Source organism: Noviherbaspirillum sp. Root189 (assembly GCF_001428545.1).
Taxonomy (GTDB): Bacteria; Pseudomonadota; Gammaproteobacteria; order Burkholderiales; family Burkholderiaceae_D; genus Noviherbaspirillum.
Genome location: NZ_LMHZ01000028.1, coordinates 1 through 45,443, shown reverse-complemented (window position 1 = coordinate 45,443; position 45,443 = coordinate 1). Strand labels below are relative to the sequence as shown.

General features: G+C 55.9%; 36 protein-coding genes and 3 pseudogenes. 12 read left to right on the top strand and 27 right to left on the bottom strand.

Annotation, left to right across the window (positions count from 1 at the left end; all coding sequences use genetic code 11):
- Positions 1-490: 490 nt before the first annotated feature.
- The 11 genes and pseudogenes from ASE07_RS17320 to ASE07_RS17270 form a co-directional block, all read right to left on the bottom strand.
- A complete protein-coding gene (locus ASE07_RS17320; protein ID WP_057292094.1) occupies positions 491-1,609 on the bottom strand; it encodes a DNA polymerase Y family protein in 1,119 nt (372 codons plus the stop codon).
- 886 nt (positions 1,610-2,495) lie between these two features.
- Positions 2,496-2,690: a hypothetical protein gene (locus ASE07_RS17315; protein ID WP_057292088.1), complete on the bottom strand. Its 195-nt coding sequence runs from the start codon at positions 2,688-2,690 to the stop codon at positions 2,496-2,498.
- A 140-nt stretch (positions 2,691-2,830) separates the two neighbouring features.
- Positions 2,831-3,868 (bottom strand): ABC transporter substrate-binding protein, encoded by a 1,038-nt coding sequence (locus tag ASE07_RS17310; protein WP_057292093.1) that lies wholly within the window; start codon positions 3,866-3,868, stop codon positions 2,831-2,833.
- 466 nt (positions 3,869-4,334) lie between these two features.
- Positions 4,335-4,841, bottom strand: a complete 507-nt coding sequence (locus ASE07_RS17305) for a GNAT family N-acetyltransferase (RefSeq protein WP_057292087.1) — start codon at positions 4,839-4,841, stop codon at positions 4,335-4,337.
- Positions 4,842-5,516: 675 nt separating this feature from the next.
- The gene (locus ASE07_RS17300) at positions 5,517-6,506 is read right to left on the bottom strand and encodes an aliphatic sulfonate ABC transporter substrate-binding protein (RefSeq protein ID WP_057292086.1); all 990 of its coding nucleotides are present in this window, start codon (positions 6,504-6,506) and stop codon (positions 5,517-5,519) included.
- Positions 6,507-6,846: 340 nt separating this feature from the next.
- The gene (locus ASE07_RS17295) at positions 6,847-7,998 is read right to left on the bottom strand and encodes an acyl-CoA dehydrogenase family protein (RefSeq protein WP_057292085.1); all 1,152 of its coding nucleotides are present in this window, start codon (positions 7,996-7,998) and stop codon (positions 6,847-6,849) included.
- A gap of 70 nt (positions 7,999-8,068) precedes the next feature.
- Entirely contained in the window at positions 8,069-8,944 is an 876-nt protein-coding gene (locus ASE07_RS17290) for an ABC transporter permease (RefSeq protein WP_057292084.1), read from the bottom strand.
- On the bottom strand, positions 8,941-9,831 hold the full coding sequence (locus tag ASE07_RS17285) for an ABC transporter ATP-binding protein (RefSeq protein WP_082584223.1): 891 nt from the start codon (positions 9,829-9,831) through the stop codon (positions 8,941-8,943). Before ASE07_RS17285 ends, ASE07_RS17290 begins: the two co-directional genes overlap by 4 nt.
- A 27-nt stretch (positions 9,832-9,858) precedes the next feature.
- Positions 9,859-10,905, bottom strand: coding sequence for an ABC transporter substrate-binding protein (locus ASE07_RS17280; RefSeq protein ID WP_057292082.1), 1,047 nt, complete (start codon positions 10,903-10,905; stop codon positions 9,859-9,861).
- A gap of 163 nt (positions 10,906-11,068) precedes the next feature.
- A complete protein-coding gene (locus ASE07_RS17275) occupies positions 11,069-11,953 on the bottom strand; it encodes a TauD/TfdA dioxygenase family protein (RefSeq protein ID WP_057292081.1) in 885 nt (294 codons plus the stop codon).
- A 677-nt stretch (positions 11,954-12,630) separates the two neighbouring features.
- Positions 12,631-13,328, bottom strand: a pseudogene (locus tag ASE07_RS17270) (IS6 family transposase).
- Between the two features lie 41 nt (positions 13,329-13,369).
- On the opposite strand from ASE07_RS17270, the gene ASE07_RS17265 reads away from it, so the two are divergent.
- The gene (locus tag ASE07_RS17265) at positions 13,370-14,026 is read left to right on the top strand and encodes an IS6 family transposase (protein ID WP_082584227.1); all 657 of its coding nucleotides are present in this window, start codon (positions 13,370-13,372) and stop codon (positions 14,024-14,026) included.
- Between the two features lie 149 nt (positions 14,027-14,175).
- On the opposite strand, the gene ASE07_RS17260 is transcribed toward ASE07_RS17265, so the two are convergent.
- Together ASE07_RS17260 and ASE07_RS17255 are read right to left on the bottom strand one after the other, a co-directional pair.
- A complete protein-coding gene (locus ASE07_RS17260) occupies positions 14,176-14,466 on the bottom strand; it encodes a DUF4148 domain-containing protein (protein ID WP_057292079.1) in 291 nt (96 codons plus the stop codon).
- A 124-nt stretch (positions 14,467-14,590) separates the two neighbouring features.
- The gene (locus ASE07_RS17255; RefSeq protein WP_057292078.1) at positions 14,591-15,658 is read right to left on the bottom strand and encodes a class I SAM-dependent methyltransferase; all 1,068 of its coding nucleotides are present in this window, start codon (positions 15,656-15,658) and stop codon (positions 14,591-14,593) included.
- Between the two features lie 158 nt (positions 15,659-15,816).
- On the opposite strand from ASE07_RS17255, the gene ASE07_RS17250 reads away from it, so the two are divergent.
- From ASE07_RS17250 to ASE07_RS30725, 4 genes and pseudogenes are all read left to right on the top strand, one after another.
- Positions 15,817-16,854 (top strand): GlxA family transcriptional regulator, encoded by a 1,038-nt coding sequence (locus ASE07_RS17250; protein WP_057292077.1) that lies wholly within the window; start codon positions 15,817-15,819, stop codon positions 16,852-16,854.
- Positions 16,855-17,173: 319 nt separating this feature from the next.
- A pseudogene (locus ASE07_RS29820) lies at positions 17,174-17,456 on the top strand (IS3 family transposase); the annotation flags it as partial.
- A gap of 769 nt (positions 17,457-18,225) precedes the next feature.
- Entirely contained in the window at positions 18,226-18,762 is a 537-nt protein-coding gene (locus ASE07_RS17245; protein ID WP_057292076.1) for a PAS domain-containing protein, read from the top strand.
- Positions 18,708-19,048: pseudogene (locus ASE07_RS30725) on the top strand (DDE-type integrase/transposase/recombinase); the annotation flags it as partial. The gene ASE07_RS17245 and the pseudogene ASE07_RS30725, both read left to right, overlap by 55 nt.
- Before the next feature lie 25 nt (positions 19,049-19,073).
- Here ASE07_RS30725 and ASE07_RS17240 read toward each other — a convergent pair.
- The 11 genes from ASE07_RS17240 to ASE07_RS17190 form a co-directional block, all read right to left on the bottom strand.
- Positions 19,074-19,883, bottom strand: a complete 810-nt coding sequence (locus ASE07_RS17240) for an SDR family NAD(P)-dependent oxidoreductase (protein WP_057292075.1) — start codon at positions 19,881-19,883, stop codon at positions 19,074-19,076.
- Between the two features lie 148 nt (positions 19,884-20,031).
- Positions 20,032-21,240, bottom strand: coding sequence for a TetR/AcrR family transcriptional regulator (locus ASE07_RS17235; protein WP_057292074.1), 1,209 nt, complete (start codon positions 21,238-21,240; stop codon positions 20,032-20,034).
- 252 nt (positions 21,241-21,492) lie between these two features.
- Entirely contained in the window at positions 21,493-22,668 is a 1,176-nt protein-coding gene (locus ASE07_RS17230) for an acetyl-CoA C-acyltransferase (RefSeq protein WP_057292073.1), read from the bottom strand.
- Positions 22,669-22,686: 18 nt separating this feature from the next.
- Entirely contained in the window at positions 22,687-24,777 is a 2,091-nt protein-coding gene (locus ASE07_RS17225; RefSeq protein WP_057292072.1) for a 3-hydroxyacyl-CoA dehydrogenase NAD-binding domain-containing protein, read from the bottom strand.
- A 112-nt stretch (positions 24,778-24,889) separates the two neighbouring features.
- Positions 24,890-26,431, bottom strand: coding sequence for a class I adenylate-forming enzyme family protein (locus ASE07_RS17220; protein ID WP_057292071.1), 1,542 nt, complete (start codon positions 26,429-26,431; stop codon positions 24,890-24,892).
- A 112-nt stretch (positions 26,432-26,543) separates the two neighbouring features.
- Positions 26,544-27,608, bottom strand: a complete 1,065-nt coding sequence (locus tag ASE07_RS17215; protein WP_057292092.1) for an ABC transporter ATP-binding protein — start codon at positions 27,606-27,608, stop codon at positions 26,544-26,546.
- Positions 27,580-28,557: an ABC transporter ATP-binding protein gene (locus ASE07_RS17210; RefSeq protein WP_057292070.1), complete on the bottom strand. Its 978-nt coding sequence runs from the start codon at positions 28,555-28,557 to the stop codon at positions 27,580-27,582. Before ASE07_RS17210 ends, ASE07_RS17215 begins: the two co-directional genes overlap by 29 nt.
- A gap of 169 nt (positions 28,558-28,726) precedes the next feature.
- Positions 28,727-30,433, bottom strand: coding sequence for an ABC transporter substrate-binding protein (locus tag ASE07_RS17205; protein WP_057292069.1), 1,707 nt, complete (start codon positions 30,431-30,433; stop codon positions 28,727-28,729).
- Between the two features lie 55 nt (positions 30,434-30,488).
- Positions 30,489-31,394 carry an ABC transporter permease gene (locus ASE07_RS17200; RefSeq protein WP_057292068.1) on the bottom strand — a complete coding sequence of 302 codons (906 nt, stop codon included), beginning with the start codon at positions 31,392-31,394 and terminating at the stop codon, positions 30,489-30,491.
- A complete protein-coding gene (locus ASE07_RS17195; protein WP_057292067.1) occupies positions 31,394-32,350 on the bottom strand; it encodes an ABC transporter permease in 957 nt (318 codons plus the stop codon). The genes ASE07_RS17200 and ASE07_RS17195 overlap by 1 nt, the downstream gene beginning before the upstream one ends.
- 25 nt (positions 32,351-32,375) lie before the next feature.
- Positions 32,376-33,302, bottom strand: coding sequence for an SDR family oxidoreductase (locus ASE07_RS17190; protein WP_057292066.1), 927 nt, complete (start codon positions 33,300-33,302; stop codon positions 32,376-32,378).
- 801 nt (positions 33,303-34,103) lie between these two features.
- Here ASE07_RS17190 and ASE07_RS30720 point away from each other — a divergent pair.
- Positions 34,104-34,334, top strand: a complete 231-nt coding sequence (locus ASE07_RS30720) for a DUF4214 domain-containing protein (RefSeq protein ID WP_082584221.1) — start codon at positions 34,104-34,106, stop codon at positions 34,332-34,334.
- Positions 34,335-34,461: 127 nt separating this feature from the next.
- Here ASE07_RS30720 and ASE07_RS17185 read toward each other — a convergent pair whose 3' ends face one another.
- Entirely contained in the window at positions 34,462-34,719 is a 258-nt protein-coding gene (locus ASE07_RS17185) for a DUF6582 domain-containing protein (protein ID WP_057292065.1), read from the bottom strand.
- 536 nt (positions 34,720-35,255) lie between these two features.
- Between ASE07_RS17185 and ASE07_RS17180 the strand changes: the two genes are divergently transcribed.
- Positions 35,256-36,860, top strand: a complete 1,605-nt coding sequence (locus ASE07_RS17180; protein ID WP_057292064.1) for a serine hydrolase — start codon at positions 35,256-35,258, stop codon at positions 36,858-36,860.
- Between the two features lie 715 nt (positions 36,861-37,575).
- Here ASE07_RS17180 and ASE07_RS17175 read toward each other — a convergent pair.
- Both ASE07_RS17175 and ASE07_RS17170 read right to left on the bottom strand, forming a co-directional pair.
- A complete protein-coding gene (locus ASE07_RS17175) occupies positions 37,576-38,670 on the bottom strand; it encodes a glutathione S-transferase family protein (protein WP_200960962.1) in 1,095 nt (364 codons plus the stop codon).
- A 421-nt stretch (positions 38,671-39,091) separates the two neighbouring features.
- Complete coding sequence (locus ASE07_RS17170) at positions 39,092-39,967, bottom strand: LysR substrate-binding domain-containing protein (protein WP_057292063.1); 876 nt, start codon at positions 39,965-39,967, stop codon at positions 39,092-39,094.
- A 95-nt stretch (positions 39,968-40,062) separates the two neighbouring features.
- Here ASE07_RS17170 and ASE07_RS17165 point away from each other — a divergent pair, with 95 nt between their 5' ends.
- From ASE07_RS17165 to ASE07_RS17145, 5 genes are all read left to right on the top strand, one after another.
- A complete protein-coding gene (locus ASE07_RS17165; protein ID WP_057292090.1) occupies positions 40,063-40,941 on the top strand; it encodes an HpcH/HpaI aldolase/citrate lyase family protein in 879 nt (292 codons plus the stop codon).
- Between the two features lie 48 nt (positions 40,942-40,989).
- Positions 40,990-42,186, top strand: a complete 1,197-nt coding sequence (locus ASE07_RS17160) for a CaiB/BaiF CoA transferase family protein (RefSeq protein ID WP_057292062.1) — start codon at positions 40,990-40,992, stop codon at positions 42,184-42,186.
- Complete coding sequence (locus ASE07_RS17155) at positions 42,179-43,069, top strand: amidohydrolase family protein (protein ID WP_082584220.1); 891 nt, start codon at positions 42,179-42,181, stop codon at positions 43,067-43,069. Before ASE07_RS17160 ends, ASE07_RS17155 begins: the two co-directional genes overlap by 8 nt.
- Before the next feature lie 311 nt (positions 43,070-43,380).
- Entirely contained in the window at positions 43,381-44,343 is a 963-nt protein-coding gene (locus tag ASE07_RS17150) for a Bug family tripartite tricarboxylate transporter substrate binding protein (protein WP_057292061.1), read from the top strand.
- Between the two features lie 608 nt (positions 44,344-44,951).
- Entirely contained in the window at positions 44,952-45,359 is a 408-nt protein-coding gene (locus tag ASE07_RS17145) for a hypothetical protein (protein ID WP_057292060.1), read from the top strand.
- The last annotated feature ends 84 nt before the right edge of the window (positions 45,360-45,443 follow it).

Sequence of the window (45,443 nt, the reverse complement as noted above, 5' to 3'; positions counted from 1 at the left end):
GAAGGACATAATGTCCAATGCGACTCCCTACCAAGGGGGCTTAACTGAAGGGATTCAAACGGAGTCGCTCTGTTGAAGAACGAGACGAGGGAAGAGACCGACAACGAAATACAGCTTGATGGGACCCGAAGTCCAGTTGCCCACCATACAGGAAACGAGCAGGATGTCCACTCCTTTCGTTATTCGGGCAGCGTCGCAGGATCGCATGCAGTCGGCGCAGCCTGGTACTGGTACGGACAGCATGGCGCGGTTGAAGGATCGCATAAGGGGCAAACCTCCAATATGCGGCAAAGGCGATACCTCGCTTTGCCCTACAATCTACTCTAAACCTTTATGTAGTCGCACCGCCCGGAATGTGCGCGGAAGCGGCCATACGGTCGTGTACTTCTGATATCCGCTAATGGCCGTCAGCAGCCATAGGACGACATGTTACGAATGGCTCCTCTTCCGATGTAACCGGACACCATAAGCGGGCCGCGGTTGGTACCGCTTATGAGAAGTCAAATAAGTCGGCTTGCTGTGGCCGAGGTTCGCCCGCTTCATCTACTTTGGTCAGTGATGACATTTTCACGCCAAGTAACCGTATGCGCTTATCCAGCGTCACCCGCTTCAGACATTCACTTGCCGCCCGTCGAATAAGCACGGGATCGTTGGTCGCCTCGGGCAAGGTGATGTCGCGCGTCACGGTATGAAATCCCTGGAAGCGTAGCTTGATCCCGACCGTCTTCCCAACATAGTGTTTACGCACCAGGTCTTCGGACACCCGCACGCACAGATTGGTGAAGACTTCGCCAAGAGCCAGGCGATCAAGTCGTGGATGCAAATCTGTTTCAAACGTGCTCTCGCGACTCATCGACTTTGGCTCGGAATGCATCACCACTTCACTGTGATCGATACCATGGGCCGCCTCCAACAGCCATGCGCTGTATGAGCGCCCGAAGTGCTCCTGCAGAAGCCCGGCGTCCGCGGCGGCCAACTCTTCGACCGTCGTGATGCCTAAGACACGGAGTATCTCGGCTGCCTTCGGCCCGATACCGTTTATCTTGCTCGCTGCAAGCGGCCAAATCCGGGTCGGTACGTCATCGGCGGACAGAATCGTCAGTCCATTCGGCTTCTCGAGATCGGACCCTATCTTTGCGAGCAGACGGTTTGGCGCGACACAGATGGAGCAGGACAGTCCTGTGGCTTCGACCACGGCGTTCTTGACGCGTTGAGCGAGCTCGCGGGTCTCCCCTACCTCATGGCTCAAATCAATATATATCTCGTCAATGCCACGATTCTGGATATGCGGTGCAACCGTAGCCACAGCTGCTTTGAACAGCCTGGAATAGTGGCGATACAGATTGAAGTCGGCAGCAAGCAAAATGGCATCCGGCGCCAGTTTCGCGCACTTCATCATCGGCATCCCAGAAAAAACACCAAGCGCCCTGGCCTCGTATGTCGACGTGGTGACTACTCCTCGCCCGACATAGTCGCGGAGACGCGCATAGCGACGGCTGCCATCTGGCATTTGCTGCGGCTGGTGCTCGCTCCGTCCCCCCACTACAACCGGCTCACCTTTCAGATCTGGATACTTCAGCAACTCGACGGACGCAAAATATGAGTCCATATCCAGGTGGGCGATCCGCCGCACGGGCTGTGGACTGTTCTTGGGGTCGGCAGCTGCACTCTGTCTGCTATCCACGATGTTACTAGTGCTTCCCTTTCCGTATTCCATAGCGACTGCTGGACTTCGTGATCCTTTGACGGCAGCAAGGATAGCGCAGAACTGAGGGAATTCACCTTCGATGCACGGTCGGCTCCCTCAGGGAGGGTTCAACGCGGCGAGGTTGCACCGACCGACGCCTTTCTGGTCGGAGACCGACCTGCACAATTGGCACATAAAAGGAAAACCATTTCCTCTAATGCAATATTTGCAAGGCTACGGGTACATTCTGTGCACACGCTCTGTGCGGAGGGACATTTGTTCAAGAATTAGTTCCAAAAGTGTAACCAGATTAGTTCAGAGGACTGTTAAACGGACGGGAGGACGCCATCCGCCGCCGGGCGCCATTAAATGAGCAATGATAACTATTATTATCATTGCAGCGATTTAAAACCAGTCCGGTTTTCGTGCGTAACACTGCTGCGAACTGCCGCATGCCACTGGTATCGGGTTGATCTCACGTTTATTCGCACATTACGTATTCAAGACAGCGAAGATATGCGTTACACATCGTGGCGGGTTATGTTCAATGTCACGATACAAAGACTACGGTGCAAGTTGATAAAATGGTCGCGAACTTTCTTTATGTAAATTTAAGGCGGTGCCATTAAATTGCTTGCAGCCTTCTAAGACTCACCCGGCGGGCAGTTACACGAATCCAAGAAGGTTACTTCGACGCCAAGTTGGACATCCAACGCCTTCCCGGCGCATCTTTTTTCAACGAAACTTCGAGCAGCAGATTTTCAGGGCGAGATCAGATTTGCGTGACGCTGCGGCTTTTTGAAAGAAGTCAGAAGCTGATGGCCAGCGCTACAACCTCCTCGCCTGCGTCGCACAGGCGTTGGTACTCCTCACATTGCCATATGCGGTAATAATTCTGCTTCATAGGAATAAGCGTTTCAGGATGCGGCGCGGAGACCCAGATGTTGCCACCATTAGGATGCGAAATCCGGTCGTGGAACTGAGGAAGGAAGTCGAGTGTCATGTCTAAACCTTTGATACGGGGTTTCTATTGCATTCGCGTTCCAGTGAGATAGAATCAAATGCACGGTTAGATCTTATTACAGGTTCAGCAGCGGCTAACTAATCATGTTGCACGTTCATGTGATGTGCCCTTCGGTAAGATCAGCTTCCTGGATGCGCATAAGCCTCTTCAAAGAAGTAGTCCTTCCATGATACGGCCTTGTTCTTGAGAACACCCAGCTTATGCAATTCTTCGGCATACACGAAGGTGCGGTGCGGCGATACGGTGAAATGATTCTCCGGATCCTCAATGATCTTGCGGATCAGTTCCGGTGACAATTTGGATTTCTGCACGCGGATGAAGGTATCTGCGGCGGCAGCTTTATCGGCCTGGATTAGCTGCCCTGCTTCGACTAAGGCATTGTAAAAAGCTTTGTAAGTCTTAGGATTCTCGTCGTGGAATTTTTGCGTGCTGTAGAGAACATTGAAGGTTGCCGGTCCGCCGAGGATGTCATAGGAGCTGATGATCTTGTGCACGTTCTTGCCTGCAGCGAGCGCTAGATAGTAAAACGGCGCGCTGGAGAAATGCGTAGTAATTTCCGAGCCGCCTGCGATCAACGCCGCCGTGGCATCAGGGTGAGGCAAGCTGACAGAAATGCTGTCGAGCTTCTTGAAATCTTCCTTTCCAAACACACGGGCTGCTTCGATTTGCAGCGTACGGGACTGGAAGCCAACACCGGCGGCAGGCACGGCGATGCGGTCCCTGATGCTTAAATCCTTCAGCGTTTTTACGGCAGGATTGTTTGTCAGCAGATAGTTCGGCAGCGACCCGAGTGCAGCGACCGCTTTGACATTCTGCTTGCCGCGAGTCCGGTCCCACATGGTTAGCATTGGCGGCACGCCCGCCGACACGACATCAATCGATCCTGCGATGAGAGCCTCGTTCATTCCTGTGGCGCCGGACAGACTCGCCCAGTCAACATCAATATCAACGCCAGCTTGCTTGCCATGCTTTTCGATCAGTTGGCGATCGCGGACAACATCCAGAATCAGATACCCGATGCCGAACTGTTGCGCAATGCGGATTTTTCCTTCCGCATGCGCGGGCACAGTTAGCGATGCAAACGAACAGGCCAGAATCCCGCATGCGGCACGCAAGATTGACAGTCGGCAGCCTTGCACATACCGGTAATGCGACATAAATGCTTTCCGCACCAATACCGGTTTGGTCGAGAGGCGTAAGACCATCGAACGAGTGGATTGCGAGATGTGATGGAAGCGGGCAAGAAATAGAGACATAGTCGTTTCGAATTGTTAATAGAGGTGACCGGAATTCCGCCTGTACGGTAGTTCACCCGGACACACGCTTGTTGCAAATGACAGCTAACACGTCCGTTCAGGAAGGACTGATTCTATGCAGGTAACACGAAGGGTGAAACGAAATATTTCGCGTTTGAATATAGGGTGTGCGCATATGAACTAGCGATAAATTATCGTCGGGATAGTACGTAAAATCCTTCATATCCTTATTTATTAGATTCGTTCGCCGCGCAAACCTACGATGACATAACTTTTAGCTTTTGTAGAACTAAGCCGCGACTGGACTGACGCGAACGCGTAAAGCGTCATGCACTTGACAGCAGTACTAAGCTGCCTGGTCACGCTATCATGCTTCTCTTGCAGCGCCGTTGCATCCACAAGCGCTTGCCCTTGCCCGCAAATCGGCTCCGAGACGCTTTGCCATGGCAAGCGCGGCGCCGTAGGGGGCGCTGGTGGCAGTAACCAATGAATAGCCATGCGACTCATAAAAACGGCGCGCCGAGAGCGTGCTGGTGACTCGCAGCATGGAGACGCCAGACTTTCTCGCTTTTGATTCTAGTGTTCGAAGCAGAGCGCTGCCGATGCCGGTTTGTCTTCTTATAGGATCGACATGCAGCAATACGATGCGGCCTGGCCGAGCAAGCATGCCGACGCCTACGACTTCATCCTGAACGGTTGCTACGATAGGGTAATGCGCCGGCCAGATAAGCCAACTCTCCACCGTATCCGTTGTTTTGTTACGCAACCATCTTTCCAGCACTCCCGAATCATAGCGATGATCATCTACACAACATTGTGTGATGCTTCGGCGCAAAATGTCGCACACCGCACCGGCATCACCTTCGGTCGCCAATCTGATTCCTGTCATAGTTCACCTTTACGCGTGCTCAGAGCAATTCGGCTTTCGTTATGAAAGTTCGGAAGACGTACAATGAAGACTGATATCCGCTAACGGAGACTGTAGCGCCACTCACCACAAGCGAGAACGAATATTGCCGAGCTTGCATATCCTTATTCCACATAAATACTGGAAATGGTAAAAATACTTCCTTCTGCCAGGCGCGATGAAAAGCTTTTTATTTCCGGTTTACGTCTTCAGCTTCAGGCAGTTCTGCTAGCAAGGTCGAGATGGTTGATCGATGTTGCGCCGAGACGAAACCGGCTGACGTTGGCATTGAATAAAAGCTACTGTTCAAGAGAGGACGGTCTATTGTCGCTTGATGAAGCACACTGGCAATTTCAATATGCCGTGTTCGAATGATTTTTCGATTTGCAGGTCATATGCAAACCACTCCACGATGGCGCATGACGACAATATGTCATTCGTCGCCGTCGCGATCCAGCGGATAGAGCAGCGAAACGATCACTGCAACAAAAGCCAGCGCCGCAGTGACAAGGTCCATGATATCCACAATCATTACTCGGTTGGGGCTAACGCGTATCGCCGTATCAGAGCACCTGACAAAATGCTGCGTCGAGTGTTGGCCGCGTCTTTCCATCGTCTTTTTGTCAGATGCTCCAAGTAGCGCTACTTTGCGGCCGGTACGGTCGCGGCAGGGCTCCATACCTCAACGTTGGAAGCGTTGATCTTTTTAGGAAGCAAGCCTTCACTAAAGAAGGTATCTGCGATGGTCTGTTGTTCCTTCAACGAATCAATCAGTATCGGGCTGACCGCGTAGCTGCGCCGGCTGTTTGCCAACTCGACCGTCGCTGCATCAAGCCCCCACAGCGGAGCCAAGGCTGCCGCCGCTTCCTTTGGATACTGTTTCACCCATTGCCCGGTTTTACGCAATTCTTCATAGACTACATGAAGCACGTCTGGCCGGGCTTCGGCGAACTGCGTGGATGCCAAATAGTAACGCTGGTAATCAGCGACGTTGCGGCCGTCGGCCAGAATGCGCACCTGCGCTTGCCGTTGCACGCCGGCGAGAAACGGATCCCAGGTAACCCATGCATCAACGCTGCCCCGTTCAAATGCCGCGCGGCCGTCCGACGGTGTGAGATACGCCGGAGATATATCCTTGAATTTCAATCCGGCCTTTTCCAGCAGGCCGATCAAAAGATAATGGCTACCTGCGGCCTTGGTCACCGCAACCCTCTTTCCTTTGAGGTCGGCGATCGTCTTCAGTGGCGAATCGGCCCGTACAACAATAGCCTGAGCAGACGGTGATGGCGCTTCCTGTGCAACATACGTCAACTTCGCGCCGGCAGCCTGCGCAAACACCGGCACCGTATCGGCGACGTCGGCACTCAGGTCCACTCCGCCCACATTGAGCGCTTCCAGCAACGGCAAGCCACTTGGAAACTCATGCCAGCTCACCTTGACTCCCAGTAGTGCTAACTGTTGTTCGAGCGTGCCGCGCGACTTGACGATGGTCAGCAAAGTGGAAGATTTTTGATAACCGATGCGCACTGCATCGGGTGCCTTTTGCGCCCATGCTGGCAAGGTCGCTGCAAGTGGCAATGCGATGAATGAGGATAGCAGCAGACGGCGAAAACGTTGGAAGGAATCTGACATGGATGTTTGGTTTCAGGTATAAGTTTGGGTTGAACGCGCGCCGCTCATCGGCAGGAAAATCAAAAATGGATAACGACTGGTCGCCGCAGTGTATGAACATTTTTCTTGTTTGCGAACGAAAGTTTTGGTTCTTGCATATTGATAGAATGCATACCTTTTGACGAGTCTTATACGGACAATGTCCTAGAGGTCCTACATGCCTGTGCGTGCGCTACTTGCTCAACGCGTTATGTTTTGGCGCATCCACCCAGCGCGACCGGCAAACGTCACGCTGGTAGAAACACTTGGCTACTACGAATACCCATCCCAACCCATTGCATGACATGACTTGGAATGGCTTTTAGTTATACAAGCTGACTGGAGGCGACTCCCCGGTTAACGCCCATTTTCCGAGAACTGAAAGCTTGTAATCGAGTGGATCATGCAATGTATGTGTCCGTACATTGCGCCAGAATCGGTCAAAACCGAGCTCGGCTTTCGCGCCGCGCGCCCCAGCCACCTCCAGTAATTCCTGCGCCGCATGCAGTCCCGCGCGATGGCATACCACCTTCGCTTGCGCGATCGCAATAGCCACAGCTGCACGCTGCTGCCCGCCTAAATCACGTCCGAGTAGAAACGCTTCCTCAATCATCGCCGCCGCACGGTCGGCGAGTACGGTTGCCGCGCTGATCTGCACGTGCATTTCTGCGAAGCGATGAATCATGTAGGGATCATCAGTTGCCCGCGCTACGCCGGCGTGTATCCATGGCCGTCCCTGCTCAAGCAAATACCGTCGGGCTTCTTCAAATGCCCCCATTGCAATGCCGAGATACAAATTGACCAGCACCAGCTGTGCAAAACAGGTACGCAGGGACTGATAGAACGTCTGTTCTTCATCATGCCTGCGCAGAAGGTTTCCCCCTGATAAAGGCACGTTGGCGAACGATACCGAATTGCTGTCAGTCTGCCTTTGCCCGATCGGATCCCAGTCATCCAGTATGCTGATCCCATGATGTCCGGTCGGCACAACGCCTAACACTGTTCTTCGGCTTGAAACGTGCACGGCAGATAGCGTCATATAGCTGGAACCGCGTGTTCCCGAACAAAATCCCTTCTGCCCGTTAAGTACCAAACCGTCACCTCGGTCCTCCGCGGTCAGGCGCAGGTCCAATGGATTCATTGCATTGCCCCACCAGCAGCGCCGTGCCATGGTATCGACCAGCCAACGTTCCTTTTGCGCGTCGCTGCCGTAGATCAGAACTGTCACAATCTGAAGATGATGAAATGCCAACACGTGCGCAAGCGCGCTGTCAACGGTTGCGATTTCCCTGACGCAGTTATAGATGACGGGCCATGGCAATCCATCACCACCGTAATGTCGGGGAATGGAAAGGCCCAGCAAGCCATGAGCTCGAATAAGTTCTTTTTCCGCTGCCGCATGACCTCCTGTGCGGTCGCGCTCAACCGCAGTCGCCCTCAGCGTGGCCAGCAAAGCTTTCAGATCCGTCGTCATCAGCTACCTATCAAGCGCAATCCGCCTGACACCTGTTTTGCGTGCATCGCTGCCAGTACTTTAAACTTCATCATCGTTGCATTCCCCAGCGGCGCAAGCTTATCCGTTCGAGTACGCCAAAGACCAGGTTCTCCACCAGCAGGCCGATCAGAATGACCATGGCCAGACCAGCAAATACCTTGTCCGTGTATAGCTCGTTGCGGTTCTGGAAGATATACCAGCCGAGGCCGCCCTTACCTGATGTGGTACCGAATACCAGCTCGGCTGCGATCAGCGTACGCCATGCAAAAGCCCAGCCGATCTTCAACCCCGAGACGATCGATGGCAGCGCAGCAGGAACCAGTATGTGCAGCACCAGGCGGATGCCGCGCAGTCCATAATTGCGTCCCGCCATCCGAAGTGTTTCTGGCACGCCTCGGAAACCCGCGTAGGTGCTCAGCGCCAGCGGCCATAATACAGAGTGGACCAGCACAAAGATCAGGCTGCCCTGGCCAAGTCCGAACCACAATAACGCCAGCGGCAGCAGCGCAATCGCCGGCAAGGGATTGAACATCGAGGTCAAGGTTTCGAGCAGATCCCGTCCCAGCTGCGTTGAAGCGGCAAGCGATGTCAGGATAAATGCCCCCAGGACTCCTGCGGCATAGCCTTGCAGGAGCACCGATAGCGACACGCCGACATTGGCCAAGAGCTCACCGCTGGCGATACCACCGGCTAACGCTGTCGCGGTATTCAGAAAGGTCGGCAGCAGTAGGTCATTGTCTTGCCAGCGCGCCATCAATTCCCACACCACTGCCAATGCAAGCAGGATGACTGATTTACGAAGCCAGCCGTGACGCCAGATGCGCGCAAGGATGGATAGCGGCAATTCGGCCGCGAGGGCGCCTACCGGATCCGGGTCACGCTCGTATTCCGGTCGCACAGGCGGATGCAACAGGGTGCTGCTCATCGTTCTTGTCTCCTTCGCTGGCTTAACGCACTTGGCCTAACCTGGGGAAACTGAGAGACTTCATGTTCCTCGCCTGCCTGCTCGAACAGCAGGTGATGCACCCGCCTCGTGGCTGCCTGAAACTCCTCGCTTCCCGCACTGTGAAGACCGAATTGGTGGCTGTTGAGCTCGGCACGCACACGGCCTGGATGGGGCGACAGCAACAATACACGGTTACCGATGATTAATGCTTCCTCAATGGAATGCGTAACGAACAACATCGTGAATCGCGCCTCATCCCACAGGATTTGCAACTCTTCCTGCATTTTTCGGCGTGTCAACGCATCGAGTGCGGCAAAAGGCTCATCCATGAGCAATATATCCGGCTGCATGGCGAGTGCGCGCGCAATGGCCACCCGTTGTTTCATGCCGCCGGAGAGAGTATGTGGATAGGCATCTTCGAATCCGCTCAGTCCAACCTTGTTCAGCCAATGCAGCGCATGTGCCTGTGCCTCCTTGCGTGTGGCTCGTTTGCTGGCCGTCAGTGAAAACATGACGTTCTCCTTGACGGTCTTCCAGGGCGCGAGCTGGTCGAACTCCTGAAAAACCACGATCCTGTCGGGCCATGGCCCTGTCACCGGCCGGCCATCCAGCAGAATGCTGCCCTCTCGTGGCGGAATGAATCCAGCGACGGACTTCAACAGGCTGGACTTGCCGCAGCCCGACGGACCCAATAACACATAACGGTCGCCGCGGTGCACATCAAAACTGACGCGATGCGTTGCACGGACCACACGATCGTCGGTGCGGTACTCCAGCGTGAGGCCTGACACCTCCAGCAATGGTTTGCCTGCCTCCCGCACGTCGGACGGCGCGCGCCCGGCCATTTGTAAAGAATGAACACTCATGTCATATCCGGGGAAAGAAAAATAAGTTCAGCTGCCTTGCGCTGTGTTCGGGTCATCAAAGAAATAGTCACGCCAGCTTTTCGGCTGGTTCTTGATTGCGCCGATGCGATGCAGGAACTGTGCGAGGCCGAATGTGTTTTGCGGTGTGATCTTGAACTGCACCTGCGGGTTGGTCAGCACCTTCAACAGCAGATTGCGATCGATATTGCTGTTGTTTACCTTCAGATAAATGTCGGCCGCAGCTTCCGGATTCGCCGTTACAAACTGCGCAGCCTCCGCCAGGGCTTCTACAAAGGCAGCATAGGTCTTTGGATTTTCGTTACGGAATTTTTCTGTCGCGTAAAGTACCGTGGCCGAACTCGGTCCGCCCAGCACGTCGTACGAGTTCAACACCACGCGAGCCTTCGGGTTTTGCGCCAACTCCTGATCCTGGAACGGCGGGTTGCCGAAGTGACCGGTAATCTCGGTACGGCCACTGATGATCGCCGCTGCTGCATCGGGATGGGGCAGTGCCTGGGTCACCTTGTCGAGCCGTGCATATTCCTTGTCACCCCATTGTTTGGCCGCCGCCATCTGCAGGATGCGGGCCTGCACGGAAACGGTCACCGCAGGCAGCGCGATACGATCTTTTTCGGTAAAGTCCGCTATGGTTTTGACATTGGGATTATTGGTGACGAGATAGTAGGGAAAGTTACCTAGCGAGGCGATAGCCTTGACGTTTTGCTTGCCCGCCGTACGGTCCCACATCGTCAGCAATGGTCCCACTCCTGCGGCGGCGACATCAATGGACCCGGACAGCAGTGCATCGTTTACCGAAGCGCCGCCCGATAGTCGGGCCCACTCTACCTGTATGTCGACGCCCTTCTTCTTACCGTGCTTCTCAATCAGTTTTTGTTCCTGTGCGACATTGAGCAACATGTATACGACGCCGAACTGTTCAGCAATGCGGATACGTCCTTCGGCGTGTACAGGGGCGACGGCGGTGATGCCGACAGTCAGTATGCTTGCGCTAACAGTAAGGACTGACAGCACCCGGTGGGCTGCCGATACAGTTCGGTCTACAAAGTGATACATATAACCCCTTAAAAATATTTTTATAGTCAAAAGCGCACGCTGCGCGTAGCAGGAAGCGTGAAGCTATCGTTTCTGGCGTAAGGACTCCCTTGCGGTTGCCACCGTGTTTATGCCGAAGTGGCACTATCGCGCCATAGCTTTCCATCAGACGCGTTATCTTGTTCTAGAACGGAGCATCGCCTTCGATAGTTGTCCGGTACAGTTTGCGGCGCTGCTGTTCGGGGCAACCGGCGGCGAGATGCATCAGGGATCTGTTGTCCCAGAAAACGAGGTCATGCTTCTGCCACTGATGTCGATAGATGTGCTCCGGCTTGACGCTGTGAGCAAACAAGGTATCGAGCAGTTCCCGGCTTTCATCTTCTGGCAGGCCAACGATACGTGGGGTAAAGTGCTCGCTGATAAAAAGTGCCTTGCGCCCGGTTTCCGGATGCGTGCGTACCACCGGATGTGTAACCGGCTTGACCTCCGCAATCTGTTGTTCCGTCAGGTTTGGCCGCCATGGGCTGCGACGCTGCAACTCTGCATACTTGGTCACGTAGCTATGCTCTGCTGTGAGCCCTTCGACGGTGCGCTTCAGATAATCAGGCAGCGTCTCCCATGCAAGATGCATATTCGCAAATAGCGTGTCACCGCCTTCCGCAGGCAGTTCCTGCGCGTGCAGCAGTGATCCGAGACTCGGCAATTCCTTGTAAGACAGGTCGGAGTGCCAGAAGTGGCCGGCATCGCCAAGTCCGATGGGCTGGCCATTTTCCTTGATGTTGGAGACAACCAGAATTTCAGGATGGCCAGACAACTGGAATTGGCGCAGCACATGCACTTGAAGCTTTCCGAATCGCCGACTGAAATCGATCTGCTGTTGCGGCGTGATGCGCTGCTCGCGGAATACAAGCACATGGTGATCAAGATGAGCCCGATGAATACGGGAGAAGTCACGTTCGCTTAATGGCTGAGACAGGTCCAGGCCATGCACCTCTGCGCCCAACGCGGCCTGAAACGCGTTGATGTGAATACTGGAGGCAACTTCGGGAAAATCGGCAATCGTTGTCATTGGGGCTCTTCATCGGCAATAGAACATGTTGGAAATTCTATTGCGCCTCATCGCACCTGCGAACGAATGTTAGCGTCTATGCATAAACGATTTACAAATATACGATCGGACCAGATTGACCCTCAGGCCAATAACTGCATTTACGGTAATAGAATTTAAACACGATATAAATAAAAGCCGGTATCGCCTGCCCACACCACCCGCATTCGTGCAGCCAGCGATTCCATGGTTATCGCTGGTGGCGGTGCTGACGGCTCAACGGCCACCAGCACTACGATCGACACCATCCTTTCTTCCGTCCCTCGACGGTAACATCGGTTCTTCCTTGCCTGACGAACGTTATTAAGCTTTTTGGACATGGCAACGCCGGTTGCATAGGCAACGTTTGCAGGGCCGGTAACAACACATCCGAGCTTTTCAAAAAACGTTTAATGATATGAAGCCAGCGTTGACAGGCAGGCCGTGCCAGTAGATTAGGAGGAAAAATTCAATATCCCGATCAACACGATTACTGCCATTTATTCCGAGTAGGCGAGTCGGGCGCACGTATCTAAAATAAAGTATCTGAGTTCAGCCAAAACGCCGAGCCTTTCGGTCGGCACCCGCACGATCCAACTAATTTAGGTTCCGTTGCAATAAGGAAGTCGGCACGGGTGAAAGTGAGCAGTGCCGGTCGTTCAGGCGGCCAAAGAATAGAACAGGTCTGCGGCGGACGTGGCTTGCCTGTCGCGGCTCTCAAGCTGCCCTTTCTTGATCATGTGCACAGTCTCAATACCGGCCAACAAAATCCGCGCACAACGGAAAGACTGGAAGCCGAGCATGGGTCGGACGATGCGTTTGATGGCCCGATGATCCTGCTCCACGATGTTGTTGAGATACTTCACCTATCGCAGTTCGACCGGCGCGCCGGTTTCAGCCTGAATGCGTTGGATGGCGGCCGTGTTGGCGCCGCTTTTGTCGATGGTGATCTTGTCGGGCAGGCCATGCTGGCCGATGGCGCGTTCCAGGAAGCGGCGTGCCGCAGCCATATCGCGTTTGGCAGTCAGCAGGAAGTCGACGGTGGCACCATCGCGTCGACAGCGCGATACAGATACTTCCATTGTCCGCCGACCAGCACATAGGTCTCATCCATCCTCCAACTTTTGCCGACCGGTCGCTTGCGGCGACGGAAGGCCGCGGCAAGCACTGGCAGAATCTTGAGCGTCCAGCGGTGGACGGTCGTGTGATCGACGAACACGCCGCGCTCGTGCATCAGCTCCTCGATGTGGCGCAGGCTCAGCGGATAGGCAACGTACCAGCGCACGCAGGTCAGCATCACTTCCAGCGGATAGTGCAATCGCTTGAGCACTTTGCATAAGGCGTCATTCATTGGCATTCTTCCGCAGTCAAACCAGCAACTCTAGCAGAACCGGCTTATTGCAACAGAACCGCATTCGGTGGTACGTGGCATATCCATTAAGCTATCGACAGCTGGAAGAGATGATGCAGGAGCGTGGCGTGTTTGTTGATCATTCCTCGATCAATCGATGGGCGATGCGGTTCTTGCCATTGTTGGAAAAGATTTTCCGCCAACACAAGCGTCCAGTGGGTAGAAGCTGGCGCATGGATGAGACCTACATCAAGGTGAAAGGTGCATGGAAATATCTTTATCGTGCGGTTGACAAGGAAGGCAAAACCGTCGACTTTCTGCTGACAGCCAAGCGCGACAAGGCAGCGGCCATGCGCTTCTTTGCCCAAGCCTTGCGCGACAACGATGTTCCTGAAAAAGTGACGATCGATAAAAGCGGCGCTAACAAAGCGGCCATCGACCAGATCATCGACGACAAGAAAATTCCGATCGCGGTGCGGCAGGTCAAATACCTCAACAACATCGTCGAGCAAGACCATCGCGTGGTCAAGCGCATCACCAAACCGATGCTCGGATTTCAGTCATTTCGGTCCGCCAAGAACGTCCTAGCCGACATTGAACTGATGCACACGATCCGCAAAAACCAGCTCAATCTCAAAGGCAGCGACGCACTGTCTTTTGCCGAGCAATTTTATGCGCTCGCAGGAAAAATCCGTTCCGCATAAGAGGCCGCCATGCCCTTGCGCCTAAAATTTTCTTTTCGCCGCTAATCCGACAAAACCTCAAGACTTCCCATATGGCAACTCAAGAATAAAGTTTATGTAAAAAGGCTTGTACCCCGGCCAGGCACATGTCCTGACCGGATCGTTATGTATTAGCTACCGGCCCACGAGACTCTGTCTGCGGTCCTTGAAGCCCGAATCGCTTCGGTGTGTACTTCCTCACGGCTGCGCGTCGAATCCACTTGGTTGAACTCGATGAATTCCGACGTGTTAGTGGCAATGTGATCACCTTGGGCATAGGCTCGCTCGAGTTCAGCATAAACTTCAGCGCGGGTCTTGGTGCCTGTGAACTTGCTATGATCGACGTACGGATAGGTTGCATCGGCGAATGCAGACCCGGCGGTAGAAAAAACAACTGCTGCTATCAAATGTTTCATGATCATTTTCAACTCCTAGTTAGTTAGTTAAGTGACTCGTAGGCTGCGAAACAACATCCTCGATCCCGACCTACCTAGCGGACCTCACTGAGCAAACATGCAAGCGCTTTGTGGCCCCTTATGTGCGCCATCAGCGCCGTGCTTCGAGAATTAAGTTGAACGGGGTCTCGGCTGCCCGCCGAAAGTGTCTGAATCCTGCCTTCTGAAACACTTCACGAAGACGTGCCTCTCCTGCTTGTGCACCGAGAACGAGGTGCCCTCCTTCCGAAAGGGAGTGCGCACAGCAAAGCGTAGTTGAGGCTGCGTAGTAAAGTCGGGCAACCGGCGAATTGTTGTCTTCGACTCGATCGTTGGCATACGGCTCGACCAGCATGACCGTCCCATCGGGAGCAAGTGCCTCGACTGCGTGCCTTGCTGCTGCGACCGGATTGCCCATATCGTGCAGGCAGTCGAAAAAACAGATAAGTCCGTAGTTCTTGCCGGGATAGTCCACTGCGTTGGCCTTGTGAAAGCCAACCTGCGCAGCAACGCCCGCATCCTCGGCGTTACGCCTAGCCTCTTCGATTGAGGCCGAATGCGTATCGAATCCATGAAAGCGTGAGTTTGGAAATGCTTGCGCCATCAGCACCGATGAGTGGCCGTGGCCGCAGCCGATGTCAGCAACATCAATGCCGGCATCGAGTTGCTTAACGACCCCTTCGAGCGCGGGTAGCCACTCTGGCACCAGACTTTTCCGATAGGCATTACGGTAGAACGCTGCTACGCCACAATGAAGTCGACCATGGTGATCGCCCCATGCCACGCCCTTGCCTGTGCGGAACGCCTCGAGGGCTTTTTCTTCGTCGAACCACATGGATGCCGGTACTTTCCACGCATTCGGGATGTACACTGGACTATCTTCATCAGCCAACACCATTGCCTGCTCGGGAGAAAGCTCATATGTGTTGCTCACTGCGTGATAAACAACGTAGCCACCGGCCGCTTGCGCATTCAACCATTCGCGTAAGTAGCGCTCCGCACAGCCGGTTTCCGCCGCCAACTCCTTTGGACTAATGGGACCTGCGCCCGCCATAGCCTTGTAAAGGCCGAGCTTGCTACCGAGGCTGACCATCACGCCTCCGTAGCCAGCCGATAGGTCGTCAATGGCGCGCATAACAAAAGTTTCCAGCTTCGTTTGATCAACTACGGATGTGTCCATGATTCTTGCCTCCTGTCGTCATTTCATCGGTTTCAAACTTCGTGCACAGAGTCGCACGCCCGTCGATACGGCGACAGTGCTGGAATCACCCTCAATCGGTTCGTTTGTGCCACGGTCGGAATGCTTGTAAGTGAGAAACTCCAGGAAGAGGACTTGCCATGCTCACACCATTGCCTTCACCCGCATCAAATCCACGCCATGTCAGCCTTATCGCGCTGCCCGATGCGGTGGTCTCCACACTGACGGGGATATTCGATGTCATGAATGCGTTCGCTCTGATGGACGTACCGGATACGAGCGGCGGCGTAGCCGTCCCGTTTCGCCTTGAAATCGTTGGAGAAGCGACAGGTCCGCTTGGACTGGCAAGCGGCGTGCCTGTCAACGTGCAGCGTGCCATCACAGAGATTGAGGCCACCGATATCGTGATCGTCCCCTCGGTGCTGCTATCGCCAACAGGCTGGAAGAAGGGCCGCTATCCCGCGCTTATCGCTTGGCTACGCACCATGTACGACCGCGGAGCAGTGCTCTGCTCGGCCTGCTCGGGTATCTTCTTATTAGCCGAAACGGGTCTTTTCGACGGCAAGGACGCCACGGTTCATTATGGCTACGCCGGTGCGTTCACGGCGACCTATCCGGCTGTTCCCATTCATCCGGAACGGGTGCTTACCATCTCTGGCGTGCGTGAAGAACTGGTGTGCTCGGGTGCGTCGATGAGCTGGCACGACCTGGTGCTTTACCTTATTGCGCGTTACGCCGGTGCGACCGCTGCACAGGAGGTCGCACGTCTCTTCGCACTGCAGTGGCACCAGGACGGACTTACTCCCTATCTCGTTTTCGAAGGCAAGCGTGATCATGGCGATGGGGATATCCAAAGTGCGCAGCAATGGCTGGACAAGCATTTCTCGGTTGCCCACCCAGTGGAAGAGATGATTCAGCGCTCGCGGCTAGCCGAACGCACCTTCAAGCGGCGCTTCACGCATGCGACCGGTTTCGCCCCGCTTGATTATGTCCAACGCCTGCGGATTGAAGATGCCAAGCGCAGGCTTGAGCGAACCGAAGCCTCCATTGACGAGATCAGCTGGCGGGTCGGTTACGAGGATCCTGCCTTCTTCCGTCGCCTGTTCAAGCGCACGACCGGACTGGCGCCCGGCGCCTATCGCAAGCGCTTTCGCATCCCAGATTTCGCACGCCCGTAGCATCTCCGCGTAAAGCAGATTAAGGCTTTCTGATATTCCCATCAAACAGATCATCAGCTGATCGTCTACTTTTCAAGACATTCCAAAACATTCTGATATTGGAATCGGCCAATCCATCTCGCTACAACCCGGTTGTGATCTGGTGCGAGCTGCTGTTCCCCAACCAGTATCTTCCAGATGGTACTGACCTATCTGCGTATTCCCAAGCCGACCTTGACGGCATCGCTTGCAAGCTCAATACACGTCCTAGAAAGACGCTTGCTTTTATTACGCCGATAGATAAACTCGTCGAGTCGTTGAATTGACCGGTTGAATCTACCGCCGCGTACTTTGCCAAGACGTCCGGGTGACGTACGCATTCATCCGCGCACATGAAGCACAGCATTCAATACGACGGCTGTGCAAGATGATGGTTGTGCATCTGAGCGGTTATTACGTCTGGCGTACAAACCCGGCCTCCAGACGCAGTATCGAAAACCGGCGTCTGTTTGGGCACATCAAACAATCTTGGCTGGAAAGTGGAGCAGTGTACGGCTATCGCAAGGTACACGAGGACCTGCGTGATTTGGGGGGAGGAATGCGGTCACAATCGAATCTATCGTTGCTAGTATGGATGAGCAGGTCATCTTCACCAAAGCAGGGACGGCATGAAACAGCAAACAACATCTATGTTTTGAAAATAAAAACCCGGAGCCTTTAAAGGTGCCGGGCTAGATGTGACCAGGAACAAAACGAAAGGGTGGTCCCTAAATCCTTCTTGTGGCAAGGAGCAAATACTCCTGTTTCGCAACAAAATAATAGACTACTCAAGTTGATAAAGGACTCCTATTTCAATATGACATCAGACTACTACATTACTACTTTCGCCGTGAAGGAAGGACCACCTATATGATAGGAGTCGCAGCACGTTTTTGAGTTCCTTTAGCTCCCGAAATGGATGTCAATATAGTCAGGGTCTGCTAACGGAAAGGGAAATGCTCTATAACGAGGAATCTATTCTGGTGCGTAAGGTCACGACATATCAATGCCTCATTACCGTGGAGAGCGAGCACCTCCATGCTGCAACTTTCCCATCAGCTTATCGCGGGTTTTAATTGTGAAACGTCTTGTGGAATGTTACTAATTAATAGCCGATGACCTGCTACCCAATTTAGTCCGAAACCGCCATGGAATTGATTAAAAACATGTAAGCAGCGGAATATTACCAACGCTGAATTGTAGTCCAGCATGTTCCCGTCCGAAGGCCGGTTTCTTGAGGCAACGGTTGTGCCTGTCTTCATTGTGCACGCGCGTCGGGATGGGAACCGTTTTTTTTGCAGGCTTCTCTAAATCTTAGGTGTGTTGAGCCGAAGCAACGCATGACTCTACAGCATGGACAATACCGGTGAATCTTATTCCCTGCCCTGCGAAGGATGTCAGCCAACGCAGGCATTGCCAACTGGCTGGAGCGAGCTGGTCAGCGCGGTAGAAAGCCTGACCGAAGTGTTTTTCACGCTGGACAGGCACTGGCATTTCACCTATGTGAACGCGGAGACCGAAGAATACCTAGGACGGTCCCGCGCCGAGTTGCTGGGCAAGTGCATTTGGGACGAATGCCCACAATTGCGCGGAACAGCATACGAAACCCAAGCTAGAGTCGCCGTCGAGCAATCGAGCCCGTGCGCCTTCGAGCTGTACGACCCAGCCCGCAAGAGATGGAAGGAGTTGCACATTCTGCCGTCCGCCTCCGGCGTGGCCGTGACCTGCGTCGATACTTCAGAGCGCAAGCTGAGACAGGATGCTGAACGCGACAATTCCCTGCGTTTCCAGGTTGTCGCGCGCGCTACTTCGTGCCCGAGTTCGAGAAGCGCTGGAAACGGCATGCTGCTGGTGCCAGTTCCTCCTGGGGCGTCGATGACACCTATGTGAAGATAAAAGACCAATGGGTCTATCTATACCGGGCTGTGGATCGAAAGGGCAGGACAGTTGGTTCCGGTTGAGCCCGCGCCGCAATGTCGCTGCCGTCAAGGCCTTTCTACACGTGAAAATGCGTATCGAGCCCATATTGGGCCTCAAACGCTTCAAATAGGCAGCGACGACGATCGCCGGCATCGAGCTTGTGCACCGTCTTCGTAAGGGCCAGTTTTTACTCGATACATTGAACGTTCATGGGCAAGCTGTACCTGCAGTTTGGTATGCGGTACTGGCCTCGTGACTGGAGCGAAGAATTACGCCGTATTTCACTCTTTACTGACATTTGCACCAGTACCTCTCAAAAGGCGTAGCGCTCGTTCAACCAAAGCTGGAACCCAGCGGTACATCCTCCAGCCCCACAGATCGCGCGATGGGAAGACAATGATACCTGGCGCCCGTGTAATGTCGGAGAGAATTGCCAAGGCTGCCGATTGCGGAGTTACGGCAGTCGCAGGTGCCTGGCGGTCTGTGCGAGCTCCAATAATCGGTTTTCCCCAGATGCTTGATGCTACTGGCCCTGGACATGCAACGCTAACGGCAATGTTCTCGGACTTGAGCTCGATGCGAAGGCTTTCGCTCAATCCGACAATAGCGTATTTTGTAGTGTTGTAGAGAGCCTGCCCTGGAATAGGGAGTAGACCTGAAATAGACGCGGTATTGACAATATGCCCCGCTCCCTGCTGCCGCATCACAGGCAGAACCGCATGTATTCCATGGATGACGCCCCAGAGGTTTACATCAATTATGCGCTGCCAGTGCTCTAGGGTGGCTTCGGTGATCGGGAGAGTACCGCCGATACCTGCATTGTTGAAAAGAAAATCGATACGGCCGGATTGTTCGAGCGTAAATACAATGAGCGTTGATACTTGTCGGGCATCCGTGACGTCAACGACAAATGACGACACTTTGGAAGGCGATCCCAGACGCGAAGCTGCGGTCAAAAGTGCCGATTCGTCTCTGTCGGCCAGACACACAAAGGCGCCCGCATCGAGAAGGGTTTCGGCGAGCGCGAAACCTATGCCGGATGCTGCGCCCGTGACAATACATACCTTTTGGTCGAATTCATTGTTGTACATTACTCAGTTCTCTTCATTACGGCTGAAAGCACGCTAAAGGAGTCGATCGACACCTACGGAATGCTATTGGCCGATGGGGACAGGAACAGCCGTCGACAGCGCAAAATCCACGCTCCCAACATTCCTGCTTGAGAAGGCTTGTCAATATCTAGCGATGAAAGATGCCCCGGAACATCGGTACTCCGTATTGTTCAAAGACGGTCTCTGCCGTAACAGTCGGCACCCATATCCGCAGATCGCCGGCCGACATAATCGTTGCGACCAGCATGGTGGACGCCACGTTCGCGTCGAGTGGGCGAATCGATCCATCGACCATGCCGTCGCAAATGAGCGACGCGAATCGTTGAGCAATGTGGTGGTACTTTTTATTCAAGTGCGTTCGTGTCGTTTCACCGAGCGTCGCCAACGCGGGCTGGCGTAGCAAGGGATCATCCGCAGTATTCCTATATTGAAGCAACGTAGCTGCGATGGAGGTCAAAGCTTGCAATGCAGTCTCTGATGACGCCTCTGCAGCTTCAATCACATTCCACATGGTTTCAATGCTTCGCTCAAAGCAGGCGGTAATAAGGTCTTCCTTTGACTCGATGTGGTGATAGAAGCCGCCCTTGGTCACATTGAGCTTGGCCGCGATGTTGTTGACGGAAGCAGATGCTGCCCCCTTCTCATTGATCAGTTGCGTTGCCGCCTGCAGGTACGCCTCATAAGGAGAGGACTCAACGGGCGGCCTGAGTACCTGGTACGGCAACACAACCGGGTTGCAAGCGGATCCCGGTGCAGCAAGCCCATTGAAAAGGATGTCGTGTGCACGCTTGGCGATGCGCCCATACTCCCGTGGGTCGTAGTCTTCGATCCAGCTCGCCATCCAGAGAATCTGTGACAAAAGAAGATGGGTACGTGCATTGATGCCAACACGCTCCTCGGTGGATGGGCGCAGATCCAGCAAACCACGTACGCTGCGGAACATGTTTCCGTAGGCGGAAAAAATGTCCGGGTCCTCGAGACTGCTGATTTCGTCAAAGTAGCAAATCTGATGCGTTTCACCGAGCGCCACCTTGCGCTGCCTTTCGGTGAAACGCATCAGAAAAGACTCGACCCGCTGAGCAGGCCTGTCTGCGTTCGCGCTATCTGCCAACAGCTGCTGATATTCCTCTATGGCGTGCTTGTAGCAAGCTGCAGCCAGCAGATCTTTGGTCTTGAAGTAGTACCAAACGCCTGTGGCGACAATGCCGATTTCGCGCGCAACATCGGCAATTGTGAAGTTACCCAATCCGCGGCTATTGATCAGCCTGGTGGCACACGCAACGATTTCCAGTTTGCGCTTTGCATATCGGGGCGCGGTTGATGAGTCTTTTTTCATTCTGGTTTAGAGTGGCTATTACCTATGGGTGGACGCTGCACAGCTATCTGGCGATCTCGCGAAGCCGTGCGCCCATCTTACCGTGCTTGGCTTTTTCCTTCCCGAAAAGTAGAGTCGAAGACATGACCATCTAGAGCACGTGGGGAAACTAGGGATGCCGAACTTGTGACGGCATCCGGAGTCCAGATACAGGAGAAGCGCTCATGCTGCCCTGTCATCCCCGATTTTTTGCACGGTTGAATTGCACCCCGCCTAGCAAACCTCGAACAGACCAGCGGCTCCCATGCCGCCGCCAATACACATCGTTACGACGACATATTTCGCCTTGCGTCGCTTTCCCTCGATAAGCGCATGTCCCACCAGCCGCGCACCGGACATGCCGTAGGGGTGGCCCAATGCGATCGCGCCGCCGTTGACGTTCAAGCGTTCGTCAGGGATGCCGAGTTTGTCTCGACAGTAGAGCACCTGCACCGCGAAGGCTTCGTTCAGCTCCCAAAGGTCAATGTCAGACATCTTTAAGCCGTTACGCTCCAGCAATCGAGGAATCGCGAATACGGGGCCGATTCCCATTTCATCCGGCTCGCAGCCGGCCGTGGCCAAGCCGCGGAAAATGCCAAGCGGCTGCAGGCCTCGCTGCTCGGCGAGCCTGGAGTTCATGACCACCACGGCAGAAGCGCCGTCAGAGAACTGACTGGCATTCCCTGCAGTGATGACCCCGCCAGCCATGGCGGGCCGAATCCTCTGGAGACCTTCAATCGTAGTATCTGCCCGGATACCTTCGTCCTCACTCACGGTCACTTGCTTGCTTGAGAATCCGGTACGCGGATCGCTCACGCCCATGGTCACGGCGATAGGCGCGATTTCCTGCTTGAACAGCCCTGCAGCTTGTGCAACCGCTGCCCGTTGCTGGCTCCGCAGGCCGTATGCATCTTGCTCATCTTTGGAGATGCCGTAGCGATTTGCCACTGTTTCCGCCGTTTCAAGCATGGACATAAAATAGCTGGGCCGATGCTCGGCCACCCATTCATCCTTGATGTACTTGGTATTTACGCTGGCCTGAACGCAAGAAATGGATTCCACTCCACCCGCAACCATGACAGGGACGCCATCAACGATCACGCGCTGGGCCGCAACCGCGATGGCCTGCAAGCCGGACGCGCACTGACGGTCGATGGTCGTGCCACCGGCAGTGACCGGCAGCCCTGCCCGAAGCGCGGCGTACCGCCCGATATTCAGGCCGGTTGCTCCTTGCTGAAGCGCGCAGCCCAAGACGACGTCTTCTACCTCTTCTGGCTGGATGCCGGCCCTTTTAACTGCGTGCTCAATGGCGTGTCCAGCTAGCGTCGCGCCATGCGTCATGTTGAACCCGCCACGCCAGGATTTTGCCAAAGGAGTGCGGGCGGTTGAAACTATCACTGCGTCTATCATATCAATTCCCAGTTTTCATTAGTTGAAGGTTTTCCCTGCGATAGCGAATTGCGACAACAGCGAGGCAACCCTCCCGTAGCGCGGCTCGGACTGCTCGTTTTTCATGAAACCTTCAATGGCTCGCTCGACATTCAGCAGTCCAACCGAATCCGCATAGTGCATTGGACCGCCGCGGTAAGGCGGGAACCCATAGCCAAAGATGTAGACGACATCAATGTCCGATGCGCGTTGCGCAATACCCTCCTCAAGGATGCGCGCACCCTCATTGGAGAGCGCAAAGATGCATCGCTGGACAATCTCCCCGTCACTGACCTTGCGCGGAACGATCCCATGCGTTGCGCGGTGGTCTTCCACCAACTTTCCAACCGCCGGGTCAACCTGTGGCGTTCGCCCCCCCTTCTCATAGCGATACCAACCGGAACCGGTCTTTTGGCCAAATCGACCCAGCTCGCACAACTTGTCGGCCAACATCGCCGTAGTGGGCATCTTCATTTCAGGCCGCTCCGCACGAATGCGCTTTCGAATTGCCCAGCCAATGTCATTCCCGGCCAAGTCGCTCATTCTGAAAGGCCCCATGGCCATGCCGAACTTCTCCAGCGCGCCGTCCACCTGCTGGACGGTAGCGCCCTCTTCAAGCAGCTTGGCCGCCTCGCTGCTATAGCCACCGATCATGCGGTTGCCGATGAATCCGTCACAGACTCCGGAAACGACTGCGATTTTCTTGATTTTCTTCGCCAGCAGCATGATTGTCAGTAGCACGTCGTCAGCCGTCTTGTCGCCACGCACCACTTCCAGGAGTTTCATGACATTGGCCGGGCTGAAGAAATGCGCGCCAAGGACATCCATGGGCCGCTTGGTGAACGACGCGATCACGTTCACGTCGAGCGTCGATGTATTGGATGCCAGGATCGCGCCCGGCTTGCAAATTTCATCGAGCTTTTGGAAGACAGTCTTCTTTACCTCCATATCCTCGAACACCGCCTCGATCACCAGATCGGCATTTGACAAGTCCGCGAAGCTAAGCGTCGGCTTGAGCAGAGCCGCAAGCCTGCTCGCCTCATCGGCCTGCATCTTCCCCTTCTTGACGCGTGCCTCAAAGAAGCTCTGGATGTGCTGCACGCCACGATCGAGTGATTCTTGCTTGGTCTCCACGATGGTTGCAGGAATGCCGGCAAGAAGAAAGTTGATCGCAATGCCCGCCCCCATGGTGCCAGCGCCCACTATGCCGACAGAGGTGACGGGACGCGGCACAACTCCTTCAGACAGTCCGTCGATATGGGGCGCTTTGCGCTCCGCAAAATGGAGGTGGCGCAAGGCTTTTGCCTCGTCGCTGGAGAGCAGATCCAAGAATATTTTTTTCTCCTTCTTGATACCGGCATCGAAGTCCCCAAGCGATGCCTCTACCGCGTCCACGCATGCGAGCGGCGCAGGGTAGTTCTTCGTGGCTGCGCCCAGGCTATTGCGCACGAGAAGCAAGAAGGCGTCAGGCTTGGCGTGCCTTACCTTTTGGTCGCGGGCACGCTTGAGCGCAAGCTTGTCGGAGACGACATTTTCAGTGAATGCCAAAGTGTCCTGCAACAGATCCCCTTCGGTAATTCCGTCAAACAGAGGAGTGTCGCGCAGCATTCCGGCCGGCACGGCTTCGCCGGAGATGATCACGTTGAGGGCAGCCTCAAGGCCGATCAGCCGTGGCAGCCTTTGCGAGCCACCGCCGCTTGGGCAAAGACCTATCTTTACCTCGGGCATTGCGACGCGAGCGCCAGCGGAGGCGAAACGGAAGTGACAACCCAATGCGAGTTCGAACCCGCCCCCCATGCACAATCCGCCAATAGCCGCTATCACCGGCTTGGTGCTCGTTTCAATGTACGAGATGAGAGTGCCAAGAGAGGGTTCCTCAAAGCCGAATTGGCTCTTCACCTCGGTAATCTCTCCCTTTCCCGGGGAGGCCGCATCGGTACCGATAAGGACAATTGCCTTAATGGCCTCATCCGATTCGGCAGCGCGCACGCCGGCGAGGATTGCGCTCCGGGCAGCCGCGTCTAACGCGTGCAACGGCGGCTGGACAGTCCGGATGATGGCAACCTCACCGTGGACTTGATATGGCGTCATGTTCATTGTTCGAAAGTTTTCGGGTTAAAGTTAAAGATATCTCTTGCCCACATTCCGGCATGAGTGTGTTCCTGTATTTCCACTTAAGTCGTGCACGAAAGGTAACGACAATTCAGTTTGACTCTCCGTACAGTTCACGCAAGTCTCGCTTGAGCACCTTGCCAATTGCGCTGCGCGGCAACGCGTCGATGAAACACACGTCCGAAACTCGCTGATGCTTGCCGAGCCGCGCATTCGTCCAGGTCCTGATTGCCTCGGCGTCAACTTCTGCGTGAGGCTTCAGAACGACGTAGGCCACAGGCGTTTCTCCCCACGCATCGGATGGCACCCCTACAACAGAGACGTCGGCGACTGCCGGGTGATCTCGCATTACCGCCTCCAGGTCGCTTGGGTACACGTTGAAACCGCCACTGATGATCATGTCCTTCTTGCGGTCTCCAAGAATGAGAAAGCCGTCGGCGTCAAAACGGCCGACATCGCCGGTGCGGATGAACCGCAGGCCCTCCGGCGAAACCCATTGCGCCTCTGCAGTCTTGGACGGCTTGTTGTGATAGCCGCTCATCATTGCTCCGGAACGCCCGACTATCTCGCCGCTCTCTCCCTGTGCAACCTCGTTCCCCTGCTCGTCGATCAACCTGATGTCGCTACCCTCACCAGGCCGACCTACGGTATGCAACTTGTTGGGGAAATCGTGCGCGAACAGCACGCAGCTACCTGCGCCTTCCGTCATGCCATAGATCTCGATGAGCCGACCAGGCCAACGGGCCAGAACATCCGCTTTGAGCGCGGCGTGGAATGGTGCGCTGGTACAAAACTTGTACGTAAAGCTCGACAAGTCAAATTGGTCGAAGCGAGGATGCGCCATCAGCCGCGCATACTGCACAGGAACCAACATCGTGTGTGTGACGCGAAGACGTTCAGCAAGCTCCAGATAATTCTCGGCGTCGAACTTCGACTGCAGCACAACAGTCCCCCCTTTGGCGACGGTCGGAAGGAACGCGACAAGAGTGGTGTTGGAATACAACGGCGTCGAGAGCAGTGTCACGCAGTCAGGCGTGAAGCCCCAGTTTTCGGCGCGCTGCACCTGCATCCAGCGCATATCGTGCGAATGCACAATGCCCTTCGGAACGCCAGTCGTACCAGACGAATAGATGATGTTGAACGACCAATCAGGCTCGACCGTGACCAGGTTCGGGCATACACCAGAGGGGGCCAGCCAGGAAGCAAACGATTCTCCGGCCGCTGATTCATCGAGCGCGACCCGTCTCGGGTCCTCGGGGTGCGCCGGGCCAAGGTGCTGCGCGACGCCTGCATCGAGAAACAGGTGCGTCGCCCCGCTGTCGGCGGTCATCGCCCGCAACTGCTCAGGCGTCGAGCTTGGCGCCAGCGGGACAGGAACAGCGCCTGCACGAAGTACACCGAGGAACACGGCGGCATACTGTATCGAGTTAAGCGCGCAGATTGCAACAGCGCGCGTTGGATGCACACCGTCTCGCTGAAGGGCGACGGCAATGCGATCCATCAACACGTCGAGCTCAGCGTAGTTGAGTGTCTTGTTGTCTTGGATCAACGCTACATGCTGGGGCTGTCGCTGGGCGAGTTCGCGTACAAGGTCAGCGATGGCGCGGAAGGGCAAAGGGTTGGTATCGGTCATGATCTGGCGAAGATGGCTGGGGTGTAAGGTATTGATGTGCTTTGGCTGCAAGTTAGGGTGTATCTGACGCCATCGCGCTCAGATTGCCGTCGCTGCATGCTTGCTTTCCGGCTCATTTCGTCACGGCGCTCCAGGTTTCACCCACGGTTACCGCCTGGGAACCCGGCGCACCGTACAAGTGGCAGGCCACACCACGACCATCGCCATGGTCTGTCATCAACGGGTCCTGCGTCTTGCAGATCTCCATCGCCTGCGGGCAGCGCGGATGGAAACGGCATCCGCTCGGTGGACGAAGGGCGCTGGGCACCTCTCCACGAACAACAATGCGCGGCCGCGTTTTCTCGACCTTGGGATCCGCAACAGGTACAGCCGACATGAGCGCCTGGGTGTATGGATGCATAGGCCGCTCGTAGAGGTCTTTTCTCGACCCAATTTCGACGATCCGTCCCAGGTACATCACCGCAACGCGATGACTTATATGGCGCACAACTGCGAGGTCGTGCGCAATGAAGATGTACGACAATCCGAGGCGCTGTTGCAGGTCTATAAGCACGTTAACCACTTGTGCCTGAATGGAAACGTCCAGCGCGGAAACCGGCTCGTCGCAAATGATCAGGCTTGGGTTTAACGCGAGCGCACGCGCGATCGCAATGCGCTGGCGCTGACCACCGGAGAACTCGTGGGGATAACGCTCGGCCATGTACGGGAGTAAACCTACCGTTGCCAACAGTTCCGCGACCCGTTCGTCGTACTCGGCTCGGCTCGACGTTGCCCGGTGCACCACGAGAGGCTCGCCGACGAGGTCGCGAACTTTCATGCGTGGATTAAGCGACCCATACGGATCTTGATAGACCATCTGCATGCGGCGGCGGAATTCGTTTCCCGTCCGCTTTTTCGTTATGTCCTTCCCTTCAAAGACAATCCGGCCGGACGTCTGCGCCTGCATGCGCAATACAGTCAATCCCGTGGTGGACTTGCCACATCCCGATTCGCCGACCAGGCCCAGCGTCTCGCCGCGCTTTACAGTGAACGACACGCCGTCCACGGCCTTGATCGAGCCGACCTGCTTGCGCAGGATGGCACCGTCATGCAGCGGAATATGCACTTTCAGATCCTCGACGCTTAAAATGACGTCGTCGCGAGTGTTATCAGTTGAGATCATTTCGGAAACAGGCATTGAGGTGGTTGTCGCCCACCTCGATTAGAGGAGGCCGGCGTTCTATGCAGTCCGGCCCGGCCCAACGGCATCTCGGCGCGAATGCGCAGCCGACAGGAAGCGCGGCAAGATCGGGGGGCGACCCTTCGATCGGCACGAGACGTTGGTTGACATCGCTATCCAGGCGCGGTACCGATGCCAGAAGCCCAACGGTGTACGGGTGCTTCGGATGGGCGTACAGCTCTTCGGCGGATGCCTGCTCGATGATACGGCCACCGTACATCACCGCAACCTTGTCAGCGTAACGAGCGACAACCCCGAGATCGTGGGTAATCAGGATGAGCGCGGCTTTTGTCTCTCGTGTGATTTCCTTCAGCAGATCAAGAATCTGGGCTTGCACCGTCACGTCGAGCGCCGTCGTCGGTTCGTCTGCGATGATCAGTCTCGGCTTGCAAGCGAGCGCCATGGCGATCATCGCCCGCTGGCGCTGTCCTCCAGAAAACTGGTGAGGCCACGCATTGACCTTGCTTGCTGCATCGGGAATACGTACGCGGTTCAGCAGTTCCCTTGCCGCGTCCAGTGCCTTGCTCCAAGGCGTCTTCCTATGGAGATTCATAGGTTCCGCGATTTGCATGCCGACCGAAAGCGTCGGGTTCAGCGAGGACATTGGCTCCTGGAAGATCATCGCGATGCGGTCGCCACGGATGCTTCGGATTTCGCGGTCGCTCAATTTCGCGAGGTCTTTCTCCTCGAACAGAATCTGGCCGCCCTCGATCCGACCAGGCGGATCAGGAAGCAACCGCAGGATGGACAGCGCCGTTACGCTCTTTCCAGAGCCGGACTCCCCGACGATGGCCAAAGTCTCGCCGGGAGCGACATCAAACGATACGTCATCGACCGCCGTGACCTTGCCGCGATCGGTGCGGAAGCTCGTGGTAAGACCACGTACAGATAACAAAGACTCTTTCACTCATTCTCCCCGCGGAGGCAACGGTGGTGCTAGGCTGCCGTCGCCATCCTCTTATTCCAAGTCTGCGAGACGCACCCGCATCTCGCTGCTACATCGCTCACCGGGACGAGAGGTACCATCCCGATCCCGGTTGAACGGCCATCCCCGTCCAGTGGGGCCTATCGCGGCATCAGTAACCCATCTGCTTTTTCAGCGCTTGATCGACCCAGATGCGGGCGTGAATGGGACCGGGGCGCTCGGCGCCGGCACGCAGTTCTCCACCGTAATTTTTCACCCACGGCCACCAGCCGGTGTACACGTACGGGGTCGGCAGGAGGATCACCGGTGCGGTTGCCAGCACTTCGCGCGTCATCAAACGCACCTTGATCTTTCGCACACGTTCGTCAGGCTCCTCGTAGATCTCGGCAATCTTTTTGTCGACTTCGGGGTCACTGAACTGCATCGGATTCCACACCTGGCCCTTAACGAAACTTTTACGCAATGCGGTCGTAGGGCTGGTATTTCCCATCAACATGAAGTACCCCGGTGCATTGGTCTTTGTAATCATCGCGGAGAAGTAGGCACCGTACTCAAGCGTCTGAATCTGCATTTTTACGCCGATCTTCTCCAGGTATGCAGCGACCATTTGGAGTAGGTCGTTCTCTGAGTTGGCTGATGAAGTCTGAACCTTGAAGCTGAAACCGTTCGGATAACCTGCATCCGCAAGCAGTTGCTTGGCCTTTTTCGGGTTATACGTATAGATCTCTTTCACCGTGTCGGGCATGTTCTCCAATGCCTGGAAATATCCGGTATAGGTTGGGTGCATCGGCCAAGCAAGAATCTCGGCGTTGCCGCCGTAGTACGCATTGATAATCTCTTGTCGGTTGATGGCCAGGTTAAGCGCCTGCCGCACACGAATGTCGTCGAACGGTTTCTGATCGAAACGTAGAGCGACGAACTGGCCACCATTGGCAAGGTATCGATTCCAACGGATCTTCGGCACGGTCTTCTTCATCTCGTCGACATGATTCCAACGCACAGCCTCGAGCAAGTCGATCTTTGCTGTACGGAACGCCGTTAGGGTCGTCTGTTCGTCCTTAATGTAGCGGTAGGTGATCTTGTCGACGAATGGCAGCTTGTACTTCTGACCATCGACCATGTCCGAGTCCCAGTAGTTAGGATTTTTCGTGTAGATCAGCGAGTTGCCCTGCACATAATCAGCCACCTGAAATGGCCCGGTTCCCGTGACGTTCTTCCAGTTACCAGCGCCTGCGACAACAACTTCCTTGGGGAGAATGCCGGAGTAGTAACCGTAGCCCAGGCGGTAGTCCCATTCAGCGTTGTAGTTCTTCAGGAAGTAGGTGACCTGATGCTTGCCGCTCGCCTCGACTTTCTCGACGAAGTCGAAGTAAGCCGGGATCTTCTTCGGGCTCTTGTTGACGCGGTCGAATGCAAACACCACATCGTCCGCCACGAATTCGCGCGACTCCATGACGCCGGGCTTGGCAGCCCACATCACGCCTTTTCGCAATTGCACTTCGACGCGCAACGGGTTTTGTTTCATCTCCCATTTCTCTGCCAACTCGCCGCGCATGCCATCGGTTGGCAGCCAGGCATCGGCCGTGAAGGCGTACTTGCCGCCATTGCGTGCCGCTTTGCCGAGGTCTGCAGAGAACAGCTGTTCGTACGCAAGGCCAGTATCCTGGCTATGTTTCCACGCCCAATCGTTGGTATCAGGCGACATGGGGTTGACGGTCATGTAGATGTTGCCGATGTTCAGCTCGCTGCCGTATTGCGGCTTTTCCTTGACTTGTGCGTATGACGAAGCAAAGGCTACCGTCAGCGCGATAGCTGTGACGGCGGAACTCAAACGGCGTGCGGGGAAAGCGATATTCACTTGAAATTTCCTTTAGACGCAGGTGGAAAGAAGCGGTGCTGCATGCACCGGGCCTTCAGCGCGACCCGCGCATGCGCGGGTCGAGCAGGTCGCGCAGCGCGTCGCCGAATACGTTCGTGGCATAGACGACCGCCGTCAGGCATATTCCTGGCGCTAATGCGAGCCAGGGTCCTTGCAACATATAGGTACGCCCACTGCCCGAGAGCATTCCGCCCCAGGTTGGCGCCGGCGGGGGAACTCCCAGCCCGAGAAAGGCGATGCTCGACTCAGCCAGGATCACCGTTCCGACCCGCGTCGTAAACAACACAATAATTGGCGCCATTACGTTTGGAAGAATGTGGCACCAGAGAATTCGCATTGGCGACGCGCCCATCGACTTGGCCGCGTGGATGTACATGTTCTCCCGGACGCCGACAACTGCGCTGCGCACGATCCGGGAGCCGCCGATGCCTAATAGAAGCCCGAGTGTGAATATGGTCTGGGGCATTCCCGGCCCGACAACGGAGACGACGACGATTAAAACGATCAGGTCGGGGAAGCTCATCCATGCATCAACGAATCGCTGGACAACGAGGTCGAACTTCCCACCGATATAGCCGCTGGCCACACCGATCAGTGTCGAGATAACGGTCGCCAGTACTGCTGCGGAGCAGCCGATGATCACCGACAGCTGTGCTCCGTAGATGCAGCGCGATAGCACATCACGTCCAAGGTTGTCTGTTCCGAACCAGTGCCGCATTGACGGCGAATTCAGCCGTTCGACTGGTGCCATTTCGCTAAATCCGAATGGTGCAATGTAGTCCGCGAAAATCCCGACAAGCAGGAAAAACAGGAGAACGATTCCGCCCGCTGCACCAAGCGGCTTGTCCCGGAATAGTCGTTTGACGAAGCCGGCGGGCTTCTTTTTTCCAAACGCAGCTGGCGGGGCGACGCCGACTGCGTTAACTGTATTGTGGGACATCAGCGATACCTCACTTTCGGGTCGAGCAGCCCGTAGCTCAGATCTACGAGCAGATTGATCAGCATCACCGCTATGCCAACGATGAGAAATACCCCGGTGATAATTGGGTAATCGCGCTGGTTGACCGCGTCGAGCAACAAGAGGCCCATTCCCGGGATAACGAAGATCGTCTCAATAATCACCGCGCCTCCAACGAGGAGCGGAGCCTGCAGTCCGATCAGGGTGATTACCGGGATCAGGCTATTGCGCAATGCGTGGCGCACAACCACCAATCCCTCCGGCAATCCTTTTGCCCAAGCGGTCCGGATGTAGTCTTGACGCAGCACCTCGAGGATCATCGTTCGCATGAGCCGCATCGTTATCGCCGCCAGCGAAGCACCGAGAATGATTGCCGGCAAGATCATCTGCTTGATGTTCTGCCAGGGGTCCTGGACGAAGCCGACGAAATTGACTTCTGGCGACCAGCCCCACCACATCGACGGGAAAACCATCACCATCGTGCCGAGCCAGAAACCAGGAACCGCAAGCAGCAGGATCGCAAACGATCGTGAAATGTAGTCGCCAAACGTATCCTGTCGAATGGCCGAATAAACGCCAATCGGAATAGCGATCAGTAACGCAACGAAAAGCGCCATCGCGCCGAGTTGCAGCGTCACGGGGAGTCGGGCGGCAAGGAGTTGAGTCACCGGCACGTTTTGCCAAAGGGACGAACCAAGGTCACCGCGCAACACTATTGCGCCAATCCAGCGCAGGTACTGTGACCACATTGGCCTGTCGAGACCTAGAGCCGCGACGAGTTGTTCCCTGGTCAACTTGTCGGCAGAGATATCGTTTTGGCTCAACATGAGATCAATGACGTCGCCCGGAATCAGCCTTACCGAGACGAAGACGATGAGGCTCGCAAAGAAAATCGTAGGAATCAGGGCGATCAGGCGCCGCAGGATGTAGGCACGCATCAAGCCCCCGGGAGAGAGTGTCGGCTCATTGCACTGCTCCATGCTTCGTTGCAGCAACCATCGCCTTGGTGATCTCGTTGGTTCCTTGAATAGCAGCGCTGTCCGGCACGATGGAGTCATGACGGTCGGTCACCAACGCGAGTTGACTGGCCAGGCGTTCCGGGGCGTCAGCGGAGATCCCGATATGCAAGCCCTGCGTCATCGTGATGTGGGCTGCCTCGAATGTGCCCGCGCCAGCGCACAGAATGGCGCGTGTCGGCGCATCCTCGTGCACCAACACCAGCATTGCGGGCACGACGGCTTCAGGCTTGAGCGCGGTGAGCACCTCCGCAGGCATCAGCATTTCGGTCATGCGTGTCGCCGCAGTCGGAGCGAGGCAGTTGACGCGGATGTTGTTCTTCGCACCTTCGATCGAAAGCGTCTGCATCAGGCCGACCAGCGCCATCTTGGCAGCCCCGTAGTTGGACTGGCCGAAGTTGCCATACAGACCGGACGACGAAGTCGTCATTACGATCCGGCCGTACTGCTGCGCATTCATGTGCGGCCAGACCGCTTTAGTACAGTTGACCGCTCCCATCAGATGAACATCGACGACTTGGCGGAAGTCGTCCAGATCCATCTTTGCAAAGGACTTATCGCGCAAGATGCCGGCGTTGTTGACTAGGATATCGACCCGCCCCCACTCGTTGAGAGCCTGATCGACCATCGCTTCCACCTCCGTGAAATCGATCACCGACGCGCCGTTGGCGATTGCTTCGCCACCTGCCGCTCGGATTTCTTCAACGACCCTCTGGGCCGCACCGATGGAACTTCCGTAGCCGTCGATCGCGCCACCCAGGTCGTTGACAACAACCCTTGCCCCCCGCCGAGCGAGAGCCAGAGCATACTGACGGCCCAAACCGCCCCCGGCGCCCGTGACGATAGCCACGCGGCCGCTAAATTCGATACCCATTCGGGATGTCTCCAAAATTGTCTTTTTATATATTTGATTGTTGAGTATGTATATTACGATATCGTTTCGGCTATAGAAACTGACTATATCCGACCCGATATGAGTCGAAATAATACATTAATAGGCGGTTTTTGGCCATTGTTTCAAAATTGGTTCCTACTTGTCCATATTTTTTACGCGGCCAGTTACGCCATTAATTGATGCATTGGTATGTTAAATTGAAGTCATGGATATGCCAAACTACGGGACACGCAACACCGGCGCTCCCTGCGCATGTCAAAGCGGGAATATTGATTCGTGAGGCGGGACTGGTATGTACCAGTGGCATTGGAGAGATCTCATGTAGTATCTGATCCGTCCGCACAACCGACCGCGCTCTTGTAGCTGTCGATCAAATCATTTACAGCCACCGCTGCGCTGGCGATTCGCTGCCATGCAGCATGCAGCCTGGTAGGACGGTGAGCTTCCGCCAAGAAGATGACGGTGCTTGACCGGCCAGAGCGCGGATATGTAGTTTAGGGGCGAAGGGAAAATAGACGCCTGGGCAAACTTTCTGCTTCGCATACTCTCAGGGACTGACGTCTTGTACGGAGCTTTTGTCCAAGCGGAGGTGTTACGGCAATCGTCGATGTGCCAGTCGATGTCCGCTACCGAGCGCCGTAGACCACTATGCAATGGCTGGATCAATCGGCATCTGATCGTAAGCCTGATCCCGGTGGACTTGGCACTTGGATTAATTATCTTGACGCCAGGCATAGCCTCAATGAAGTTTCCAGTCTTTTCCAGCGATAGGATGAATTCATTGGACGCTATGGGACAAGTCTCCCTACTAGCGGTTTCGTCAATTTGCTATATCAAAACGTATTGCATAGAGTCCCCTACCCCGGAGGATTTACAACATGGACGAATCTACGGGACACCAATCAATGGAGCCGTGCAGACGTACGGATCGGGTTCAATGAAAGCCAAGAAAACAAGGCCGCCTTGGTCGGGGTAATGCAAACCGGAATGGAATACGTACCAATCGCCTGATTGCACGTACCGCCATAGAACTTACCGGGGTATCACGCGCACTTTGGGCGCTCCCGTGTCATGCACAGCTCCTAGCAGCAAGGTATGACATTCCAGCGGCAGTAGGCTTACCGCTCGGCGTTCCTGCTCAGCGCTTGCCCTTCCCACCTTCCCTGAGCTCGCGCCAGTCGCCCTCATCAAGTTTGACGTCAAACTCGCGCGCCGCCGCACGGATACGCGCCCATGCTTCGTCACGCTCCGCGTCCGTCACGCCCTGGACCTGATTAAAACGTGCGATGGCATTGCGTACATGGCTTGCATCCTCCAGCGGTTCCTTGCGCTGTTTGGGAAAGGCGAATTGCCGGGCCGGAATGTCGTCCCGCTGTTCCTGATCAAGCTTGCTCATGAAACCTCCTTGCTCCCTGTTGTCGGTTAGACCTGAACCGAACGGCAGGTTCATTTGTTCGTGTTGCTGAACAGCTGGCAGTCTGCAGTAGAGCTTGAAGCGGGCGCCGGCGATCGAACTTCAAATGGCGGCTCTTGGTTGCCCGCAATAATAGGGCCTTTGGGAACCGTCGGCGGCTGTAAATTACCTTCCGGACAGTGGCGTCAATGGCAGGGAATGGCGCTAACTACCCGTAGCTGCCATACGGCTCCCTCAGATCAGCCGTTGAAGGTCCAAAACAGGCTACGCACTTGAGATGTCATAGCCTGTCTCAAGCGCAAGTGCCTTGTGCATCACACGTGCGCATAACACGCGTTTTCGGTTGCCTCCCATAAAAAGCATTGTGAAAAGTCAGCCTAAGCGGGGATTCTTCGGATCTTCCTTGGATGCGATCGGCCTGCACACTAGATTGAATCCTGCCAGCCACTCTGATGGCGGCCCTCACCCCGCCTCATCCCACTCAGCGGTCAAGCCAAACACGTCTGAAGGACAATCCTATGCGCTATCTTTTTTGTTCGATCTCGCTCGCTCTCGCAGCTTGCGTGTCTTTGACCGCCTGCGGCGGCGGCACGGCGGCAGACTCGACAGTAGTGCTGGCGGCGGTCGAGTCCGAAGCTGCTGGCCAGCCGGAAACCGTTTCGCCGGGCTCTGCGTCGGCGGTTCCGATTCCCGAGGGCCAAATTGCGCAAGCGATCGGCAGACTCGATGCAGTGGCCGAGGATATCCTGGTCCGGACGGGGGTTCCGGGAATGGCGATCGCCGTGGTGCATCGCGGCGAAACCGTCTATGCCAAAGGCTTTGGTGTACGGAAAGCCGGCCAGCCGGCGAAAGTGGATCCAGACACCGTGTTTCAGCTCGCGTCGCTGTCGAAGTCGCTCGCCGCAACGGTAGTGGCACAGCAGGTCGGAGCCGGCACAGTTAAATGGGAAATGCCGGTGCGCACAAGATTGCCCCGGTTTACGCTGGCTGACCCCTATGTCAGCGAGAGGGTCACCATCGGCGACCTGTTCTCCCATCGGTCCGGCTTGCCGGATCACGCCGGCGACAAACTCGAAGATCTCGGCTACGGCCGCATGGAAGTTCTCCAGCGGCTCCGGTTTCTTCCGCTTGCCTCTTTCCGTAACACCTATGAGTACACTAACTTCGGCCTGACAACAGCTGCGGAAGCGGTTGCCGTGGCAGCGCAGCGCGATTGGGCAACGCTGTCGGAGCAGGCGATCTACCAACCCATAGGCATGGCATCGACCAGTTCGCGATTCGCTGATTACAAGGCGCGCGCGAACCGTGCGGTCACCCATGTCAACGTAAATGGAAGCTATGTTCCTGGAGAGGAGCGCAATCCCGATGCGCAATCTCCCGCCGGCGGCGTCAGTTCGTCGGTCAACGACATGGCGAAGTGGCTCACCTTCCTGCTGGCTGACGGCTCGTATGGCGGTCGCCAGATCGTCGATCCGGCCTCGCTGCTGCCCGCGATTTCTCCGCAAATGATTTCGGGTTCGCCGACCAGCGCCGATGAGCGTGCCGGTTTTTATGGCTACGGTTTCAACGTCAGTACTTCCGCTTCCGGGAGGACGGTCATCAGTCATTCGGGCGCATTCGCCCTCGGCGCGGCGACCAGCTTTACCGCCATCCCCTCGGCCGACGTGGCGATCGTCGTCCTGACCAATGCCTCTCCGACCGGCGTGCCCGAAGCGGTGGCGGCGCAGTTCTCGGACCTGGTGCAGTTCGGTAGCGTGCAGCAGGACTGGGAGACGCTGTACAGACAGAAAATCTCACCGCTGCTCGACCCGGAAGGATCGCTAGTCGATGTCGCAAAACCAGCCAACCCCGCTCCCGCACAGGCGTTTGCCGTGTACACCGGCACCTATCAGAACGCGTACTACGGTCCCCTGCAGGTGGTCGACAACCAGGGCACGCTGGAACTGCGCCTGGGGCCGCAACCAATGACGTTCAGGCTGTCACATTGGGACGGCAATGTATTTACCTTCATGCTCAACAACGAAAACGCACCGCCCGGCACCATCTCGAAGGCCAGCTTCTCGCCCGACAAGGTGGTGCTCGAATTCTATGATGACCATGGGCTGGGCTCGTTCGTACGTTGATGCACGTCCGACAATGCATGCATGCGGACCGAGCTTCATGCCGCATGCATGCCGCAACCCGGAGAGGGGCCCAGCCCAATCGCTTGCTACGCTGCTCCGGAAGTAAAGGCCGCTTTCGAGCCGGACGATATGGTTCGCCCCCTAGCCGCCGGCCTGCGCCAAACCGGAACCCCTGTTCAATTGCCTGTACCGGCCAGAACCGAAAGCTGACCACGGCTATGGCACAGACTCCCTGCAGATGCTGTGCAAATTGCTGGACGTGCTGCGCCATCCGCCACCGGGCCTCAAGTGCAGAGGACGCGCTCGAACTCTTATAGGGCAAGGTTTTCGATGTACTCCTCGCTGATGTCGGATTGCTTGGCAAAGCCGGAATTGAACTGGTGCGGGAAGCAGTCAATACTTATCCGTCGCTTCGCATCGGCTACCTGCCATGCGAAATTCAGTTGTCTACTACCGAGTGCGACCCTATATAGTGAATCGGTCCTGTTTTCCGTGATACTAGGCACGACTGGCAGGTAGCTGTCAGTGAAGGCAGGACATGCACCAGGGAATTACGAATAAGCGACCCGAAATCATTCAGGAAACGATAGCTGATCTACAAAGCCGCTAAAGATTCGCAAACCAGTTCTGGCTGATTCTTAGAATGAGATGCGGCAAGAATCGCGTCTCGCGATGTCGCCGTACCATCGCGTTAGTCTACATTCGAGCGCAAAGATTATTGTGCCACCTTAACGCTCAGACCGGCTCGCGCTAATCTGGGCGGATCCTCGAAATCGATGAATACATCTCCACCTACTCTCTGTAGCATGGCCTCTGTTGCCGCTTTGTCTTCTGCATGAAGCGATCGATAGTAGTCACGGGCGCGCTGCAACATCCACAGACTGTACGGGCGGATAATGCGTTGGCCTTCTCGCCCCTCAAGCATGAATGAATGCTTACCGATGGCGCGAGGCAGTTCCTCGCCCGGATGTTCTTTTATCCATTGACGCACCTGGCGTGCAGAATCAGCAAGTACCGGTAGCTGTTCGATGCACATCCGGCGCAATACCGGAAGCAAAGTTTGCGGTATTTCGTCATCTGGCAAAAAGCCTCCACTCAGTGGTATTGGATTCTGCATTCGCTCGACCCACTGCGCCACAAGCGGCGCTTTCTTGCGCATGTGTTCGCCGCTTTTTGGGTCCCGGTACTGGTGAGCATAGAGCGGGCCGATAAGTCCGAAGTCGGCAATGGAGGGCCGATCACCGAATAGGAAAGGATGACATGCGAAGTGCCGCGACAAGTCGTCCAGCAGGCTTTCGTAAGAAGCTTCAATAGCAGAATGCATGTGCGGCTCTGCTCCGAGCAATACAGCGGCATTGGCAAAGGGTCCAGCACGTCGGGCGCCGATCTCCCGTTGCTGCGCAGCTGACGCATTGGGCGCATTAAGTGCTCCGAACGCTTGGATTGCCCATTCCCTGTTGTAATGCCATCGATAGTGCATCGCCGGTATGACGAGCCACTCGTCCCCATATGTTTCCAGTAATAGCGAAGCGAGACGCTGGCGCGGCGTATCTGGATAAACCGACGGTCCGGTGTGGTGTAATTCCAGCGCGTCAATGATTTCCGTGCTGTCTTGCAGACAGGTGCCATCTGGGGCGATCACTACGGGAATAACAGGAAATCCCAATCGGGGAAGAATAATCTCCTTATACACACCAGCATCGGATGCAATTTCTTCGAATGGAATATTCTTCCAGCGCAGATAGGCTCGCACCTTGCCAGTGAAGTAACTGATGTCCGCTCCGTACAACTGATATGACATGTTTTGCATAACCCCTCCGGCAAATTTGCGCCATTGCCAGCGCCGTAAGATGACTATGTTAACAGTGAAAAGCACGCTCGTACTATATTTTTTCCGTCATCATTGATAGCCATACCTTTGTGCGAATTTCTAATCGATCAGCCTCACAACGGTAATAGGACAACGTTGAAACGCAAGCACGTCGTGCCTGCTTAACCCTGGAAGACCGGTACGTCGCTACGCACGGCCAAGGCACGAACTCGGGAAGCGCTCGATGAAGCGTCAAGGAATGCGATCAACGGCATCACTGCTAACGACGCCAAAGGATGGTTTAACCATTGCGGCTATCCCTTACATTGAATTGTGAACCGCTGTAGTTGTCGCAGGACCGAAGACTGAAGTAGTTGTATTGCCGCCAAGTGGTTTGTTCCAACATTTCCTTCAAAAGCGACTAGGCGCGAGCCGCAAGGCGAGCTTGTTCAAGAAAAGATCTGATCAAGCTTTCGCTGCGCGACATCCTTCGCCACAGCAATCCAAACCTCCGCGGCTCCGGTTCGGACGGCAAGTGAAGTTTTACAATTTGCAGGCCTGCTGTTAGCGGCGACGCGATGTCAGGGACCAGCGCCACCCCCAAGCCTCGATCCACCATCATCGCGATTGCGAGGAGCGAGCTCAGTTCAAAGCGCTCTTGTGTTGGCGTGATATTGGCCTTGCGTAGGTAATCATCGGCCTGCTTACCTCCACCGAGACTGCGGTCGTAGCGGATTAGTGGCCTGGTGCGCAACAGTTCAAGCGGATCCGTTTTTCGGTCCCGTTGCGCTGCAAGCACGACCAGTGGTTCGTTGCGCAACAGCTCCCATGCAAAGGCCTTTGAGATGGGAAATGGAGGATGCAGACAGACGGCCGCGTCAAGTTGCGACTGCTTCACCGCCTCATAGAGCTCGCTTGACATGGCAGACCTGATATGGACGGACACCCCCGAATGCTTGGCCGCAAAACGTGCCAGTGCATCCGGCAAAATACTGTGGAGCGCTGTATTAATGGTGCCAATGCAAAGCTCGTGTACCTCGTCTGCCTGGTTCACCCAGCCCCTTAGCGCATCGACTTCCCTAAGCAGCGAGACACAGCGCGCTGCGAGGCGTTGTCCGGATTCGGTAGGCGTTACTGAACGGCCAGCCCTTGCCAGTAACTGCGTTCCAAGCTCGCGCTCAAGCACTTGGATCTGTTGAGCGATTGCCGCTGGAGTCACGCCGAGTCTTCTTGCGGCCTCAGCTAGCGTACCGGTTTCCACCACTAAGCTGAATGCCTTGAGATAGCCCGTTTCCATAGAATTTCTATTGTTTAAAGATAGGAATGCATAGTTTATCTTTTTCTATTTTTGAAGAATACTCTACTTCACCCTACTACGAACAAGTGTCCGCCATGAGAAGCAAGTTATTCGTCCCCGGTTCACGACCCGAATTTTTCGCCAAGGCACTCGCAAGCGACGCGGATGCACTGTCGTTCGATTTAGAAGATGCGGTTGCCGAAGAGAAAAAAGCCCTGGCACGTGATCTACTGTCCCAACTGTTGCGTTCTACTGCGACACGGTCGACGACTAAAACCTTGATTGTTCGTGTCAATGGTCTCGACACCGGACATTGCCAGGCCGATCTGGCCGCAGTTGTGGTGCCGGGCCTGCACCTGATTAACCTGCCAAAGCCGGAGAGTATCGAGGACGTTCGCCGTGCGGCAGCGCTCATCGAACAGGCTGAGCGGAATAACGGCTTTACCGACGAGGACGCAAAGGTTCAATTGTTGCTAAACATTGAATCGCCAAAGGCACTGCGTTGTGCTGCAGAGCTGGCATCCGCGCATCCGCGCGTGGCAGGCCTGCAACTTGGCTTGGGCGACTTGTTTGAGCCAGCTGGTATTCATCGGGACAACACGGTAGCTATTACCTCAGGCATGTTCGCCGTCCGGATGGCGGCTGCCGAAGCTAACGTTTACGCCTATGACACGGTGTTCGCCAACATTGGCGATGCCGAAGGCTTCCGGGCCGAAGCAGAAATTTCCCGGCAGATGGGTTTCCTGGGGAAGAGCTGTATCCATCCAAGTCAGATCGCGTTGGCTAACGATGTCTTTCGTCCGTCCGACAAGGAGATCGCGCACGCGCTGCGGGTTATGGCAGCGGCCGCCCAAGCGCATGCCGATGGCGTAGGAGCCTACGTCGTGGATGGAAAGATGATCGACGCTCCCTTCGTCCGGCGTGCACGGGCGACGGTCGAGATTGCCGAGCGGCTCGGACTGATCTCTGCTTGACACTGCATCGCGCTATACCACATCAATCCATAGCTAATCGGAGGCTGCATGCAAACCAACACCACTGCCGGGGACGACTTCGTGAGCACGAGCCGCTCGGGACAGCCAGGTCCGCTGAGCGGTGTGCGCGTACTCGACCTGAGCGCCTACATCGCGGGTCCGTATGGCTGCTCATTGCTCGCCGACCAAGGTGCGGACGTGATCAAGGTCGAGCCGCCGGCGGGCGACAACCTGCGCAAGTACCCTTCGACACTGGAGGTCGAAAGCCGGGCTTTTCTGGGTGTTAACAGAAGCAAGTTGGGCGTCGTGCTGGACTTGAAGAATCCAGTCGATCTAGAGCGACTACTGGCGTTGGTGCGGAATGCGGATGTGCTGGTTCATAACTTTCGTCCCAGTGTACCGGGCCGGCTCGGCATTGGCTACGAGCAGCTCCGTACCATTAACTCGCGCCTGATCTATTGCGCCGTTACCGGCTACGGCGAGACTGGCCCGCTAAAGGATAAAGCCGGTTACGATCAGGTGCTACAGACGATGACCGGCATGTGCACGCTACAGGGCAAGTATGGTGGGCCACCGGAGATTTTGTACGGCTCTGTGGTTGATTACTATGCGTCGGCGTTGGTTGCAGGAGCGGTTTCTTCCGCACTCTACGAGCGTGAGAAGAGCGGAACTGGGCAGTATGTCGGCGTTTCGCTGCTGCGTGCAGCGCTAACAATGCAGTCGGCCCGCATGGTCTGGGCCGAATCGGAGCCCAGGGAGGTCGGACGTGACATGCGTTCTGGCGGAATTACTGGCATTCATCCAACCAAGGACGGCTACATCTACATCTCGGCCAATACCCCGCATTTTTGGCGGGCACTGTGCGAGAAGGCCGGTTTAGCTGATTTGCTATCGACCGATCGCTACGACACCGTGCGCAAGCGCGCCGCGCATCACGATGAAATCGTCCCCCGTCTTCACGCGGCATTGCAGGAACGTTCGGCAATCGAATGGGAGAACGTTTTCGGCGAGGAAGTGCCGTGCGCTGCCGCGCGCTCGGTAGAGGACATGTTCGATTTTCCCCAAGTCTTGGCGGAACAGATGTTGGCAACGTTCGATCATCCGGTGGTCGGACGTTATCGCGGCTTCACGCGTGCCGTGAAGTTCGGGCGCACGCCTGGCCCGGAGCCGTTTGCCGCGCCCGCGCTCGACCAGCACGGGGACATGGTCCGCGACGCCGCGGACAGGCTGGCACGGCATGTCTGACACGCGCTCCACCGGCCTGCCCCGATTGGTGCCGAACAGTTCGGCAAACCACGCGCCGCGCAGCACAGCGCTCATCAACGCCTGCGATGCTCACCTGCACATCTACGACGCGCGTTTTCCGGCGATTGGGCCCGTAGCGGAAAATGCTACAGCGCGAGACTACCGCGGCGTGCAAACACTGCTTGGTACAAGTCGTGCGGTCATCGTGCAACCTCGTTGCTATGGAACAGACAACAGCGCTACGCTCGACGCAATCGAGCAATTAGGCGTAGCCAATACACGCGGCGTTGCCGTATTGCAGCCGGATGTCTCGGACGACACGTTGCACGCCCTGCATGCAGGGGGTATCCGTGGCATCCGCTTCTCCCTTTATACAAAGTCCCATGCGGTGGTAGGCTTCGAGATGGTGGAGGTGCTTGCCCATCGCGTCGCCGAGCTGGGGTGGCATTTGCAATTGCACTGGACTGCCGACCAGATCGTCACGCACCGTGACCTGCTGGCGCGCCTGCCCACGGCGCTGGTATTCGACCATCTGGCCCGCCTGCCCTTGCCCGCCGGTACTGCGCACCCTGCGTTTGCATATGTATCTGCCCTGCTGGCATCCGGCAAAGCATGGCTGAAACTGTCGGGGGCGTATCTGGATTCCTGCGTCGGCGCTGCCGGACGCTATTCAGACATGGACGCTGTGGCGATGGCATGGGTACGCACCGCGCCGGATCGGCTGGTATGGGGTAGTGACTGGCCGCACATCACCGAGGCCAGCTTCAAGCCGGACGATGCCTTGCTGTATGACCTGCTGGCTCACTGGAGTAGCACCGAGGCGCTCCGGCGCCGTATCCTTGTGGACAACCCCGCCCGACTGTACGGATTCGACTCGGTATAGGCAGAATGAATCAACGAGACGACGATGACTTATTTAAACGGTACCATCGTAGCGCTAACTATCTGCAGGCGTGCGCGCTTTACACAGCAAGGTACGCAATCCACCTCTTCGGTTACTAAGAGCAGATTTCCGGATACGTGCGTAAAGAGCTGAACAAGTGGCGCCCCATCGCTCAGGAAAAGCCCATCACGGCGAAATAAGGTTAAATGGAGACGTGGCGAACAAACGCTGGAGCACCCGCCCGGGCAGTCAATCACATTGCCATAGTGTAAAAACCGTGGTGTTACCAACTCAACTACTCAGAGGAACTCATGTCTCTTTTAAAAAAACTGATCGTTAGCTTGGCCGTAGCCTGCTCGCCAGTCCTGGCCCAAGCGCAAGCCTATCCGTCGAAACCGATCCGTCTGGTCGTGCCCTATTCTCCGGGTGGCGGTGCCGACAACGCAGCGCGGGTTATCGCGAACACACTTTCCAGTAATCTCGGGCAGCAAGTGGTCATCGAGAACCGCCCGGGCGGTAGCGGCATCATTGGCGCACAGACTGTCGCCCGCGCCGAGCCGGATGGCTACACCGTGCTTTATGATGCTTCTGCATTCGCCGTAAACCCGGCAATTCGCAAAATGCCCTTCGATGCGGTAAAGGACCTGATGCCGGTGTCGTTAGCCGTCACGGTGCCGAATGTCTTCGTCGTACCGCCGACAGCACCGTATAAGACGGTGCAAGAGTTTCTCGATTATGCGCGCAAGAATCCGGGCAAGCTTACCTATGCCTCCTATGGTGCCGGCAGCGCTGCGCACTTGATCGGAGAATTGCTCAAGAACCAGGCCAAGATTGATCTGCTGCATGTTCCATACAAAGGCGGTGCTCCTGCGCTAACCGATGTAATGGGGGGACAAGTGGACTCTTATTTTGCCAATGCCGCATCGGGGCTGACCTACGTGAAATCGGGCAAGCTTCGAGCGCTCGCCGTGACATCGACCAAGCGCATGGCCAACTTGCCTGATGTTCCGACTCTGGCGGAAAGCGGATTTAAGAACTTCGAGGTCCTCGAATGGAACGGTTTCTTCGTACCAAAAGGCACGCCCAACGACGTTGTGGCGCGTCTGAATAAGGAAATTCAGACTGCGCTCAAGGACGCTGGCACACGCCAAAAATTAGAAGGACTTGGGCTTGATCCGATTGGCAGTTCACCGGACGAGTTCGCGAAGTTCCTGCAGACGGAAATGTCCCGTTGGGCCGCTTTGGTCAAAACTAACAAGATAAGTGTTGATTAATTAGAAAGGGATAGCGGGTCAAAGCATTCTTATAATTGAATCGCCGTCCCTCCTCTTCTTGCGTCGGCTTGTTTGACGGCCCCCATGCCCGCTCGCCGAGTTTTCGGGTCAATTTAGCATCTATGGAAAGGTTTTTGCAACGGGTGCGTACCAATGGCGATGTGACTGCCAAAAAGACGTGGTTAGGAGCACTGCACGCGAAGTCCTGGTTGAGCAGGTTAGGAGCATTTGGGCGAGTGTGTCGCGAATCCGCTGTCGCCTTAAACCGGCGCTTATGCTTGCATCTAAGCCCAGGTTTCTTGCGCAAGCGCTTGATGTGGTGCACTCCGGTGACTACATCATGCTCGGGCAGATCTCGTTGCAGTCGGTCGGGGCCGCACGACTCCCGTACTTTTCGTTGCGCCGCACGAATCTACATTTCCGGCGGTAGTTCCGATTGCGCACTTACTGACTGGCTGCGCTTGCACCAGGCGTAATAGCAGCTCGTCGACACTTCATGCAGCCTACACATCGCCGGCAATGGGTGTACGGCGCGCAGTTCGTCCATCGCGGCGTACTTCACTTCGATTCCTTCGCGAAGTACGCAGCAAACTTTTTAGAAGATCCCGTTGCTGGGATTCTGGCGTGGTTTCCGCGGCGACGAACTGACTCGGCTGCGCGCCAAGCATGTCGAGGTGGTTCCCGGCCAAGGCATGAGCTGCTATTTCCCATTGACCAAGGGCGATCGCCAACTCAAGGGATCAACGTTCAAGGCCCCTGCCCTGTCACGGCTGTGCCCGGTCGACGGGTATCTGGCATGGATGACAGCTCCGCAAATTAGGGAGGGGGCGGTTTTCCGGAGCATCGACCGGTGGGGGCACGTCAATGATGATGGCTTGCACATTGACAGCCTGGTGCCGCTGCTGCGCTCGATCCTGAAGGAAGCCGGCGTTGTGTCGCCCGAACTGTACAGCGGCCACTCCTTGCGGCGAGGCTTTGCCACCTGGGCCAGCGCCAATGGCGTAAGCACCCGGTGATGGCACCTTGACGGGATTTTGATGAGCTGATCAGGCAGGCGTCCAGCGATGTGGCAGCAGTTCGCGAACACGATTGGCAGGCAG

Bases quoted from the DNA above. Each gene is read 5' to 3' on its own strand.
- ASE07_RS17315 (WP_057292088.1), bottom strand. From the start codon at position 2,690: ATGACACTCGACTTCCTTCCTCAGTTCCACGACCGGATTTCGCATCCT.
- ASE07_RS17285 (WP_082584223.1), bottom strand. From the start codon at position 9,831: ATGAGTGTTCATTCTTTACAAATGGCCGGGCGCGCGCCGTCCGACGTG.
- ASE07_RS17190 (WP_057292066.1), bottom strand. From the start codon at position 33,302: ATGGGTATCGAATTTAGCGGCCGCGTGGCTATCGTCACGGGCGCCGGG.
- ASE07_RS17200 (WP_057292068.1), bottom strand. From the start codon at position 31,394: ATGTCCCACAATACAGTTAACGCAGTCGGCGTCGCCCCGCCAGCTGCG.
- ASE07_RS17170 (WP_057292063.1), bottom strand. From the start codon at position 39,967: ATGGAAACGGGCTATCTCAAGGCATTCAGCTTAGTGGTGGAAACCGGT.
- ASE07_RS17160 (WP_057292062.1), top strand. From the start codon at position 40,990: ATGCAAACCAACACCACTGCCGGGGACGACTTCGTGAGCACGAGCCGC.
- ASE07_RS17310 (WP_057292093.1), bottom strand. From the start codon at position 3,868: ATGTCGCATTACCGGTATGTGCAAGGCTGCCGACTGTCAATCTTGCGT.
- ASE07_RS17260 (WP_057292079.1), bottom strand. From the start codon at position 14,466: ATGATCATGAAACATTTGATAGCAGCAGTTGTTTTTTCTACCGCCGGG.
- ASE07_RS17300 (WP_057292086.1), bottom strand. From the start codon at position 6,506: ATGTCAGATTCCTTCCAACGTTTTCGCCGTCTGCTGCTATCCTCATTC.
- ASE07_RS17175 (WP_200960962.1), bottom strand. From the start codon at position 38,670: ATGCAAAACATGTCATATCAGTTGTACGGAGCGGACATCAGTTACTTC.
- ASE07_RS17245 (WP_057292076.1), top strand. From the start codon at position 18,226: ATGGACAATACCGGTGAATCTTATTCCCTGCCCTGCGAAGGATGTCAG.
- ASE07_RS17225 (WP_057292072.1), bottom strand. From the start codon at position 24,777: ATGACGCCATATCAAGTCCACGGTGAGGTTGCCATCATCCGGACTGTC.
- ASE07_RS17220 (WP_057292071.1), bottom strand. From the start codon at position 26,431: ATGACCGATACCAACCCTTTGCCCTTCCGCGCCATCGCTGACCTTGTA.
- ASE07_RS17185 (WP_057292065.1), bottom strand. From the start codon at position 34,719: ATGAGCAAGCTTGATCAGGAACAGCGGGACGACATTCCGGCCCGGCAA.
- ASE07_RS17280 (WP_057292082.1), bottom strand. From the start codon at position 10,905: ATGTATCACTTTGTAGACCGAACTGTATCGGCAGCCCACCGGGTGCTG.
- ASE07_RS17155 (WP_082584220.1), top strand. From the start codon at position 42,179: ATGTCTGACACGCGCTCCACCGGCCTGCCCCGATTGGTGCCGAACAGT.
- ASE07_RS17150 (WP_057292061.1), top strand. From the start codon at position 43,381: ATGTCTCTTTTAAAAAAACTGATCGTTAGCTTGGCCGTAGCCTGCTCG.
- ASE07_RS17275 (WP_057292081.1), bottom strand. From the start codon at position 11,953: ATGACAACGATTGCCGATTTTCCCGAAGTTGCCTCCAGTATTCACATC.
- ASE07_RS17290 (WP_057292084.1), bottom strand. From the start codon at position 8,944: ATGAGCAGCACCCTGTTGCATCCGCCTGTGCGACCGGAATACGAGCGT.
- ASE07_RS17320 (WP_057292094.1), bottom strand. From the start codon at position 1,609: ATGGACTCATATTTTGCGTCCGTCGAGTTGCTGAAGTATCCAGATCTG.
- ASE07_RS17295 (WP_057292085.1), bottom strand. From the start codon at position 7,998: ATGACGACGGATCTGAAAGCTTTGCTGGCCACGCTGAGGGCGACTGCG.
- ASE07_RS17250 (WP_057292077.1), top strand. From the start codon at position 15,817: ATGCTCACACCATTGCCTTCACCCGCATCAAATCCACGCCATGTCAGC.
- ASE07_RS17180 (WP_057292064.1), top strand. From the start codon at position 35,256: ATGCGCTATCTTTTTTGTTCGATCTCGCTCGCTCTCGCAGCTTGCGTG.
- ASE07_RS17240 (WP_057292075.1), bottom strand. From the start codon at position 19,883: ATGTACAACAATGAATTCGACCAAAAGGTATGTATTGTCACGGGCGCA.
- ASE07_RS17230 (WP_057292073.1), bottom strand. From the start codon at position 22,668: ATGATAGACGCAGTGATAGTTTCAACCGCCCGCACTCCTTTGGCAAAA.
- ASE07_RS17235 (WP_057292074.1), bottom strand. From the start codon at position 21,240: ATGAAAAAAGACTCATCAACCGCGCCCCGATATGCAAAGCGCAAACTG.
- ASE07_RS17255 (WP_057292078.1), bottom strand. From the start codon at position 15,658: ATGGACACATCCGTAGTTGATCAAACGAAGCTGGAAACTTTTGTTATG.
- ASE07_RS17215 (WP_057292092.1), bottom strand. From the start codon at position 27,608: ATGCCTGTTTCCGAAATGATCTCAACTGATAACACTCGCGACGACGTC.
- ASE07_RS17165 (WP_057292090.1), top strand. From the start codon at position 40,063: ATGAGAAGCAAGTTATTCGTCCCCGGTTCACGACCCGAATTTTTCGCC.
- ASE07_RS17195 (WP_057292067.1), bottom strand. From the start codon at position 32,350: ATGCGTGCCTACATCCTGCGGCGCCTGATCGCCCTGATTCCTACGATT.